Here is a 54421-nt window from a genome sequence, read left to right on the forward strand (position 1 = left end):
TCTCGTTGCCCAGCAACCAGTCGAACGACTCGGTCTGCAGGGCGAGGAGGTCAGGAACTTCGAGGGGCTCCTGGATGCGCGCGAAAGAGACGCGACGGGGACCAGCGGGTACGGCGGAGGCGTTGCGCGAGGCTGCCAACAGATGTCCTTCCGAGGGCTCGCGGCGGACTGACTACACGCACGCCAGACAACCTCGCAACGTGAGCAAGCATCACGGGTCGTCAAAGGGCAGCGCAAAGGGGCAGTGTAGCCGAACGGCACACGCCTGTCCACTTCGCTCTCGCTGCATGCTCCACGTTGGTCGCAGCATCGCCCGTTCAGCCGCAAACGTCAAGCCCGCAAGCCCGACTTTTAGCCGCCTAGAGGCCCGGACGCTGGGTTTTCTCCCCAGTGTGATCGGGCGCCTACCGCCAGGCCCAAGACGATACCCGCGATCGTGGGCGGTTAACGCTCCGTCACCCCGGGGGTCGAACCCATGCCGACCACCGATGTAGCTGTGACTGGAGTACCCCTATCAAGGGCTTCGCCAAACCTGATTTTTGGTAACAATTGAAGGTAGCGGCACGCCCGGCGGCTCAGGCCGTTCCCAGCAGCGTGGACAGCCCCTCGACCAGCCATCGCCCGTCTTGCCTGACCATGACGAACCGGGCCCGGTTCTGGGTCACCTGTTGCTGGGGCCTGTCCTGGTTCGGCACTACTTTTACCGTAACCATGTTCACGAACAACAGGACCTCGACCCTGTCCGGCGTGGCGCGCTCGACGCCGGCGTCCACCACGGCCGCGGTGCGGACGGTCTTCTCGGCCTTGGCCTTGGACACCAGCGACGTGGTGAGCTCCTTGTAATGCCTGGTCAGCTCGCCCGTCGTGTACGCCCCGGCCCGGGCCAGGTCGGCCTCCACCGAGCGGTAGTCGTAGGAGAACATGTCGGGAGCGACCTGGCGGGCCGTCGCCATCGCCTCGGCCCCGGCTCCTTCGGCCCCCCGCAGGTCACGCAGGTCGAACCACATCCTGGGCACCAGCACGCCCGCGACGATCACCAGGACGCCGAGCAGCACCACAGTGACGGTTCTCACACCACCTGCACCACCTTCGACACCAGCCACACGCCGCCGACCTTGGTCACGTCCATCGTCCAGCGGTAGAAGCGCTCCTGGGGCGGGCTCTTGGAGCCGTCCCAGCGGATCTCGGCGTCGGCCACCACCAGCACCTTCGCCGTGCCGCCGGACATCGACACCAGGCCGGTGGCGCGCAGGACGCCGTGCTGGACGACCTTGTTCGCGACCGTGGTGCTCTTGAGCTTGCCCGCGATGGCCTGGTAGCCGGTTCTGGCCCCGCCCGTGCAGGTGTCGAGGATGCGCTGCACGTCGGCGTCGACGGTCTTGTAGTCGAGCGAGACCAGGTTCTTGGCGTGGGTGCCGGCCGCGAGCAGCGCGGCCTGCCGGTCGTCGGCCAGGGCCTGCGCGTCACGCGCCTGGAGGGAGATCCACACGCCGGCGGCGACGAGCGCCGCCAGCGTCACGCTGAGGGCGGCCACCAGGATGCGTGCCGGGCGCGCGGGAAGTGCTCCCACCTGTGCTCACCCCTTCCGGCCGGTCGCCGGATCATAACCCGCGAGCCAGTCTTCAAGCCCTGGAATCGACGGAGGCGGTTGGGGAGCCGGGGCGTTGCGGGCGCCGCGCACGCCGGTCGCGCTGCCGCGCGGCTCCCTGCAGAACGCCTTCGGGTCGGGCGGCCGGGTGCTGACGTCGTGGGGCTGTCGCCTGCGTACACGCTCGTAGCCGCGGGTGCACGGCCTGGGCACGTTGAGGTCGAGGTCGAGGCCGAAGTGCAGGCCGTCCCGGTCGACCACGGAGAAGGCGCCCGCGACGGCGGCCGGGTAGCCGATCAGGAGCTGCCGGAGGGCGGTGACCCGGGCGGAGACCGTACGGCCGCCGATCACCAGGTGGGTCAGCAGCGGGCGCAGGTGCGGCGCGACGCCGTCGGTCAGCCGTTCGAGCGACCCGGCCGCGCGCGGGGTGCGGCCGATCAGGTGGGCGAGGTCGCCGCGACCGTCGCGGAGCGAATCCGTCAAGCTCGCCAGATTCCCGGCAAATGCCTTCAGATGGGCCCCAGAGGCCCGCTGAGCGTCGAGCACGGTCTCCCCCTCGTGCAGGACCGCGACCGTCTCGGGAAGCACGCTCTCGGCCTGTCCGAGCAGCTTCTCGCCCGCGTCGGCCAGCCGTCGCAGGGCGGCCCCGTTGCCGCCGAGCCCCTTGTCCAGCTCGGTGACGACCGTCTCCAGGTCGCGCGGGTCGACCGAGGCCAGCAGCCGGTCGGTGTCGCCGAGCAGCCGGGCCGTGGGGACCGGCAGCCGCGTGTGCGCGCGGTCGATCACGTCCCCCTCCCGCAGGTACGGCCCCGCGCCCCCGGCGGGCCGCAGGTCCAGGTACTGCTCCCCCACGCCCGACCGGTTGGCCACCACCGCCAGCAGGCCGCGGGCCGGGACGGGGTCGCCGGACCCGAGCCTGACCACGGCCCGCGCGCCGTCGCCCGCCACCGCCAGCGACACCACCCGGCCGATCGGCACCCCTCGGTAGGTCACCTCCGAGCCGTCGAACAGCCCGCCCGCGTCGGCCAGCTCGACGGTGACCCGGTAGGCGGGGTCGAACAGGTCGGCGCCCACCCAGGCGTACCTGACCAGCGTGTACGCCACCGCCACCACCCCGATCAGCGCGAACGCCAGCAGCCTGACGGTCATCGCGCACCGCCGAGCAGGTTGCGCAGCGTGGCGCCGGGCGAGGCGTCGACGGTCAGGTCGGTGTTGGCGTAGTCGCCGCGCAGCATGGACGAGGCCGACCCCGGGAACGGGAACGTGATCGCCGTCGCCAGCCCCGACGCGACGCTGTCGCGCGCCCGGTCGAGGTTGAGCAGGAGCTCGCGCAGGTGGCGCAGGTCGGCCAGGGTGTCGGCCTGGGAACGCTCGACGACGCGGGTGGCGGTGCGGCCGAGCCGGTCGAGGGCGGCGAGCATGGCGGTCAGGCCGGCGCGCTGGTCCTTGAGCAGGATGACGGCCGGGCCGATCTCGGTGGCGGTGGCCCTGATCGTGGCGCGCTGGGCGGCCAGGGTGCCGGTGAGGCCGTCGAGGGCGTCGATCAGCCGGACGATCTGCTTCTTGGAGCCGTCGAGCCCCGCGGCGAACGCGCCGAGCCTGCGCAGCAGGTCCTTCAGCCGGGCCGAGCGGCCGTCGAGCACGGCGGCCAGCTCGCGGTCGACGGTCGCGACCTGGTCGAGGCCGCCGCCGTCGACCAGCAGCGACGCGGCCGACAACACCTCCTCGACCTCGGCCGTCGTGCTCGTCCTGGCCGCCGGGATCGGGCCGCTCAACCGCCCGCCTCCGGCGGGCAGCAGCTTGACGAACTTCTCGCCCAGCAGGCTCGTCTGGGAGATCGCCGCCGACGTGCGGTCGGGCAGGGCGACGTCGCCGCGCACCTCGCAGACGACGTCGGCCCGCCAGTCGTCGCCCAGCTCCACGCCGGTGACCTCGCCCACGGTGACGTCGTCGACCTTGCACGGCGAGCGCGGCACCAGGTCGAGCGCGTCGGCGAACCGGATGGTCACCGCGTACGGCCGCTCGCCCAGGTCGGCGCCGCCGGGCAGCGGCAGCGAGGCCACCCCCTCGAAGCCGCAGCCGGCCAGGGTCGGGAGCAGCAGCGCCAGGACGAGCGGGCCTCTCATCGCACGGGTCCTTCCGGCAGGGGGTGGGGCGGCTGGACGGAGGCGGGCAGCGGGACCAGGTTCTGGATGATCGTGTCGAACCAGCGTCCGTTGCCGGTCGCGTCGGCGAGCTGGCGGGCGAACGGCCCGAGCAGGGCCAGCGACCGGTCGAGGCTCTCCTCCTGGCGGCGCAGCACGGCGACGAAGGAGCGCAGCCGTTCCAGTGCGGGCCTCAACGTGGTCCTGTTGTCGGCGACCAGCCCGTCGACCTGCCCGGCCAGCGCCACCGTGTTGACCAGCAGCCCGTGGACGACGGCCCGCCGCGCGGAGACCTCGCGCAGCAGCAGGTCGCCGTCGGTGACCAGGCCGTGCAGGTCAGCGTTGCGGCGGGCCAGCAGGCCGGTGACGGTACGGGCGTGGCTGACCAGGTCGTGCAGGCGGGCGTCGCGGGCGGCGACGGTACGCGAGAGCCTGCCGAGCCCCCGGAGGGAGGCCCTGATCTCCGTCGAGGAGCCTTCCATGGTCTGCGACAACACCGTCATGGCCTTGGCCAGGGCCCGCTCGTCGACGCGTCCCGCGGCCGCGCCCAGGTCGGCGACGGCGGGCGCGACCTCGTAGGGAACGCTCGTGCGCGACAGCGGGATCTGCCCCTGGAGCCGGCCGCCGCCCTCGGGGACGAGCATGACGAAGTGGGCGCCGAGCAGGGTCTTGATCCGGATGTCCGCCCTGGTCAGCGAGCCGAGCCGGACGTCGTCGGCCACCCGCAGATCGACGCGGACGTGGTCGCCTTCGAGATCGACGCCGGTGACCTCCCCGACCTTGACCCCGGCGATCATCACGTCGTCGTGCTCGCGCAGGCCCGCCGAGTCGGCGAACGCGGCCGAGTACGCGCTGCCGCGCGGCAGGCCGCCGACCGCCAGGGCCGCCACGACCAGCGCGATGGCCACGACGATGCCGCCGACGCCCAGCGGCACGGGATCGTGTCTCCTGAAGGGGGTCAGCGGCATCGCGGGCTCCCGTTGACGATCTTCGGAGTGCGCACGCCGCCGCTCCTGACCGTGAGCGAGCAGAGGTAGAAGTTGAACCACGACCCGTAGGAGGAGGCCCGGACGAGCCGGCCGAGACGGTCGGGCGCGCGGGCGAGGGTGTCCTGGACCAGTGCGCTCCTGGCGTTGAGCGCCTTGAGCAGCCCGTCCGCGTGCCGGACGCTCGCCCGCAGGTCGGGCCGGGCCCTGCGGACGAGATCGCCGGTGACGGCGGTGAGGCGGTCGAGGGTGGCCAGCGAGTCGCCGATGGCCTCGCGGTCGCCGGCCAGGCCGCCGATCAGGGCGCGCAGGTCGATCAGCAGGCGGTCGTAGTCGTGCTCCCGGCCGGCGATCTCGCCGAGCACCGCGCCGAGGTTGGTGATCACGCGGCCGATCACGGCGTCGCGGTCGGCGAGCGTGCCGGTGAGGGAGGCGATGTGGCCGAGCAGGGCCTCGACCGTGCCGCCCTCGCCCTGCAGCACCTGGACGATCTGCCAGCTCAGCTTGTTGACGTCCTGGGGGCGGATGGCGTTGAGCAGCGGCCTGAAGCCGTTGAACAGGGCCGTCACGTCGAGGGCCGGGCGGGTGTCGGTCACCCGGGCGCCCGGCGGGAGCAGGCCGGGGCCGCCGGGGCCGGTGGACAGCGTCAGGTAGCGGTCGCCGACGAGGTTGCGCCAGCGGACGGCGGCCACGACCCCGCGGGGCAGCGCGGTGGTGCGCCGCACGGAGAAGGCGACCTCGGCCTGGACGCCCGCCAGCGTGACGCTCTCGACCCGGCCGACCCGCACGCCGGCGATGCGCACCTCGTCGCCCTCGCGCAGCCCGGAGGCGTCGGTGAACAGGGCGTGGTAGACGACCGCGGCGGTGAAGCGGGCGCCCGAGATCGTGATCGCGAGGGTGGCCACGCACAGGGTGGTGACGAGGGCGAAGACGGCCAGCTTGAGCGCCGGCCCGAGCGTGGTCATCGCAGCATCAGCCGTGCCAGGTCGGCGGTGCCGTCGTCGAAGCGCACCCCCGGGAAGGGCACGGGCGCGTGGTCGGGCAGGCCGTAGCAGGCCGGGCCTCTGCGGTCGGCGTAACGTGGGGTGTCCTTGCCCGGTTCGTACGGGTGCGCCGGCCGGACGATCTCCAGCACCGCCTTCGCGCTGCCGTGGCCGAAGGCGTTGTCCAGCAACGGCCGCAGGCGGTCGAGGCCGCGCAGGACGCACGGGATGACGGGCGCGTGGTGGGCGGCCACGTCGAGGGCCGGCCGGACGACGTGCGGCAGGCCGACGATCCCGGGCTCGTCCGTGCTCAGCAGGCGGTCGGCGGCGGTGGCGGCCCGGGTGACGGCCGCGGTGGCCGGGCCGATGGGGGCGGCGGTGAGGGTGCGGCCGATCGCGGCGCTGTTGGCCAGGGTGCGCAGCAGGTCGGGGGCGGCCTGGCCGTACCGGGCGGTGACGTCGGCGAGCTTGGCGATGTCCCGCTTCAGCGCGGGCAGGTGGGGCTGGAGGCGGCGCAGGTAGGCGTCGGTTCTGTCCAGGGTCGTGCCGAGCCGGGCGCCGCGGCCGTCAAGAGCGGTGGCCAGGGCGTTCAGGACGGCGTTCAGGCGTTCGGGATGGACGGCGCGCAGGTGGGCCAGCAGGCGGTCGAGGATCTCGGTGATCTCGACGGCGGCGGACGAGGCCCTGATCACGTCGCCGTCGCGCAGCGGGCCGCGCGGCGAGCCGGGCGGGATCAGGGCGACGTACTTCTCGCCGAACAGGGTCTTGGCGCGCAGCTCTGCGGTGGAGGCGCGGTCGACGTCGTGGTCGAGGGCCAGGGTGAGGCGGGCGCCGTGGTCGGCGGGCGCCACCTCGGTCACCTCGCCGACCACGACCCCGTTGACCTTGACGTCGGCCCGGCGGTCGAGCTGCAGCCCGGCGGCGGGCAGCAGCAGCGTGACGTGCCGGGCGGTGGAGAACGCCTTCGAGTAGACGGCCAGCGTCAGGGCCGTGAAGGCGGCGATGATCGCCAGGAGCGCGGCGCCGTGTCTCATCCGGCCAGCCTCACCGTCGTGGTCGTGCCCCAGATGGCCAGGCCGAGCAGGAGGTTGGCGACGTTGACCGTCACCAGCACCGCGCGCACGGCCCGCCCGACCGCCACCCCGACCCCGGCCGGCCCGCCGGTGGCGTGGAAGCCGTGGTAGCAGTGGATGAGGATCACCAGGACGGCGAAGACCATCGCCTTGCCGAAGGACCACAACACGTCGTAGGGCGACAGGAACAGCTCGAAGTAGTGGTCGTAGGTGCCCGTGGACTGGTCGTGCAGCACGGTCACGATCAGGCGGGTGGCGACGTAGGAGGCGAGCAGGCCGAGCACGTACAGCGGCATGACGGCGGCGAAGCCGGCGATCAGCCGCGTGGTGACCAGGAACGGCACCGGCGGGACCGCCATGACCTCCAGCGCGTCGATCTCCTCGCCGACCCGCATCGCGCCGAGCTGGGCGGTGAACCCGCAGCCCACGGTGGCCGACAGGCCGATGGCGGCCACCAGCGGGGCGATCTCGCGGGTGTTGACGTAGCTGGACAGGAAGCCGGTGAAGGCCGAGCCGCCGATGCGGTCGAGGCCGGTGTAGCCCTGCAGGCCGACCTCGGTGCCGGTGAAGAAGGTCATGAAGGCGACGATCGTCATCGTGCCGCCGATCACCGCCAGGCCGCCGCTGCCCAGCCCGACCTCGGCCAGCAGCCTGAGCACCTCCCGGCGGTAGCGCGCGCCGGCCGGAAGGGCCCTGATCGCCCTGGCGTAGAACGCGCCCTGCCGGTCGAGCGCCCTCATGACCGCACCAGCTCGTTGTAGACCGCGCTGATCAGGAAGTTCTCGGCGAACAGCAGCAGGGCGGCGAACACCACGGCCTGGTTGACCGCCTCCCCCACGCCCTTGGGCCCGCCCGCCGCGCCCAGCCCCTTGTACGCGGCGACGAGCCCCGTCGTGACCCCGAATACCAGCGCCTTGCCCTCCGAGACCCACAGGTCGGAGACCTCGGCCAGAGCGTTGAACGACTGCAGGTACGCGCCGGGCGAGCCACCCTGGACGACCACGTTGAACAGGTAGCCGGCGACCAGCCCGACCGTGACGACCAGGCCGTTGAGCAGCGGCGCGACCAGCGCGCACGCGGCCACCCTGGGCACGACGAGCCGGTGGAGCGGGTCGACCGCGAGCACCTCCATGGCGTCGATCTCGTCCCTGATCCGGCGGGCGCCGAGGTCGGCGCAGATCGCGCTGCCGGCCGCGCCCGCGATCATCAGCGCGGTCACCACCGGGCCCGCCTCGCGGACGATGCCGAGCACGGCGGTGGCCCCGGTGAAGGACTGGGCGCCGAACTGGCGGATGAGGTTGCCGGTCTGCATGGCGAGCACGGCCCCGAAAGGAATGGCGACCAGGGCGGTGGGCAGGGCGCTCACGCTGACGATGAACCACGCCTGCCGGACGAGCTCGCGCACCTGGAACGGCCGTCGCGCGGCGGCCCTGGCGGTGTCGAGCGACATGGCGACGAACCGCCCGACCTCCGCCGTCACCATGTGCGGCCGATCGAATGCTGACAGTAACCTTCGTGGGCCGCGAGGAGGCACTTCTCGGTCGGATTCATGGTCTAGGCGACGCCGTCGGCGTGGGCGTCGATCAGCCGGGGGTACTCCTCCAGCCAGTTGCGGCCCCGTTCGTCCACGAACGAACCCTGCGGCGGGATCACGCCGTGGGCCGCCAGCCACCGGCCGGGCGGCTGCTGCGAGCGGCGCAGCACGTTGCCGCTCGGCATGAGCTGCGGCGGGATCGGCGGCAGCCCGCCGGGGTCGTGGCCCATCTGGGCCTCGGCCTCCAGCTCGGAGATGTCCTTCTCCTCCGACATGCCGATCGGGCCGTGCCTGCGGGCGTTGAGGAACTGCCGCACCACCGGCTCGTCGCTGGACAGCAGCATCTCGCGCGGCCCGAACATGACCAGCTCGCGGCGGAACAGCAGCCCGATGTTGTCGGGGACCGTGCGGGCGGTGTTGATGTCGTGGGTGACGATCAGGAACGTGGCCTCGATGTCGGCGTTGATGTCGACGATCGTCTGGTTGAGGAAGGCGGTGCGGACCGGGTCGAGGCCGGAGTCGGGCTCGTCGAACAGGATGATCTCGGGGTCGAGCACCAGCGCCCTGGCCAGGCCGGCCCGTTTGCGCATGCCGCCGGAGATCTCACCGGGCAGCTTGCCCTCGGCGCCGACCAGCCCGACCAGGTCGATCTTGTCCATCACGATCCTGCGGATCTCGGCCTCGGTCTTCCTGGTGTGCTCGCGCAGCGGGAAGGCGATGTTGTCGTAGAGGTTGAGCGAGCCGAACAGGGCGCCGTCCTGGAACAGCACGCCGAACAGCCGGCGCAGCTCGTAGAGCGTGCGCTCGGGGCAGCTCGCCAGGTCGTGGCCGTCGATCCAGATGTGGCCGCGGTCGGGACGCAGCAGGCCGACCAGTGTCTTGAGGAAGACGGACTTGCCGGTGCCCGACGGGCCGAGCAGCACCGAGATCTCACCCGCGGGCAGTGTGAGCGAGACATCCTCCCAGATGACCTGCCGACCGAACGACTTGGTCAACCCCTCGACCACGACCTCGACGCCCACTGGCCACCTTCCCGATCACAGGGAGCACTCAGGGGATAACGTGCCGCACACTTTACTTCCAGAATGCCCTCACGGTAGCGGCGAACCGAGGAATTGGAACCGATTCCAATAACTTGTTACCCGGCGGTTATCAGACTTCGGGTCCAGTAAGGGCGCGCAGGCTCGGGCGCAGCAGCCGGGCGATGCGCTCCGGCGGGGCGTCGCGCAGTTCGGGCAGCTCGAGCAGCTGGTGGCCGACGGTCACACCGAGCAGGATCGTGGTCATCAGGGCCGCGCGCAGGCGGGCGTCCTCGCCGGGGATCGACGCGGCCAGCCTGTCGACCTGCCGGGCGAGCGCCTCGCGGGCCGCCGCGCCCGCCTCGGGGTGGGTGAGCATCGAACGCATCATCGCCAGCGACCCCTGGGGCAGCTCGCCCATCTTCACGTCGAGGGTGCCGAGGAGGTGCTCGACCAGCTCCTCGGGGGTGGTGGCGGCCTCGGGGGCGGGCGTAGCGCGCACGGCGGCCCTGAAGAGCTCCTGCTTGTTGCCGAAGTACTGCATGACCAGGGCCGGGTCGACCGCGGCGGACTTCGCGACCGCCCTGATGGTGGCGCGCTCGTAGCCGACTTCGGCGAACAGCGCCCTGGCCGCGTCGAGGATCCTTCCCTCGGTTCTGCGCCGTCGTTCGGCACGGGGAAGCACTCGCTCGCTCACAGTCCGACTCTACCTGTGTTGACCGTTCGTCCGGATTCGCTCTACGCTCGTTGAGTCAACGGGTGTTGAGCGAGATGTGAGGAGTGGTGGTCATGACCGTCGAGGAGATCGTCGGCGCCTTCCACGGCGCGATGCTGCGCAAGTCGGCCGACGAACTGGCCGACCTGTACGCGGAGGACGGCAGGCACGAGTTCCCGTTCGGCGGGCTGCCGCCGTACGAGGGGCGGGAGGCGGTGCGGGCCGGGTACCGGGCGTCCTGGGGCGTCTCCCCCGCCGTGCCGCAGAAGGTGGAGCGGATCGCGTTGCACCGTACGGACGATCCGGAGGTGGTGGTCGTCGAGCAGAACGCGCACGTCAAGGTGGGCGAGCGGGCGATTACCGTCCCGGGGCTGCTGATGCTGCGGATCAGGGGCGGGCGGATCGTCCACTGCAAGGACTTCATGGACGCGAGCGCCATCGCCAGGGTCCGGGAGGCGGCCCGCGAAGCCGGAGCCACTTCCGGGTGATGCCGCCGAGGGTGTCCCGCGCAGGGCCGGTGCCGTCCCCGTACATGCGAAAAGAGGCGGTCACACCCGGCACCAGGGTGTGTCCGCCTCTTCCGAAGAGCTGTGTGAAGTGGGAAGTTACTTCACGGTCACGGTGGCGCCGGCGCCCTCGAGGGCAGCCTTGGCCTTCTCCGCCTGCTCCTTGTTGACCTTGCCGTCGAAGACCGGCTTGGGAGCGCCGTCCACCAGGTCCTTGGCCTCCTTGAGGCCCAGGGACGTGAGGGCCCGGATCTCCTTGATGACCTGGATCTTCTTGTCGCCGGCGGCCTCGAGGATGACGTCGAACTCGTCCTGCTCCTCAACGGCGGCGGCCTCGCCACCACCAGCGGCGGCGGGGGCGGCGGCGACCGCGACGGGGGCGGCGGCCTTGACGTCGAAGACCTCTTCGAAGTGCTTAACGAACTCGGACAGCTCGAGGAGGGTCATCTCCTTGAACGCGTCGAGCAGCTCGTCGGTGCTGAGCTTCGCCATGATGCTTTTCCTTACGTTTAGGACTTGCAGAAAACTAGGAACGGGACCGCGGAAGTTGCGGCAACCCCCGTGTTACTCGCCCGCTTCTTCGCGCTTGGCACGAAGGGCGTCGGCCAGCTGAGCCATCTGCGTGGGCAGCGCGGCGAAAACCGCGGCGGCAGCGCTCTGCTTCGCCTTGAGAGCACCGGCGAGCTTAGCGAGGAGGACCTCGCGGGACTCGAGGTCGGCGAGCTTGGTGATCTCGGTGGCGTCGAGCGTCTTACCGTCGAGCACACCACCCTTGATCACCAGAAGGGGATTGGCCTTGGCGAAGTCACGCAGACCCTTGGCCGCCTCGACAACGTCGCCGTTGACGAAGGCGATCGCGGTCGGGCCCGTGAGCAGGTCGTCGGGGAACGACAGACCGGCCTCGTTAGCCGCGATCTTGGTCAGGGTGTTCTTCGCCACGGCGAACTTCGCATTCTCACCAAGAGCAACGCGCAGCTGCTTGAGCTGAGCGACGGTGAGACCGCGGTACTCGGTCAGAACGGCGGCGCTGCTGCCTTCGAACTCGCTCTTGAGCTCGGCAACGGCTGTCGCCTTATCCGCCCTCGCCATGGGCCTCCTTCCAGGTGTGCCGCCGGCGAAGGCCCCTGGAAATGAGAACAGCCCCGGGCGCAGGGGCGCACGGGGCTCACATATGGAACTGCACCATATGGGAAACTCGCATCACACCTGCGCGGGCCGTCCACAGAACGTGGATCCTTCGGTCGCCAGGACTGATGCACCTGACGACGACCGGCGGTCTTCGGCAACGACCAGAGTACGTGCTGGTCGCCGAGTTTCCAAATCGGTTCTCAGTTGACGGTCGTCTTCGGCAGCTCACCGACCTGGTCCGCGGGCGGGGCCTCGACCTTGACGGGCTCGTTGAAGCCCTTGAACAGCAGGGTGGCGTCCAGCGTGGCGCCCTCCTTGGAGCCGTTCAGGGTGAGCTTGCGGGGCAGGCCGTCGCCGGCCACCCAGATGTCGAACTTGACGTCCTTGAGCTCGGCGAGGTTCGTCCTGGCCTGCTGCTGCTTGTCGGCGGGCAGCTGGCCGACGGCGGCGTCCACGGGGAACGTGCCGCTGTAGTGGGTGGTGTCCGCGCCGTTGACGCTCTCGGTGCCGACCTGCTTCACGTCCTTGGACACGGTTACCAGCTTGGTCACGTTGGCGAGGTCGAACTGCTGGATCTGGCTGAGGTACTGGTTGACCTGGTTCTGGTCGCCCACTTCGTTGAGCGCGACCTTGATCCACGGCTTGGTGGCGCCGACGAGCTGCTTGAGGGCCTCGACCTTCACATAGACGGTGTCACCCTGCAGGACGGCGCGCACGCCGCCCGGCAGGTTCCGGCCGCCCATGTCGACGGTGTCGAGGGTCAGGTCGACGGCGAGCTGGGGCTTGCTCTGGTAGAGCATGCGTCCCTGCACCTTGCCGTTGCCTTCTTGGGGGTGTGTCACGTTCGCGACGGCGTCCACCGTGTAGCTGGTGACCTCTGCGGTCTTCTGCGCGGCCTGCGCGAGCACCTCTGAGGCGGCCAGGTTGACCTGGATGGGCTGCACGTTCGTACCGCACCCGGCGACCGAGGCCGCGATGAGAGCAGCTCCGGCCACGGCGGTGGCGAGACTTATCCTGCGCTTCAGCATGTTTTGACCCTACGGTTGGCTTGTCCCATCGTGGCGACTTCCCCGCATAATTCGGGGAAAACCCAGGGTTCTCCCCCACAGGCTGTGCACGATTTCTGCACATCCCCGCTCACCTGGAGAGATCATCCCCGCCGAAAACTCGGGCTCGACCCGACGCTCGTCGGCACGCAGGCGAACCAGAAGCCGACGCTCGGCGGCACCCGGGCGAACCGGGACCCGACGCTCGCCGGCACCCGGGCAAAGCGAAAGGCCCCCGCCTGGGACAGGCGGGGGCCCTTCGAAGAACGTGCGGCCGTTACGCGTCGAGCTCGGCGGTCAGGCCACGGGTGAGGTTGGGGTCGACGGGGACGCCGGGGCCCATGGTGGTGGAGAAGGTGACCTTCTTCAGGTAACGCCCCTTGGCCGCCGACGGCTTGAGACGCAGCACCTCGTCAAGGGCGGCGGCGTAGTTCTCGATGAGCTGACGCTCGGGGAACGACGTCTTGCCGATGATGAAGTGCAGGTTGGCCTGCCGGTCGGTGCGGAACTCGATCTTGCCGCCCTTGATCTCCGTCACGGCCTTGGCGACGTCGGGCGTCACGGTGCCGGTCTTGGGGTTGGGCATGAGACCGCGCGGGCCGAGCACGCGGCCCAGACGGCCGACCTTGCCCATGAGGTCGGGAGTGGCGACCACGGCGTCGAACTCGTTGAGCCGGTTGCCCTTGGCGATCTCGTCGATCAGCTCGTCGGCGCCGACGATGTCGGCGCCCGCCTCGCGGGCTGCCTCGGCACGGTCACCGGTCGCGAAGACCAGGACCCGGGCGGTCTTACCGGTGCCGTGCGGGAGGTTGACCGTGCCGCGCACGATCTGGTCGGCCTTGCGAGGGTCGACACCCAGCCGCAGCGCCACTTCCACGGTGGCGTCGAACTTGGTGGTCGACGTCTCCTTGGCCAGCTTCGCGGCGTCGGCGGGCGTGTAGAGCTTGTCGCGGTCGACCTTGGCCGCCGCGTCCTTGTGCGCCTTGCTGCGCTTCATGTCTGTCTCCTTGTGGTACGCGGGCCGGGACCCGGCCCTCCCACGGATCTGGGAAAAGGTCTTAGTCGGCGATCGTGATGCCCATCGACCGGGCGGTGCCGGCGATGATCTTCTCTGCAGCCTCGACGTCGTTGGCGTTGAGGTCGGGCATCTTGGTCTCGGCGATGCTGCGCAGCTGCTCGCGCGTCAGCCGGCCGACCTTGTCCTTGTGGGGGACGGCGCTGCCCTTGTCGAGACCCAGGGCCTTCTTGATCAGCTCAGGCGCCGGGGGCGTCTTCGTGATGAAGGTGAAGCTGCGGTCTTCGAAAATGGTGATCTCAACGGGGATGATGTTGCCCCGCTGGGACTCCGTCGCAGCGTTGTACTGCTTGACGAAGTCCATGATGTTGACGCCGTGGGGACCGAGGGCGGTACCGACCGGCGGAGCGGGCGTGGCCTGGCCAGCGGGGAGCTGGACCTTGACGAGCGCCGCGATCTTCTTCTTCGGAGGCATGAGTCCTTCTCCGGGTCCTGATCGTGATGCCGTCCGGACGCGGATGCGCCCGGACATGTCGGAAGGCCACCCTTCGCGAAAGGCGGCCGACCGAACGTCTAAGTGTAGGTGATCGTCTTAGATCTTCGAGACCTGGTTGAACGAGAGCTCGACCGGGGTCTCACGACCGAAGATCGAGACGAGCACCTTGAGCTTCTGCGACTCGGGGCTGATCTCGCTGACCGAGGCGGGCAGAGTGGCGAAGGGGCCGTCCATGACCGTGACGGACTCGCCGATCTCGAACTCGACCGTGGGGCCGGAGGCCGCCTTGGTGGTGGCCTTCTTGCTCTCCTCGGACGGCTCGGGCGCCAGCAGCTTGGCGACCTCGTCGAGGCTGAGCGGGCTCGGCTTGTTGGACAGGCCGACGAAACCGGTCACGCCGGGCGTGTTGCGCACGGCGGCCCAGGACTCGTCGGTCAGCTCCATGCGCACCAGGACGTAGCCGGGCAGCACGCGCTCCTTGACCGGGACCTTCTTGCCGCTCTTGAACTCCTGGACGGTGTGCGTGGGCACCTCGACCTGGTAGATGTAGTCCTCCATGTTGAGCGACACGTTGCGGCTCTCGATGTTGGACTTCACGCGGTTCTCGTAGCCGGCGTAGGAGTGGATCACGTACCACTCGCCGGGAAGCCCGCGCAGGGAGCTCTTGAACTCCTCGACCGGGTCGACGTCGGGCAGGATCTCGGCCTCCGCGTCGGCGGGGGCCTCCTCCGACTCTTCGACCTCGTCGGTCTCGTCGGCCTCCTGGAGAGCCGCCTCGACGCCTTCGTCGCGAGCCTCACCCAGCTCGTCGCCCCATTCGTCGGTGGCCTCTCCCAGCTCGTCGTCGCCCCGCTCGTCGCGGGGTTCCTCGGCCGGAACAGAAGACTCGGACACGTGACCTTTCCTCATTTCCTCGAATCGAATGGTGTCGCCGTCAGCCGACACCACACGGTGTCGAGCTAGGCGGGATCACTCCCCGCCGAAGACGCGGAGGACGGCCCAGCCCAGAGCGGCGTCGAGCCCATAAACGATCGCCACCATGATCAGAACGAATACCAGAACGACCGTGGTGTAGGTGATGAGATCCTTGCGTGTCGGCCAGATGACCTTGCGGAGCTCGTTGACGACCTGCCGGTAGAAAAGGGCAGGTGAAGTGCGTGTCTTCTTCTCGCCACTGGGCTTGCCTGCGGTCTCGCCGCGCGTGTCGATCGCCACAGTCCTCACCTGAATCTGTCGTATCCAACGCAGTTTTGCGGCGCGCTTACACGCCATTATTGCGCGGACCGCACTCGCAGGGCACGAGGGACTCGAACCCCCAACCGCCGGTTTTGGAGACCGGTGCGCTACCAATTGCGCCAGTGCCCTATGTCGTCAACCACACTACCCTGATTGACTCACTGCCTGGACCGAACCGCTCGCCGACATGCGGCGGAAGGACCAGGCGAAAGCATACGGGGGATTGCCCGGTACGTCGAACCCAAACCTGATCGCCCAGGTCACGCCCGCGTGGGAGCATGGGAGGCATGTCCACGCGACCCCGTATCTCCGCAAGAATCTCCGCGATTTCCGAGTCCGCCACGCTCGCGGTGGACGCCAAGGCGAAGGCGATGAAGGCGGCCGGCCGTCCGGTCATCGGCTTCGGCGCCGGCGAGCCCGACTTCCCGACGCCCGGCTACATCGTCGAGGCGGCGGTCGAGGCGGCCCGCGACCCGCGCAACCACAAGTACACGCCGGCGGGCGGCCTTCCCGAGCTGAAGCAGGCCATCGCCGACAAGACGCGGCGCGACTCCGGCTACTCCGTCGAGCCGTCCCAGGTGCTCGTCACCAACGGCGGCAAGCAGGCCGTCTACGAGGCGTTCGCCACGCTGCTCGACCCGGGCGACGAGGTCGTCGTGGTCGCCCCCTACTGGACGACCTACCCCGAGGCGATCAAGCTGGCCGGGGGCGTGCAGGTCAACGTGGTGACCGACGAGTCCACGGGCTACCTGGCGAGCGTCGAGCAGCTCGAGGCGGCCCGCACCGAGCGCACGAAGGCGCTGCTGTTCGTCTCGCCGTCCAACCCGACGGGCGCGGTCTACTCGCGCGAGGAGACCGTGGCGATCGGCCGGTGGGCGGCCGAGCACGGGCTGTGGGTGATCACCGACGAGATTTACGAGCACCTGGTCTACGGCGGCGCCGAGTTCACCAGCATCGCCACGGCCGTGCCCGAGCTGGGCGACCGGGTCGTGATCCTCAACGGCGTGGCCAAGACGTACGCGATGACCGGCTGGCGGGTGGGCTGGCTGATCGGCCCGTCCGACGTGGTCAAGGCCGCCTCCAACCTGCAGTCGCACGCCACCTCCAACGTGGCCAACGTGTCGCAGAGGGCGGCGCTGGCCGCGGTCTCCGGCGACCTGTCGGCCGTGGCCGAGATGCGGTCGGCCTTCGACCGACGGCGCCAGACCATGGTGCGGATGCTCAACGAGATCCCGGGCGTGTTCTGTCCGGAACCGAAGGGGGCGTTCTACGCGTACCCGTCGGTCAAGGGGCTGCTGGGCAAGGAGCTGCGCGGCCGGCGGCCCGGGTCGTCGGCGGAGCTGGCCGAGCTGATCCTGGAGGAGGCCGAGGTGGCGGTCGTGCCGGGCGAGGCGTTCGGCACCCCCGGCTACTTCCGGCTGTCCTACGCCCTCGGTGACGACGACCTGGTCGAGGGCGTCAGCCGGATGGCCAAGCTGCTGTCCGAGGCTCGCTGAGCGGCCTACGCGGCGCCTTGCCGGCCTTCCGAGGCCACGGCGGGGCGCCGACGCCGGCTCAGGAAGCGGCTCGGGAAACGGCTCAGGAAGCAGCTCGGGAAACGGCTCGGGAAACGGGTCAGGAGGCGGGTCAGGAGGCGGCGGGTCTGACGGCGGCGGCGGTCTGGCGGAGCTGGGCGGTCATGCCGGGCGTGGCGGCGAGGTAGACGGCCGTGCCGGGGCTCTCCAGCCACATGAAGTTGCGCAGGCCGTCGCGGCTCGTCCAGCGCAGCGCGGGTTTGCCGCGGTAGGCGGTCAGGGTCGAGCGGGCCACCAGCGTGGCGAAGTGCTCGGCCGTCCGCACGCCGCACACCACGCCCACCCGCAGTTGCTCGTCCTCGTCGTCGCGCCACATCACGCCCTTGACCGTGAGCCGCCTGGCGAGCCCGCCCAGGCGGCCGAAGGTGCCGGCGCGGGCCAGCGGCGGGGGCGCGCCGGGGATCTCCAGCCTGGTCGACCCGCAGGCCAGCCTGACGGGCTTCCCGGTCGCCGGCTCGCTCGCCGACGGCGGCGGCGGGGTGGTGCTGGGCGGTCGGGGCGGGTCGCCGCCGCACCCGCCCGTGCCTGCGGCCAGCGCGAACGTGATGAACACCGCTGCCGGGCGCCGCATCGTCCCCCCATGACTCGTGGGATCAACCAGGGTAAAGGCTCCTAGTCTCCTACAGGAGCACGGGCTGAGGCGGCAATAGGCAGCAGCTCGCCGCCGAGGGAGTCGCTCACCCGGATCCAGGCGCCCGTGCCCGGGCGTTCCAGCCAGGCGATCACCCTGCCGCCGCCCGGATGCGCGCCGACGACCGCGGGCCGGCCCCTGATCGTGGTCTCGGCGGGGTCCAGCACGCCGGCGTGCGCGCGGTAGGTGTCCCAGTCGGCGGCCATCGTGCCGTGCTCGACCTGGGCCTCCACGTAACGCTTGGCGGTGCCGTACCTGGCCCGGACGCCGTCGGGGACGACCGGGCCGCCGCCGCTGCGGCGCAGGCCGCGGGGCAGGTAGGTGAGCCAGAGGTCGTCGGAGACGACCGCCAGCGGGGGCTCGGCCCGCGCCGCCGCGCCGGGGCGCGACGGCGCCTTCAGTGGCGGCGGGGGCACGTACGACGAGCCCGCCGAAGGCGGGTGCGGACGGCCGAAACCCGAGTGGAACAGGGCGTAGATGGCGAGAGCGGTCACCGCGAACGCCAGTCCGGCGAGCAGCGCGCGCCGGCCCTGCCCCGCGCCGCCGGCACCCTCAGGGATCATGGACGGTTGATCCCCCGATCCGGGCGATCTCTACCGTGCCGATGCCGGTCCCGCAGCCTTGGGCGACATGCGAGTCCGCACCTGGGGCCAGTGGCAAAATATGGAAATGCACCGGCCCCTGCACACGCTGCCCAAAGCCCATCTCCACCTGCACTTCACCGGCTCCATGCGGCACTCGACGCTGATCGAGCTGGCCAGGGAGCAGGGGCTGCACCTGCCCGACGCGCTGGAGCAGGACTGGCCGCCGCGGCTGCGGGCCACCGACGAGCGCGGCTGGTTCAGGTTCCAGCGGCTGTACGACATCGCCAGGTCCGTGCTGAGCCGTCCCGAGCACGTCTACCGGCTGCTGCGCGAGACGGCCGAGGACGAGGCGGCGGCCGGTTCCCGTTGGCTGGAGATCCAGGTGGACCCGTCCGGGTTCGCCGCGCGGTTCGGCGGGCTCACGGCCACGCTGGAGCTGATGCTCGACGCGGCGCGGCAGGCCGCCGAGCACGCCGGGGTGCACATGCCGGTGATCGTGGCGGCCAACAGGACCAGGCATCCGCTCGACGCGAACACCCTGGCCAGGCTCGCCACCCAGTACGCCGGCCGGGGCGTGGTGGGCTTCGGCCTGTCCAACGACGAGCGGCGCGGCGCGGCGCGCGACTTCGAGCGGGCCTTCCGCATCGCCAAGCGCGGCGGGCTGCTGGCCGTGCCGCACGGCGGCGAGCTGCTCGGGCCGCGCAGCGTGAGCCAGTGCATCGACGACCTGGGCGCCGACCGGGTCGGGCACGGCGTGCGGGCGGCCGAGGACCCGTGGCTGATGCAGCGGCTGGCCGACCGGCAGATCTGCTGCGAGGTGTGCCCGACGTCCAACGTGGGGCTGGGGGTGGCCGAGCGGGCGGCGGACGTGCCGCTGCGGCGGCTGTTCGACGCCGGGGTGCCGATCGCGCTGGGCGCCGACGACCCGCTGCTGTTCGGCACCCGGCTGCTGCGCCAGTACGAGCTGGCCAGGGAGGTCTACGGGTTCTCCGACGCGGAGATCGCCGAGTTGGCCCGGCAGTCGATCCGGTCCTCGACCGCGCCGGAGACGGTGCGCAAGGAGCTGCTCAAGGGCGTGGACGACTGGCTGACCGGCTCACCGGAGTGACCCGGCGATCCGCACCGCTCGTTCCCTGGTGCCGGCGCCCTCCAGGCGGTAGGTGAGCGCGTCCCGCTGCCAGACGAGGGTGGGGGCGGCCTGGCGCAGGGGGATCTCGGTGCCGTCCTGGCGGCGGATGTAGCGGAGCGGGTGCGCGCCGGGGATCCACCAGGCCGTGGTCCCGGCCATCTCGACGTAGTCGGGCCAGGGCGGGCCGAGCTTCTTGAAGAAGAACGGGTCCACGCCGCCCTGGAACTGGTCGAGCCGGACGCCGTCCGGCCAGAACATCGACACCAGCCGGCCCTGGTCGGCGACGGTGGCGCGGGCGGGGGGCCCGAGCTCGGCCGGGGTTCTGACGTGGAACCTCACCAGGTCGGGCAGGTCGTCCGGGGCCACCGGGTGCTCGCCGGGGAGGTTCGCGGTGGTCCGTACCGGGGTGGGTGGTGTGTCGCCGAGCTGCAGTTCGACGCCGGCCAGGCGGAGGACCCGGGCCACGGCGGCGCGGCCCTGGGGGGTGGCGGCCGTGACGGCGACGACGGCCAGCACGACGGCCGCCACGATCCGCCACCGCGCCCGCCGTGTCCGCTGCGTCCGCCGCCTGTGCTTCTGAGGCTGGAGCTCCAGGCGGGCGCGCACGGCGGCGGCGACGTCGTCCGGCGGCGGGGACGGGGCGTCGAGGAGGGGGCCGAGGGCGGTCAGTTCGGCTTCCAGGTCGTCGAAGGGGTCATGCGAGTTCACCGCCCACCTCCTCCCTCAGCCGGGCCAGCCCCCGATGGGTGCTGGACTTGACGGTACCGACCGGCCAGCCGAGCACCTGGGCCGTCTCCGCCTCCGACAGTTGCAGGAAGTACCGGCACACGACCGCCTGGCGTTCCCGCTCGGGCAGCCCGCGTACGGCCGCCAGCAGCCGGGCGCGCCGGTCGGTGGCGACGGCCGCGCCCGCGGGGTCGTCGGGGGCCACCGCACCGGCGGGGTCGGCGGCGGTGAGCCGTACGGCGAGGTCGGAGCGGCGCCCGCGGGCCCGGGTGAGGTTGTGCGTCTCGTTGGCCACGATCCGCAACAGCCAGGGACGGAAAGGCGCGTCCCGCCGGAACTTGGACAGATGACGGAAAGCCTTGACGAACGCCTCCTGCACGACGTCCTCGGCCTCGTCGCCCGCGCCGAGCAGGGCGGCGGTGCGGTGGGCGAGCGCGCTGTACCTGGCGACCAGGACCTCGTAGGCCCCCAGGTCACCGTCGAGCGAGCGGGCGATCGCCTCGTCGTCGTCCATGGCGTGTCAGATTCCATCGCATCGGCCCGCGCCCGGGGAAGGGTGTTTCACGCATCAGGTCATCCTCGGGGGCATTAGACTCGTGCAATCCGTCTGCCCCTCAAAGGAACGGGACTATGTCTTCTGGGTATGACCGTGTAGTGCAACCGGCGGCCGGTGACGAGGCCCTGGAGAACCACCTGGGTGGGGACGAGGCCAAGAACTATCGGCAGTACGAGTTCGACATGGTCGCCCCGCACGTCGGCCGTTCGATGCTGGAGATCGGCTCCGGGCTGGGCCACTTCGCCGAGCAGTTCCTGCCGCGGCTCGACCGCCTGGTCGTCAGCGACTTCGACCCCTACTGCGTCGAGCAGCTGGAGAAGCGCTTCGAGGGCCGCGACGACATCGACGTCCTGCAGTTCGGCCTGCCGACCGAGATCCCGCTGAAGGACAAGGTCGACACCGTCGTCATGATGAACGTGCTGGAGCACATCGAGGACGACGCCGAGGCGCTGCGCTCGCTGGCCCGCGTCACGCTGCCCGGCGGCCGGATCATCATCTGGGTGCCCGGCTACATGCAGCTTTATGGAGACTTCGACCGCAAGGTCGGGCACGTCCAGCGCTACACGCCCAAGACCCTGCGCGCCACGGTGGCCAGGGCGGGGCTCGACATCGACGTGCTCAAGCCGATCAACTTCCTGGGCGGCATCGCCTGGTGGGCGGCGGTCCGGCGGGGCGGCGTGGGCTACCCCGACCCGCGCCTGGTCAAGATCTACGACCGCACGGTGGTCCCGGCCACGCGGCTGATCGAGCGGTTCATCACCCCGCCGTTCGGCCAGACGGTGTTCTGCGTGGCCCGCGTCCCGCAGAAGTAGCCCGCAGAAGGGCCCGGCCGCCACCCGGTGGGTTGGTGGCGGCCGGACGTTTTCTACTTGATCGAGCCGGCGGTCAGTCCGCCGACGACCTTCCGCTCGATCAGCGCGAACAGGATGATCACCGGGATGGTGGCGATCACCGAGCCCGCGAAGAGGTTCTGCCAGTCCACCTGGTACTGGCCGATGAACGAGTTCAGCGCGACCGTGAGCGGCTGGTTGGCCGGGGTCGTGGTCAGGGTCAGGGCGACCACGAACTCGTTCCACGCCGCGATGAACGTGAAGATCAGCGCGGTGATCACGCCCGGCATGGCCAGCGGCAGCGTGATCCGGAACAGCGCGCCGAAGCGGCCGTTGCCGTCGATGAAGGCGGCCTCCTCCAGCTCACGCGGGATCGAGGCGAAGTAGGCGTTCAGGATCCACACCGCGAACGCCAGGTTGAACCCGCCGTTGACCAGGATCAGCGACCAGATCGAGTCCACCAGGCCGAACTGGTAGAACTCGCGGTAGATGCCGACGAGCATGGCCGTGGGCTGGAACATCTGGGTGATCAGCACCAGGATCAGGAACGCGGTGCGCCCCCGGAACTTGTGCCGGGCCGAGTAGTAGGCGGCCGGCAGGGCCACGAGCAGCACCAGGATCGTCGAGCCGCCGGCGACCTTGAGCGTCACCCACAGGTTCCCGGCCAGGCCGCTGGTCCAGAAGTTGGCGAGGTTCGACCACACCCACTCGTCGGGCCAGAACGTCACCTCGCGCAGCGACTCCTGCGACCGCAGCGAGGTCAGCAGCATGACGAGGTACGGGAACAGGAAGACGAACGCGACGATGTAGGCCGCGGCCGCCACGATCACGGTCTTGAGCCTGGGCATGCGGCGCTGCGCCCGTCCGCGGTGTCCGGACTGGTGGCGGGCACCGGCCTTGGGCATGGTCTGCACGGCCATCACGCCACCTCCTTGTTCCAGCGCGACACCTTCAGGAAGAGCGCGGTCAGCACGATGACCATGCCGAAGTTCACGACGGACATCGCGGCCGACTCACCGATGTTCGAGCCCTTGAGGATGAACATGAGGATGGTCGAGGTGGCCGTCGAGTAGCCCGGCTGCCCGTGGGTCATCGCCCAGATGATCGGGAAGCTGTTGAAGACGTTCATCACGTTGATCAGCGCGGCGACGGTGAGCGCGGGGCGCAGCAGCGGCAGCGTGATCGACCAGTACGTCCGGAACTTGGTGGCGCCGTCCATCTTGGCCGCCTCGTAGACGTCGGCGGGGATGGTCGCGAGCCCGGCCAGCAGCGCGTACGTCGTGAACGGCACCGAGACGAAGACCGCCACGAACACCAGCCACGGCATCGCGCTGGAGGCGTCGCCGAGCTGGTCGGCGGAGGCGCCGCCCATCGCGTCGATGAACCCGAGCTTGACCCTGATCTGGTTGATCACGCCGACCTCGGGGTCGAGCATCCACTTGAAGATGATCGCCGTCATCAGCACCGAGGCCGCCCAGGGCGCGATGAGCGCCCAGCGGGCGATCTTGCGGCCGGGGAAGCGCTGGTTGAACAGCTGGGCGAGGGCGAGCGAGATCAGCACGGTGAGCGCGACGACCGCGACCACCCAGATCACGCTGCGGATCATGATGTCGGCGAAGTCCTTCTCGCCGAACAGCTTCGTGTAGTTGTCCGGGAAGTTGTTTCCCTGGACCACTCCGAACCGGCTGATCTTGAGAAACGACGACCGGATCATCTCGATCACGGGCCAGAGCACGACCAGCGCGATCAGCACCACGGCCGGCCCGATCCAGGCCAGGGGTTCGAGGGCGCGCAACCTTCTCATGAGGAACCTTCCATGACGGTGGAGCCGGCGCGGGGACGCGACCCGCGCGCCGGCTCCACAGACCCCCGCTGGATCAGCTGGCTTCGGCGGTCTTCTGCAGCTCGCCGAGGACCTTGGCCGGGTCGTCCTTGACGGCGCCGCCGATGGTCTGCTTGATCGCCGGGTTCACCTCGGCCCACTTCGGGTCCTGGAACGGGTAGAAGCTGGCGTTGGGCAGCGCGTCGAGGAACGGCTTGAGCTTCTCGTCACCCGACAGCTTCTTGATGCCGCCGTTGGTGACGGGCAGCAGCTTGTAGGTGTCGGAGATCTTCTGCGCCGCGTCGCCGGTGTAGAAGAAGTCGAAGAACTTCTTGATCTCGGCGGCGTGGCCGTTCTTGTTGAACGCCATGATCCAGTCCATGACGCCGAGGGTGGTGTCGAGCGGGCCGGACTTGCCGGGGATCGCCGTGACGCCGTAGTTCTTCAGGCCGGCCGCGTCGAAGATCGGGATGGACATGGGTCCGCCGTTGACCATGCCGACCTTGCCCGCGCCGAAGTCCTCCCAGACCGTCTTGCGGTCCTTGGTGCCCGGGTTCGGGGTGGTGAGGCCGGCGTCGACCAGGCCCTTCATGTAGGTGAAGGTCTCGATGTTCTGCGGGGAGTTGATGGCCCACTTGCCGGAGGCGTCCTTGTAGCCGCCGCCGTTGCCCAGCATCCACAGGAACGACTCGCCCTGGGCCTCCTCCTGGCCCAGCGGGAGGCCGAACGGCTGGCTCACGCCGGCCTTCTTCAGCTTCTCCGCGGCGGCCTTGAGCTCGTCCCAGGTCTTGGGCGGCTCGGCGATGCCGGCCTTGGTGAACAGGTCCTTGTTGTAGAACAGCGCGCGGGCGGAGGAGACGAACGGGATGCCGTAGCCGGTGCCGTCCACCTTGCCGAAGTCGGCGAACTTCTGCAGCATGTCGCCGGAGACGTTCGGGGACAGGACCTCGTCGACCTTGTAGAGCAGGCCGTCCTTGACGAAGCCGGAGTAGTCGCCGGTCTGCAGGATGTCGGGCACCTGGCCGTTCTGGACCATGGTGGCGACCTGCTTGTCGATGTCGTTCCAGTTGATGACCTGGACGTCGACCTTGATGTTGGGGTTGGCCGCCTGGAACTGGTCCACGACGCCCTTCCAGAACGTCTCGCCCGAGTTCGGCTTGCCGGGGCCGTCGCCGTAGTCGGCGGCGACCATCTTGAGGGTGACCTGGCCGCCGCCCGAGGCCTGGGTGTTGTTCCCACCGCCACCCGAACCGCCGTCGGAGCCGCAGCTGGACAGGACCAGCATCGTGGCAAGGCCGAGAGCGGCGCCGCCCACAAGCTTCATGTTCACTGGTGATACCGCCTTCTCGTCGGACGGGTCGCTGGTCCGTACCAGCCACCTGACCCCGTCCAAAGGGATGAGGGGTGCGAGAGCCACAGCTCAACGCGTTTGCGCCAGAGTAAGCCCGTGTTCAGCAGCCGGTCTATACCGGCTGGTATCGGTTTGAAAACACTCAGGGCAGAAAAAGCTCACAACCGGTCTAGACCGGGCGTCACAGGATCTTTCTCCGCACGTTCTCGCCGCCGTCCGGGGTGCCGATCCACGGGCCCTCGATGGACGGGTCGAGGATGCCCTCCTCCAGGAACTCGTAGCGGCCGTCGAGCACGTACCGGGCCAGGCGCACGTCCTGCTCGTCGCTGTTGTCCCAGAGCTCGTCGAACAGCGTGCGGACGCGGCGCCGGGCCTGGTGGCAGAAGGTGTCGGCCAGCTCGTACGGCCTGCGCCCGAGGTCGTCGGCGTCCTCCTCGGCCTTCACGCAGACGGCCGTCATGGCGAACAGCTCGGCCCCGATGTCGACGATCCGCCCGAGGAAGGACTGCTTGTGCTCCAGCCTCCCCTGCCACCGGGACATGCCGTAGAAGGTGGACCGGGCCAGCTTCCTGCTGGTCCGCTCCACGAACCGCAGATGCTGGGCCAGCGGGCCGAAGGCGGTGTAGCCCGTGGGCAGGCTGCCCGCGCCGGCCACCAGGGTGGGCAGCCACCCGGCGTAGAAGCGGCTCGCCCGGCCCAGCGCGCGGGCGCGTTCCTGGGGGGACGCCTCGGGGTTGATCAGCTCGCCGGCCGCGGTCAGGTGCGCGTCCACGGCCTCGCGGGTGATCATCAGGTGCATGATCTCGGAGGAGCCCTCGAAGATGCGGTTGATGCGGGCGTCGCGCAGCATCTGCTCGGCGGGCACGCCGCGCTCGCCGCGGGCGGCCAGCGACTCGGCGGTCTCGTAGCCGCGGCCGCCCCTGATCTGGACGAGTTCGTCCAGCGCCCGGTACGACAGCTCGGTGGCGTACAGCTTGGCGAGGGCGGCCTCGATCCTGATGTCGTTGCGCCGGTCGTCGGCCAGGCGGGCGGTGAGCTCGCTGACGGCCTCCAGCGCGTACGCGGTCGCCGCGATGAAGGCGATCTTGGTCGCCACGGCCTCGTGCCGGCCCACCTTGCGTCCCCACTGCTCGCGGGCGTTGCCCCACTCGCGGGCGATCTTCACGGCCCACTTGACGCTGCCCGCGCAGGTCGCCGGGAGGGACAGGCGGCCGGTGTTGAGGGTGGTGAGCGCGATCCGCAGCCCTTGGCCCTCCTTCCCGATCAGGTTCTTGGCGGGCACTCTGACCTGGGAGAACTCGGTGACGCCGTTCTCGATGCCGCGCAGGCCCATGAAGCTGTTGCGGCGCCTGACCGTGATGCCCGGGCTGTTCCCCTCGACCACGAACGCGCTGATCTTCTCGCCGGTCCTGGCCATGACCACCAGCAGGTCGGCGACGACGCCGTTCGTCGTCCAGAGCTTGACGCCGTTCAGCACGTAGTCGTCGCCGTCGCGCACGGCGGTCGTGGACAGCCGGGCGGGGTCGGAGCCCACGTCCGGCTCGGTGAGCAGGAAGGCCGAGATCTCGCCGGCCGCGCACCGGGGCAGGAACTCCCGCTTCTGCTCCTCGGTGCCGAACTGCTTGAGCGGCTGCGGCACGCCGATCGACTGGTGCGCCGACAGCAGCGTGGCCAGGGCGGGGCAGTAGGAGCCGACCAGCGTGAGGGTGCGGCAGTAGTACAGGTAGGGCAGGCCCAGGCCGCCGTACTCGGTGCCGATCGTGATGCCGAACGCCCCGAGGGCGGCCAGGCCCTTGACCACCTCGTCGGGCACCTGCGCGGTGCGCTCGATGAGGGCCGGGTCGACGTGGGCCTCCAGGAAGCGCCGCACCGCCCGGACGAACTCCTCACCCCGCTCGGCGGCCTCGGCCGGCAGCCCGGGCGCCGGATGCACCAGGTCCAGCCGGAGATCGCCGAGGAACAGCTGCTTGGCGAAGCTGGGGAGCCGCCATTCGCGCTCCCTGGCCTGCTCGCCGACCTGCCTGCTCTCCGCGTACGTCGTCTGCTCACTCATGGCACCCTCCCGACGGTGCGCCGTCATGTGCTGGGAGTACTGCCCGCCTGGCGGCTTTAAGCACGCCCAGTGCGACGACGGCCAGCACGGCGGGCACCGCCAGGAAGGCTCCGCAGCAGGCCAGCGCGACCATCGACATGCCGGTCGCCACGAGGGCGGTGACCCGCGGCCGGCCGGCGGGCAGCACCCGCACCGCCGCCGCCACGCCCGCCGCCGTGACGGCCGCCAGGCACGCCGAGGTGGCCCGCATCAGCAGGTCCAGGTCCACCGCCCACACCACGACCGGCACCGTCAGCACGGCCAGCGCCCCGAGGCTCCGGTACGGCCCCCGTCCGCCGGCGAGCCAGGCGGGCATGGCCCCGTCCCTGGCCAGCGCCACCCCCAGCCGCGCCGCCCCCGCCAGGTACGTGTTGACCGCCCCGAACGTCAGCAGCACCGCCAGCACCCCGGTCACCGGCCGCGCCACTCCCCCGAGGCCGGTCTCCAGCAGCGCGTTCAGCGGCACGCCCGGCATGTCCGCGCCGAGCACGCCGACCGAGGTGACGCTGACGCCCAGGTACAAGACGCCGACCACGACGAGGGTGATTATCGTGGCCCTCGTCAGCCCGCGCTGGCCGGGGGCGAACTCGGCCGACAGGTGGCTGGCCGCCTCCCAGCCCACGAAGGCGAACATGAGCACCCCGGCCGCGCCGGCCACCCCGGCGAGCCCGTACGGGGCGAAGGGGGTGAAGTGGTCGAGGTCGGCCCGTGGGGCGGCGGTGACCACGGCGACGGCCAGCAGCGCGACGAGCAGCGCCACGGAGACGAGCTGCAACCGCCCCGAGGTACGCAGCCCGGCGGCGTTGGCGGCGAACGCCGCGGCCAGGATCAGCACGCCGGCCAGGGCGCCGTCCACGCCCAGGGACGCCTCGACGTACCGGCCGCCCACCAGCGCGCCCGCGACGGTCCCGACCGGCACGGCCCCGTAGAACCACCAGCCCACCACGGCGGCGGCCCGCGGCCCGAAGGCCAGCCCCGCGAAGCTCGCCACCCCGCCCCCGCCGGGATGCCGGACGCCGAGCGCCGCGAACGTCAGCGCCACCGGCACGCTCAGCGCGAGCAGCCCTGCCCAGGCCAGCACGGAGGCCGGCCCCGCCGCCGCGGCGGCGAGCTGCGGCAGCACCAGCATCCCCGGCCCCAGCACCGCGCCCACCAGCAACGCCGCGCCCTGCCCCGCACCCATCCGGCCGTGTTCAGTCATGCCCGCGAAAGTAGCCCGATCGTTCGGCCCTGCCACCGCTCCACCGAACGAACGATCGGAGATGGGTGCAGAATCGCGTCATGGACGAACTTGATTCGGCGATCATCCGCCTGCTCCAAACGGATGCGCGGCAGTCCAACCGGGAGCTGGCCCGCCGGCTCGGCATCGCCCCCTCGACCTGCCTGGAACGGGTCAGGGCGCTCACCCGGCGCGGCGTGATCCGCGGCTACCACGCCGACATCGACCCCGCCGCGCTCAACCGGAGCACGCAGGCGATGGTCTCGGTCCAGGTGCGCCCGCTGAGCCGGGCCGTGATCAACGCCTTCAAGCAGTCGGCCGCCGGAATGCCCGAGGTGCTGAGCGTGTTCGTGCTGGCCGGCGGCGACGACTTCCTGCTGCACGTCGCGGTCCAGGACCTCGACCACCTCCACTCCTTCCTGCTCGACCGGCTGAGCAAGCGCAAGGAGATCGTCGGCTTCCGCACCTCGGTGATCTTCCAGCAGGTGCACGACGCGGTGCCGGAGCGGCTGCCGTCGCCCACGGAGACCTGACTTTCGTCAGGGGTGCTTCTGGACGGTCGGCAGATCCGGCGGCGGGGGCGTTCTCCGTATGTTTGCCTGCATGAGCTTGAAGATCGCCCTCGCCGGGCTGGCCGCGGCCCTGTCCCTCACCCCCGCTGCGGCCCCGGCCCTGGCCTCTGCCCGGGCCTCGGCCCCCGTCGAGCCGACCCCCGCCGCCGTGGACGCCTACCTGCGCGAGGCGCTGGAGGCCACCGGCGTGCCGGGCCTGTCGGTCGTGGTGACCCGCGGCGACAAGGTCGTGCACGCCGCCGGGTACGGCAACGACTCCGAAGGGCGTCCGGTCACCGCGGCCACGCCGATGCGGGTGGCCTCGGTGAGCAAGTCGTTCACCGCGATGGCCGTGATGACCCTGGTGGAGCAGGGGAAGATCGCGCTGGACGAGCCGGTGGCCGGGCAGTTGCCCGGTTTCCGGATGGCCGACCCGCGCTTCGCCGAGATCACCGTGCGCCAGTTGCTGAACCAGACCTCCGGGCTGTCCGACAGCTCGCTGGACATCGGCGACCTGGAGTCCGCGAGCTCGCTGGCCGACTACACCGCCCGCCTGGCCAAGGGCCGCCTGGCCGCCGACCCGGGCAGCCGGTACGCCTACTGCAACGTCAACTACGACCTGGCCGCCCGCCTGGTCGAGACCGCGAGCGGCCGCCCCTTCGACGCCTACATGAAGGACCGCGTCTTCGGCCCGCTCGGCATGACGAGCAGCGCCGTGAGCGCCCAGGCCGTCCGGCCGGCGGACGGTTTCGTCTCGGTCTACGGGATGTGGCTGCCCCGGCCGGAGGCGTCCGGGTTCCTCGACGGCAGCGGCTCGGGCGCGGTCATCACGACGGCCGCGGACATGGGCAAGTGGCTGACCGCCCAGAACGGCGCCGGCCGCCCGCTGGTCAAGAAGCAGAGCATGGAGACCATGCACAAGCCCGGCCCGCACGGCTACGGCATGGGCTGGAGCCTGGAGGAGGAGTCCGGCCTGCTCGTGCACTCGGGCAACCTGTTCACCTACAACGCCGTCGAGGCCGTCTCGCCGAAGACCGGCTACGGCTTCGCCGTCATGACCAACGGCGCCTCGCTCTACGACCCCACCTACGACATCATGCGCGGCCTGGCCGCGATGAGCGAGGGCCGCGCGCCGGCGGCCCTGGGCGGCGACCGGCAGCTCTACGACCTGGTGCTGGGGCTGCTCGCCGTCGTGGCGGCCGGGCTCGGGGTCATGGGCGTGCTGCGGGCGCGGCGGTGGGCGTCCCGGCGGTCGGGGCGGCCGTGGTGGCGGATCGCACTGCGGCTGGCGCCGGTGCTGCTGCCCGTCCTGGTGTTCGCGTTCTACCCGGATTGGGTCTCCGTGCTGCTCAACGGGCGGTACGTGACGTGGGAGCAGCTCACCTACTTCCCGGCGTCGTTGTCGCTCACCCTGCTCGCCGCGGCTCTCGCCGGGCTCTTGACGGCCGCCGTCCGGGTTTGTGTACTGTGTAAGCTTACAAGGTACGCAAATTCGAGGAGATCCCGATGACCGCGGTCGCCGTCGCCGTCCCGCTCGTATGGCTCGCCTGGCTCGTCGTCACCGACTGGGTGCCCATGTTCCCGCTCAACGACCTCAACGGCGCGAACGTCAGGGGCCGGGCCCTGGCCGCCGCGATCAACTACCCGTTCCCGCTGCTCATCGCGGCCGGCGTCGCGCTGCACCGCACGTGGTCGCTCACCGCCGCGACCGTCCTGTGCGTGCTGGTCATGGCCGGGCACGTACGGAGCTGGTGGCTGCCCTACTTCGGATTCGCCACGGCCGAGCAGCGCGAGCTCTACCAGCGCGAGTACAGCCGCACCTGGAAGATCCTGCCGACCGCGGGCCACGCCGTGGTCATCGACGTCCAGCACATGGTGGTGGGGCTGCTGTCCCTGCTCATGCTGGCGGCCACGATCGTCGTTACGCTGACCGCATGACCCAGGCACCCAGGCGGGCGGGGCGACCGGCCGTGCTCACCGTCGAGCGCATCGTGGCCGCGGCCGTCGGCATCCTCGACGCCGAGGGCCCCGACGCGCTGACCATGCGCCGCCTGGGCGCCGACCTCGGCGTGGCCGCCATGTCGCTCTACCGCCACGTGCCCAACCGGGACGCGCTCGTGTCTTTGGTCGTCGACCAGCTGTTCGCCGAGGCCATGGCCGGTTACACGCCGGTCCCCGACTGGCCGCGGGCGCTGACCGGGTTCGCCGTGGCCTACCGCCGCTTCCTGCTCGCCCACCCGCGCGCCGTCCCGCTGCTGGCCACCCACCCGGTGGACGTACGGCTCGGCACCGAGCTGATCTCCGGCCTGCTGGCCCGCTTCGAGGCGGCGGGGGTGCCCCCGGGCGACACCGTCAACGCGGTGCAGTCGGTGGCCGTCTACGTGCTCGGCCACGCCCTGGCCCAGGTCGGCTCGACGGCCGAGACCCACGGCCCGGCCGCGCTGCGCTTCTACGACCAGTGGTTCGACGCCGGCCTGCGGGCCATGGTGTCGGGCTTCGAGCAGCAGCTCGCGGCGACGCGTTGATCAGGTTGCTCGTGCAGCGGCTCGCGGCGCCGCGTTAATTCGGTTGCCCGGCGTTGCGGACAGGCCATAGCTTGTCGGTCATGCGCCTTTACCTGTGACAGCAGCCACCTCAGTCCATCGTCCGACAGACGCGGCCACGCTGTGCTCGTCGACGCCCGGCCCTCACCGAGCCGCGTCCTGAGTTCGCGTAAAGGAGCTTCGCATGCGAGTTCGCTCAGCCATTCACTCAGCCAAGAAGAAGACCGTCACGCCCGTGCCGCCCCGGCAACTGCCCAAGACGCCGCAGCGCCCGGTCGTGCCGCCCCGGCGGATCATCCCGCCCAAGGGCCGCTAGACAACTACCGGGATGGTAGTTAACGAGCGCCGCCTCCCCTCGTACGCCCGGGAGGCGGCGCTCACCCTTTTCCGCTCCGGTTCCGCTAGAGCCGCTCGATGATGGTGACGTTGGCCTGGCCGCCGCCCTCGCACATCGTCTGCAGGCCGTAGCGGCCGCCCGTGCGCTCCAGCTCGTGCAGCAGCTTGGTCATCAGGATCGCTCCCGTGCCGCCCAGCGGGTGGCCGAGCGCGATGGCGCCGCCGTTGGGGTTGACCTTGGCCGGGTCGGCGTCCAGCTCCTTGATCCAGGCCAGCGGCACCGGGGCGAACGCCTCGTTGATCTCCACGACGTCGATCTCGTCGATCGACATGCCCGCCTTGCGCAGCGCCCGCTGCGTGGCCGGGATCGGCGCGGTCAGCATGTAGACCGGGTCGTCGCCCATGAGCGCGAGCTGGTGGATGCGGGCCCGCGGGGTCAGGTTGTGCTCGCGCACGGCCTGCTCGGAGGCGATCAGCACGGCGCCGGAGCCGTCGGAGATCTGCGAGGAGGTGGCCGCGGTGATCCGGCCGCCCTCCTTGAGGGTCTTGAGCCCGGCCATCTTCTCCAGCGTCGTGTCGGGCCGCGGGCCCTCGTCGTCCTCGACGCCGTTGATCGGGGCGATCTGGTCCTTGAAGTAGCCGTTCGCGACGGCCTTGGCGGCCCGCTGGTGGGACTCGTAGGCGAACTGCTCCAGCACGTCACGCTGGAGGCCCCACTTCTCGCACATCAGCTCGGCGCCGCGGAACTGCGAGATCTCCTGCTTGCCGTACCGCTCGACCCACTTGTCGCCGAACGGGAACGGCATGCCCTTCTCCAGCGCGGCGGTGATCGACGCGCCCATCGGGACGATGCTCATCGACTCCACGCCCGCGGCCACCACCAGGTCCTGGGTGCCCGACAGGACGCCCTGGGCGGCGAAGTGGATCGACTGCTGGGACGACCCGCACTGCCGGTCGATCGTGACGCCGGCCGTCGTCTCGGGCAGCCCCGCCGACAACCAGGCGTTCCGCGCGATGTCCATGCTCTGGGGGCCGAACTGCATGACGCAGCCCATGATGACGTCCTCGACCGCCGCCGGATCGACGCCGGTGCGGTCGATGAGCGCCTTCAGCGTGTGGGCGGCCAGGTCGGTGGGATGGACGGTGGAAAGCCCGCCCTTCTTCTTGCCGACCGGGGTACGGACCGCTCCGACGATGTACGCCTCTGCCACAGTGCCTCCTGGAAACCGAGCATTATTCGGTTATTGAGGAGAGACTACAACAGAACGACGTTCTGTGGCTCGTCACTCCGGGGGCAGAAGGTCCTCCGCGGCGTCGATCCTGAACCGCCACCGGTCCACCACCAGGCCGTTCAGCGATTCTGCCAGCTCCAGCGCCAGACTTCCGAGCTTGACGGGCTCCTCGCCGCGCAGCTCGATCGCGGTCAGCTCGGTGGCGAACGGCAGCAGCTCCCCCACCGCCGGCGGCTGCCCCTTCTGCGGCACCAGCGCGGCCCGGATGTCGCCCGACGTGTACGTGAACTCGTCCTCCCCCTGCTCCAGCAGCGGCGCCAGGTCGTCGGCGGACGGGCGGACGGGCAGGATGACGGCGGGACCGCCCTCCTCGCCGTCGGCCGGATCGCTCACCTCGCCCCGGCACACCGCGAGCCCCTTGAGCCGGAAGGCCAGCCCCTCGGCCAGGTAGCGGTCGAAGAAGTCGAACGGCAGCGGCCCCTCGGCGGTGACCCGGCAGGCCCACGCCTTCTCCAGCACCCCGCCGGTCAGCTCGGCGTCCGCCTCGACCGGCGCGCACACCCGCACGTCGGCCCCCACGATGTCGTCGCCCTCGCGCCGCGCGCCGGGATCGGCCAGCCGGACGATCCGCAACAACTCGGCGGGGTCCGGTCTGGCGGGCAGGGCCGCCGTCGGGCCAGTACGCAGTTTCCGCTTCGCCAGCCAGCCCATGCCCGCCTCCGCCAATCAGCTTCGATAGGAGCTCGTCATCGTCGCGTAGACGATGATGTTGTCGTTGTAGTGACCGATGGTGCGATCGTAGGCGCCACCGCAGGTGATGAGGTGGAGCTGGGCGTTCTCCCGGCTCCCGTAGACGCGCTCGGTCGGGAACGTCTTCTTGCTCGCCTGCTCCACGCCGCCGACCGTGAACACGGCGGTCGTCCTGTCCTGGCGCTTGACCTCGATGATGTCGCCGTGTTTGAGCTCGCCGAGGCGGCTGAACACGGCGCTGCGCGTCCGGGTGTCCTTGTGCCCGAGCAGCACCGCCGGGCCCTCCTGACCCGGCGTGGACATGTTCCGGTACCACCCGACCAGGTTGGGATTGTCCGACGGCGGCACCTCGATCGTCCCGTCCTTGGCCAGCCCCACCGACTTGATCGGCGCGTTGACGCCGAGCCGCTTGATCACGATCCGGATCGGCGTCGAGGGCAGCATCGGCGGCGCCGGCTTGATCTCCGGCAGCGGCGGCGGCTGGTCCGGCGGCGCCTGGAACAACGCCTGCTGCGGCTGCCCGGACGCCTGCGACTGCACGGCCACGGGCAGGGCGTCCCTGTCCATGCCGTACTCCTCGGGCGACTGCAGCACGATCAGCATGCCCGCCACGACCGTGACGACCCCGGCGATGGCCGCGCCGATCAGCACGGTCCTGAGCGCGGTGCTCCCCCGGTCCCGCGGTGGCGGGCCGCCGTACGGATACTGCCCGGCCACGCCGGTCAGCCCCTGCCCGCGGTACGCCGGCGCAGCACCAGCCCACCGGCCGCCGCGGCCGCGATCAGAACGGTGCCGGTGAGAACGAACAGCCGCCCGTCGGGCCCCGCCATACCCCCGGCCCCGGTGTCGGCCCCCGCCTTGGGCGTCTTGGACTTGTCGGGCGGGGTGACGGTCACGGTGGCGGTACTGGTCTTGGTCGGCTTGGGGGTGGGGGTCGGCGTCGGGGTCGGCGTAGGCGTCGGCGTGGGGGTCGTTCCCGAGCCCGCGACCACCTGGAAGGTGTGGTTCTTGACGCCCGTCGCGGGAGCCACGCACTTGATCGCGCTGCCGGTGGTCGCCGTGGCCGAGGTGCCGAGGACCAGGTCGCCGGGGGTGAGCGTCACCGTGCCGGTCGTGGTGGGCTTCACCTTGAGGGTGACGCTGGGCAGCGTGGTGATGTCCTGCCCGACGACGACGTTGGTCAGCGCGCCCTCGGCCGCCGCCGGCTGGGTGACCCCCGCACCGGACGCCTTCACGTTGAGGAAGTACTTGCCGCCGCTCGTGGGGAAGCCGGTGGGGGCCTTCAGCGTGTCAAGGCTGCTGGTATCGATGGTGCTGGTCCACGAGATGCTGACTTCCTCGTTCGCCTTGGCGTTGGTGGGCAGGGTGCCGGGGGTGATCTTGATGTCCACGTCGGCCGGATAGGCCGGATCGTTGATCGTCGTGTCCACCAGGTCACACTTGTACTTGACCACCTCGGTCCCGGTGCCACCGCCGCCGGTCTGGACCGGGATCGAGATGCTGGCGGGAGCGGTCGACCCATAGGTGCAGGTCGTCGTGTCCTGGCCGATCTTGATGCTCAGCAGCGGCGTCGTCCCCGTCGCCGTGGCGACCGGCGTGAGAACGAGGTTTCCGCCCGTCGTCGCGGTCACGCTGACCGACGCCGACATCTTCGGCGGCGTGTACGACCCGCCCATCGCGACCGCCGTGGTCGTGCCCGTGCCGGTGCCCTTGAGCGCGGTGGGCGTCCCGCCGGTCACCGTGAGGTCGCCGCCGCCGGTGGTGACGGTCTCGTTGGCGGTCAGGGCCTTCGCCACCGGGATCGCCGGGAACGTCCAGTCGATCGTCGTCGACTTGGCCGGTTCAACCGACGCCGGAGGCGTGATCGTCACGATCACGGGACCGGTCTGGAGAGCGCCACCCGTGCAGTTATAGGTGATCTTCAGGGGTTCAGCCACCGCGGCCTGGGCCGGCGAGGACAGACCGACCACCGAACCGGCGAGGACGGTGACTGTGCCCATCAATCCCAAGGCGGAGGTCTTGTGGGCGAGGCGGCGCCACGCCTGGGACGTAAGCACGGGTCCATCTCCGTTTCAGCGCAGTGTCAACAGTCGTGCCAGAATTCCAGCCGATGGTCACGGTTCGGTTGAGATCCTACGAACTGTCCCTGTCAACTTCCCGTAAAACTCAAAATCCGACCCAAAAACCCCATCAGCCCTTCTTCTTCGACAACGTCGCGTACACCACGATGTTGTCCGTGTAGCTGTGCGCCTCCTTGTTGAAGACGCCGCCACACGTGATCAGCCGGAGCTGCGAGTCCTTGGTGTTCCCGTACACCCGGGACGTCGGGAACGCCGACTTGCTGACCTGCTCGATCCCGCTCACCGTGAACCGGGTGACCTTCCCGTCCGACCGGTACACGTAGATCTGGTCGCCCTTGGCCAGTTCGCGCAGGCGATCGAAGACGGCGGGGCCCTTGCGGGTGCTGACGTGGCCGTTGATGATCGCGGGCCCGAGCTCGCCCGGCACCGGCGAGAAGCGGTACCAGCCGGTCTGGTTCGGCCGGGTCAGCGGCGGAGTGCCCAGGTTGCCCTTGATGTCCACGGTGACGCCGCCGATGGGGGCGTTCACCTTGATCTTGGGAATCTTGATCCGGCTGGGCTTCGCCTTGGCCTTGGCGGCCTTCGTCCTGGCCTTGGGGATCGGCGGCACGGTCGGAGCCGCGGCCAGCGGCGGCGGCGCGTCCGGTCGGGCCGGGGTCAGCGTCGCGCCCTTGCCGCCCGGTCCGACGGTCGCGGGCAGCACGAACGCGCCCGCGTTCTCGATCTGCACGGCGGTCGGCCGGTCGGCGGCGGCCAGCGTGCCGGAGCCGTCGTCCACCTTGGGCGCCACGGAGAGCAGGCCCACCATGATCGCGCCGACGCCGGCCAGCGAACCGGCGATCAGCAGCCCGGGCATCGCCCGCTGCATCGGAGTCTTCTGCTCGGCCATCACTTCGTTCCTCCCGCGTGCGCGGCCCGGCGGCGGCGCAGGACGAGCCCGCCGCCCGCGCTGCCCATGAGCAACATCGCCCCACTGGCCATCAGCCCGTACGGCCGGTCCGGCTCGTCGGGCGCCTCACCGGTGTCCACCCCGCCCTTGGGGATCTTGGCCACCTGCGCCCTGACGTACGCGGTCGCCGTCGGGCCGGTCGCGGTGGGCGTGGCCGTGCTCGTGCTCGTCCCCGTGACCGCCGGCACCACGACCACGTGCCCGAGCCCGTTGCTCGGCGTGGGCTGGGAGTGGTGACGCGTGGGGGTGCTGGTGGCGGTGGACGTGCCGGTCGGGGTCCGCGTCGGCGTGGGGCTCGTGGTGGGGGTCTTCGACGGGTCGGGGGTGGTGGGGGTCTGGCTGTTCGTCGGTCCCGACTTGTCCCGTACGGTCACCGTCACCGAGACCGGCCCGCCGACGAGCTTGCACTTCGCGCCGTGGTAGCCCGTCGGGATCTTGGCGGTGTTGGTGGACACCTTGAATGCGTCGAGCCAGGCAGGCTTGCTGGAGGCGTTCACGATCCGGATGGTGTGCTTGCCGTACTTCAGCTCCGGCGACTTCCAGATCGTGAAGCCGCCGTCGAGGTCGTCGTTGACGGGCAGGTCGTCGTCGGAGCGCGAGGGGTCCTCCGTGGCCACCTTGCTGCCGTCGATGTAGATGTCCACCGGGCCGGCGTCCTTGTCGTGCGGCCCGATGTACTCCACGCCGGTGCCCGTGAAGCTCAGCTCGGCCCAGGCGCCGAGGTCGTTGGTCTCGTGCAGGTCGTTGTGCACGTGGTTCTCGGAGCCCGGACGGTCGTCGATCGAGCTCCAGCCGGGGCCGTAGTTGACCTTCATGTCGGTCGGGTTGTCGCTCTCGTTGCCGTCGTTGGCGACGACCGTGCCGTCCGGCGGGGTGAAGTCGAGCTCGATGTCCTTCGGCGTGACCTTGATGGTCCCGACCTTGTCGATCAGTCCGGGGTCGTTCAGGGACTCGGGCAGCGACAGTTCGCCGTCGGGGCGAAGCTTGCCCTTCTGCTCGACCGAGCCCTTCGGCTGCAGGATGCCCTGCCAGCTGCTGGTCAGCTCGACGTTGCCGGTGGCGTGCACGTTGGCGCCCGGGGCGAAGTAGCCGGGCGACTGGAGCCGTCCGTGGTCGGCGTAGTCGAGCTTCCAGGTGAAGTTGAGCGGGTCGCCGACCACCAGGTCGGTGGCGAAGGTGAGATGGGTGTTCAGACGTACCGGTGCGTGCCGCACGATGCTGTCGGCCCCGGAGGGAACGCATTCGTACTGCACGTCCAGGTCGGCCGGTGCGGCCGAGGCCGGGACGCCGGGCAACGCGACGACCCCGACGGCCGCCACCGATGCGATCGACGCGGCGAGCAACGACTTGCGCCACCGACTCACGGGACACTCCGATCATCACAAATAGACCGAGGGTAGATCTTAGAGTCGAAAACACCCGCAACGCAGGCGGTTTCCCCCAAGTTCCAGCACTTGTGATGAAGCCGTGTCCCCTGCCGTGTCCCCTGCCGTGTCCCCCGTCGCCTCACCCACCGCGAAAGCGGGTATACCTCCGGGTAACAGAATCGTATTCTGTCGTGCACGACACCTGCTTGGAGGCGAATCGATGCAGCGAGACCTCTTCGACGAGGAGCACCTGCTCTTCAGGGAAACCGTGCGCGAGTTCATGGCCCGCGAGGTCGTGCCGCACCACGCCCAGTGGGAGAAGGACGGCATCGTGCCCCGCGAGGTCTGGAAGAAGGCCGGCGAGATCGGCATGTTCGGCTTCGGCGTCCCCGAGGAGTACGGCGGATCCGGCATCACCGACTTCCGCTACAACGCGGTGATCGTCGAGGAGATCATCAGGACCGGCGCCTCCGGCCTGGGCTTCTCGCTGCACAACGACGTCATGGCCCCGTACGTCGTCGAGCTCACCGACGACGAGCAGAAGCAGCGCTGGCTGCCCGGATTCGCCTCCGGCGAGCTCATCACCGCGATCGCGATGACCGAGCCGGGCGCCGGCAGCGACCTGCAGGGCATCAGGACCACCGCCGTCCGCGAGGGCGACCACTACGTGGTCAACGGCCAGAAGACGTTCATCACGAACGGCGTCAACGCCGACCTCGTGGTCGTGGTCGCCAAGACCGACCCCGAGGCGGGGGCCAGGGGCACGACGCTGATCGTGGTCGAGCGCGGCATGGAGGGCTTCAACCGCGGCCGGAACCTGGACAAGGTCGGCATGAAGGCCCAGGACACCGCCGAGCTGTTCTTCGAGAACGTGCGCGTGCCCGTCGCCAACCGCCTCGGCCCGAACGAGGGCGAGGGCTTCTTCCACCTGATGAACAACCTGCCCCAGGAACGCCTGTCGATCGCCGTGGCGGCGGTGGCCGCGGCCGAGACGGTGCTGGAGCAGACGATCGAGTACTGCAAGACCCGCCAGGCGTTCGGCCGCAACATCGGTTCGTTCCAGAACACCCGCTTCGTTCTGGCCGAGCTGGCCACCGAGACGGAGATCGCCCGCCACTACGTGGACAAGTGCATCCTGGCGCTCAACGCCCGGCAGCTCACCGTCGTGGACGCCGCCAAGGCCAAGTGGTGGACGACCGAGCTGCAGAACAAGGTCATCGACCGCTGCCTCCAGCTCCACGGCGGCTACGGCTACATGATGGAGTACCCGGTCGCCAAGGCGTGGCTGGACAGCCGCGTCCAGACCATCTACGGCGGCACCACCGAGATCATGAAGGAGATCATCGGCCGGTCCTTCGGATTCTGACGGCGGGCGCGCGCCCGGCCGGGCCGCGCCGCATACTGTCAGCATGGACGGCGGCCTGATCCTCCTCGTTTTCCTGGCATTACTGTTCGCCTGGGGGCTCAACCGCGTGCGCAGGGCGTTCCGGCTCGGCCCGGTCGGCTACGCGGGCGTGATGATCGTGTTCATCATCGCCATGCTGCTCGTCTGGGGCCAGACGATGCGCTGAGCGCCGGGAAGCTCACCCCGGCATCCCCTGCACGAACCTGGTCAGCAGCCGGGCGAACTCGGCCCGCTCGGCCGCCGACCAGTCGGCCGTGGCCGACGCGAAGGCCGCCTGCCGGGCCTGCCGGGCCTGCGTGAGCGCGGCGGCGCCCGCGTCCGTCAGCACGAGCCACGCCCGCCGCCCGTCGGCCTGGTCGGCCTCCCGCCGTACCAGCCCCGCCGTCACGGCGGCCGTCACGAGCCGGCTCGCCCGCGGCTGGTCGACGTTGAGCGCCTCGGCGACCGCCGACACGGTGAGCCGTCCGCCGGCGCCCTCGATCACGTCGAGCACCTCGTATTCGGGGCCCGCCGCGCCGTGCTGCCGGGCCAGCGCCCGCCTGCTCTGCCTGCGCCTGATCGCGACCATCGCGCGTTCGATCGCGGCAATTTCCTTGTCTTCGTACATATAGTTGCTATTGTACATGCATGGACAGACCTATCGGATATTGGGTGAAGCACCTCGACAACCTGCTGGAGAACGCGATGGGTCAGGCCCTGGCCGCGTACGGCGCCTCACGCAGGGAGTGGCAGCTTCTTCACGCCACCGCCCAAGGGGAGAGCGCCACCGCGCTGGCGCCGTTCGAGGGGGTGGAGCAGGCCGTACAGAGCCTGACGACGAAGGGATGGCTGGCGGACGGGCGGCTGACCGACGAGGGCCGGGCCGTGCACACAGCCGTCTCCGAGCGCGTCACCCGGTTCCGGCAGCAGGTCACGCAGGGTGTGAGCGCGCAGGAGTACCGGACCGCCGTCGACCTGCTGCGCCGCATGGCGGCCAACGCCGAACGTTAGGAGGCCGCGCGGTCGGCCGCCAGCACGACCCGGGCGACCAGCTCCGGATCGTCGCTCATCGGCACGTGCCCGCAGCCCTTGAGCAGCCTGACCCGCTGCCCCGACCAGCGCGCCGCGCGTACGGCCTGGCGGCGCGGCAGCAACCGGTCGCGCTCACCCCAGGCGATCGTGATGGGCGACTTCGGCGGGGCGGGCGGCATCAGGCCGCCGAACGACTCCAGCGTCTCGTCGAAGCCCGCCGCCCCCGCCAGCGCCTGCGTGGCCGCGACCAGCCCGGCGGGGTCGAGCCGGCTCGGCCGGGCCACCAGCACCCCGCTGGACACCGCCCGCATGAACGGGTTGCCGGCCGCCCTGGCCGCCTGCTCCGGCGACATCGCGCGCGCCGAGCTCCGCAGGGCCTTCAGCGTCGTCTGGCAGTAGAGCAGTTCGGAGCGCGACCAGAAGCCGGCCGGCGACAACGCGGTCGCCGCGCGCACGACGCCGCGCGAGGCCAGTTCGAGCGCGATGTAGCCGCCGAGCGAGTTGCCCACCACGTGCGGCTCCCGGATGCCGAGCAGCGCGCAGAACGACTCGACCGCGTCCGCCAGCGACTCAGCGGTGTACGGGGTCCCCGTGGGCAGCCGCGGCGACACCCCGAAACCGGGCAGGTCGACGGCGATCACCGTGTGGTCGGCGGCCAGCCGGTCCATCACCGGCAACCACGCCTGCCAGTGGTGTCCGATGCCGTGGACGAGGATCAGCGGCTCGCCGCTGCCCCGGCGTTCGAAGGCCAGCTCCATGCGGCCCAGTGAACCACTCACCTGCTCCGGGTGGGAATCTCGAACCAGACCGCTTTGCCTTCCCTGGTGGGACGGGATCCCCAGCGCTTGGCCAGCTGGTCGACCAGGTAGAGGCCGCGGCCGCCTTCGTCGTTCTCCCCGGCGCTGCGGATGCGGGGCAGGCGGAGGTCCTGGTCGAACACCTCGACCCAGACCGACTCCTCGCCCCTGCGCAGCCGCAGCGTGAACTCCTTGTCGCCGATCGGCTCCTCCTCGAAGCCCGGCATGTCCCAGGACTCCTCGAACGGCAGCGGCGGCCCCTCGACGACCAGCTCCCGGCGCGGGGAGTTGGCGGTGGAGGCGTGCAGCACCACGTTGGTGACGACCTCGGAGACCAGCAGGCAGGCCAGCTCGGCGCGCTCCTCGGGCACGTTCCAGCCGGAGAAGGCCTCGGAAGCCATGCGGCGCGCCTCGCCGACCATGATCGGCTGGGCCGGGAAGGTGCGCTCCTCGACGTCGAGGTCGACGTCGCTGGAGCGGACGACCAGGATCGCCATGTCGTCGTCGATCTCGCCGGGCACCGCGATGGTGGCGGCGTCGGCGATGCGCTCGACGTCGGCGTCGGCCATCTTGGCGAGCTTCTCGCACAGCACGCCGAGCGTCTCCTCCTCGCTCGGCATCCTGCCGTCGCGGCCCGGACGCCGGTCGACCAGGCCGTCGGTGTACAGCAGCAGCGCCGCGCCCGGCGGGAGGGTGCGGGTCTCCTCCTTGTAGACCAGGTCGGCGTGCAGGCCCTTGGCGCGGACGCCGAGCGGCTGGCCGACCTCCTCGATGTCCATCTCCAGGCACTGGCCGTCGACCACCAGCAGCGGCGGCGCGTGCCCGGCGTTGGCGAAGGACAGCTGCCGGGACCAGGCGTCGTAGACGAGGTACTGGCAGGTGACGATGGGCGGGATGCTGACGTCGGCGCCGTTGTCGTCCTGCTCGGGGGTGGCGATGATGCGGGTCCACTCGTCGAGCCTGGCCAGGATGTCGGCGGGCGACTTGTCGTCTTGTGCGAAGGCCCGCAGCGCCGCCCTGAGCTGGCCCATGATGGCCGCGGCCTTGGCGCCCCTGCCCTCGACGTCGCCGATCACGATGCCGACCCGGCCGGCCGAGAGCGGGATCACGTCGTACCAGTCGCCGCCGACCTGGGTCTGGATGCCCTGGCCGTGGGAGGCCAGCGGGGCCGCCGGGTAGTAGCGCACCGCGATGTCGAGGCCGTCGAGCTGGGGCAGCGCCCTGGGCAGCAGGTGCTTCTGGAACGACTCGGCGGTGTGGCGCTCCTCCTCGAACAGCAGCGCGTTGTCGATCGCGAGGGCCACGCGGGTGGCGATGGCGCCCACGAAGTCGCGGTCGAAGGCGTCGTAGTGGGGGCTGCGCCGGTCGGTCAGGTTGGACAGGCCGAGGTACATCAGGCCCAGCGTCTCGCCGCGCACCAGCAGGGGGGCGACGATGGCCGAGGTCATGCCGATCTCGCCGGCCAGGCGCGCGCTGCCCTCGTGCGGCGACGGGTAGCTGGTGGTGGAGAAGTCCTCGACGAGGATGGTCTCCTGGCGGCGCAGCGCGGTGTCGGCGTAGTGGCCGGAGGGGTAGCGGATCTCCGCGCCCACCGGCTTCCAGGTGCCCGCGGGCGGGGTCCAGCCCTGGACGTGCTCCGAGACCCGGCGGACCAGCCGGTCGCCCTCCATGAGCTCGATGAAGCAGTGGTCGGCGAACTGCGGCACGAGCATCTCGGCGACGCGCTTGAGCGTCTCCTCGACGTAGAGGGAGCCGGCCAGCCGCTCGCCGATGCGCTCCAGGAGCCCGAAACGGTCTTTCTCGCGTTCGTTGCTGCGCAGGGCCTCGCGGGCCAGGATGACGATGCCGGTGACCGACCCGGACGGGTGGCGCAGCGGCACGGCCTGGGCGCGGACGTAGACGATCGTGCCGTCGCCGCGCCTGACGTCGAACGTGCCCTCCCACACGCCGCCCTTGAGCACGTGCTTGGCCAGCTCGATCGCCAGCGGGTGGTCCTTCTCCATGATCCCGAGGGACAGGACGGACGCGTCACGCGCCGGCGCGTTGCCGGGACGGCCGAACAGCTGCTCGGCGAAGGGATTCCAGTAGAGGAGATTGCTGAAGCGGTCTGTCACGACCACTGCCATTTCGGCATGGTCCAAAACGGACCCGGCACCAAGGTGATCAGCCGTTTCTTGTGACAGATCCCCCCATCGCTTCATCCGGAGACCACTCCTTGGGGTGGCTTGTGCGCACAGCGGACCACGGGTGCTCCTGCAACTGTCTTGGCCAGGGGAGAGTGGAGGGCCTCCCGAGAGGGATTCAACCAAGTGGCTGCGCGCGCGTCAGCGCTTGGAGACAAAAACGTGCGCGGCAACGTCACGCGGAAGCTCCGCGGGAGTGTCGTTCGCGTCACCGTCACCTGTCACCCGCACACCGTCGTCGCTCGCCGCGAGCGTCACCTCGCGTCCGGGTTGTATCCCAACTTGCTTGAGTTTAAGCATCACAGCAGGATCGCTTTGCACTTGTTCGCTGATCCGGCGCACCACGACCGGAATGTCACGCGGCCCGGCGGCCTCGGACATCGAGGTCAGGACGTTGGCCGCGCCCTCGGTCACCTCCTGCGCCCCCAACTCGGCCAGCCCCGGGATGGGGTTTCCGTGCGGGCAGACCGTGGGGTTGTCGAGCAGCGTCACCAGCCGCGCCTCGACCGACTCGGACATGACGTGCTCCCACCGGCACGCCTCGATGTGCACCTCTTCCCAGGGAAGGCCGATGACCTGGGTGAGCAGGCATTCGGCCAGGCGGTGCTTGCGCATCACGCGGGTGGCCAGCGTGCGGCCCAGGTCGGTCATCGACAGGTGCCGGTCGCCCTCGACGCGGACGAGGCCGTCGCGCTCCATGCGGGCGACGGTCTGGCTCACGGTGGGGCCGCTCTGCTGGAGGCGCTCCGCGATGCGGGCGCGAAGGGGGACGATGCCCTCCTCTTCGAGCTCGTAAATCGTGCGGAGATACATCTCCGTCGTGTCGATCAGGCCGTGTGCGGTCAAGGCTCCTCCCAACTGAAATGCTACGCCGGTCGTGGCGGGGACTGAGCCCGTCCGCTACGGGCACAGAAGTCTTCAGGAACCCTATTGGGAGAACGACCGACGATGGTTAAGGACGGCAACAACGGAGCGGCCGAGTTCCTTCCCGCCCGGCGCGACCTCGGCTCCCTGCGGACGGCGGCCGCCCGCTGCGAGGGCTGCGACCTGTACGCGAAGGCCACCCAGACGGTGTTCGGCGAGGGCCCCGAGCAGGCCCGTTTCATGCTGGTGGGCGAGCAGCCGGGAGATCGCGAGGACCGCGAGGGGCATCCGTTCGTGGGGCCTTCGGGGCGCGTGCTGGACCGGGGCCTGGAGGAAGCCGGAATCGAACGGGACGCGGTTTATCTGACGAACGCCGTCAAACATTTCTCCTTCACTCCCAGGGGGAAGAGAAGGATTCATCAGAAGCCGACGGTCGCCGAGATCGAGGCGTGCCGGCCGTGGCTCGGCGCGGAGCTGGAACTGGTGCGTCCCGACGTGGTCGTGGTGCTCGGCGCGACGGCGGCCAGGTCGCTGCTGGGGAAGACGTTCCGGCTGACCGAGCACAGAGGCGAGCCGGTGCCGCTCGGCGACGCGCTCGCGGTGGCCACGATCCACCCCTCGGCGGTGCTGCGCGCGCCCGACCGGGACGCGGCCTACGCGGGCTTCGTCTCCGACCTCAAGGCCGCGGCGCGGGTGTCGGAGCGGTAATTGCGGAACCCGGCCACCGACAGGCCGACGACGAGCACGGTGACCGCGCACGCCAGTCCCCCGCCCGCCCAGGCGCCGGTGAGCCCGAAGGCGGTCGCGGTCGCCCCGGCGCGCAGGTCGCCGAGGCGCGGGCCGCCCGCCACGACCACCATGAACACGCCCTGCATCCGCCCGCGCATCTCGTCGGGGGCGTAGAGCTGCAGGATCGACTGCCGCCACACCGACGAGATGACGTCGGCCACGCCGCCGACCGCCATGAACGCCACGACCAGCCACAACTCGCGCACCAGCCCCGCGGCGGCGACGGCGAGCCCCCACGTGGCGATGGCCAGCACGAGCGCGACGCCCTGCCGCGAGATCCGGCCCACCCAGCCGGAGAACAGCGCGCCGGCGACCGAGCCGATCGCCATGGCGGAGGTCACCCAGCCGAGCGCGGTCATCGAGCCGCCGAACCGATCGGCGGCGAGTTCGGGGTAGAGGGCGCGCGGCATGGCGAACACCATCGCGATGATGTCCACGACGAAGGACATGAGCAGCACCGGGCTCCTGGCGATGAAGCTGAGCCCCTCCCAGACCGCCCGGGCCCCCGGACGTGTCACCTCGCCCAGCGGGGGCAGGGCGGGCAGCCTGAGGGCCGCGTAGAGGCCGCCGCTGAACAGCAGGGCGTCCACCGCGTAGGCGGCGGCGTAGTTCGGGTGGTCGCCGCCGGTGGCCAGCAGCACGCCGCCGAGCATCGGGCCGACGACCGCGCCGAGGCTGTAGACCAGCGAGTTGAGCGCGTTGGCGGCCGGGACCAGCTCGGGGTCGAGGATGCGCGGGATCACCGAGCCCCTGGTCGGGCCGGTGATCGCGAACCCGGTCGCGTTGACCGCCGTCGCCGCGAAGATCAGGTAGACGTTGCCCAGCCCGAGCAGGGCCTGCGCCAGGATGACCAGGGTGGCCGCCCAGGTGATGAGCGAGCCGATGACGAGCAGCCTGCGCCGGTCGAAGGCGTCGGCCACGGCCCCGCCCCACAGCCCGAAGACCAGCAGCGGGACGAGGTTGGCCATACCGAGCAGGCCCACCCACAGCGAGGAGTGGGTCAGGTCGTAGACCTGCTGGCCGACCGCCACGACGGTGACGGCGACGCCCACGTTCGAGACGGCCTGGCCGGACCAGATCCGCCGGTACGCGGGCACGGCCAGCGGCCTTGTGTCCACAAGATGACGTTTGACCAGTTCCCCGAATGCCACCTAAGGCAATTTATGGTGCAAGTCTCTCCAAAGCCCAACCGGGTCGGGTACGCCGGTAGCGCAGCCTGTCGTGCATCCGGTCGAGCTGTCCCTGCCAGAACTCCACCTCGGTCGGGGTCACCCGGAAGCCGCCCCAGAAGTCGGGCACCGGCGGATCCTCCGGCCAGCGGGCGGCCAGCTCCTCGTAGCGCTCGTCGAGCTCCTCGCGCGAGCGCACGACCGCCGACTGCCGCGAGGCCCAGGCCCCGATGCGGGAGCCGTACGGGCGGGAGTTGTAGTAGTCGGCCGACTCCTGGTGGGAGATGCGGGCGACGGTGCCCTCGATGCGGATCTGGCGGCGGATGGCGTGCCAGGGGAACAGCAGCGAGGCGCGTCCGTTCTCGGCCAGGTCGCGGCCTTTGCGGGACTCGTAGTTGGTGTAGAAGACGAAGCCGTTCTCGTCGTAGCCCTTGAGCAGGACCGTCCTGGCGCTCGGCCGGCCGCCCGCGGAGGCGGTGGCCAGGACCATGGCGTTGGGTTCGGGCAGGCCGGCGTCGAGCGCGTCCTGAAACCAGACGGTGAACTGCGCGACGGGGTCGGACGCGAGGTCGGTCTCGAGCAACGGCTCGCCCTCGTACGTTCGGCGTAGCGCCGCCAGCAGGGGCGGGCGCGGGGTGGCATCCACGAGACGGTATTCTTGCGCGCTCATGTGGCAGATCCCACGCTAGGGCGCGTTCGGCGGCCTGACGCAGGTCGCGGGACACGTGCCCACAGCAGGCTCCCTACCAGCGGGTTTGGCGTTTCGGCGGGTCCCGAGACCGACCATGACCTGGGAGGGGGTTAAATTGACCCGCCGGTATCTCGACATCAAGGCATTGCCGTTACATGGCAAGAAAGGGAGGCGGCCGAGCATGTCCGACTTCAAACCCGGCCTCGAAGGCGTCGTAGCTTTCGAGACCGAGATCGCGGAACCGGACAAAGAAGGGGGCGCCCTTCGATACCGGGGCGTCGACATCGAGGAGCTGGTCGGCCGTGTCCCGTTCGGGCACGTTTGGGGCCTGCTGGTCGACAACAAGTTCCAGCCGGGCCTGCCCCCGGCGGAGCCGTACCCCATCCCTGTCCACTCCGGTGACATCCGCGTAGACGTGCAGAGTGCGCTGGCCATGCTGGCTCCGGCCTATGGCTTCAAGCCCCTGCTCGACATCAGTGACGAGGAGGCCCGCGACCAGCTCGCGCGCGCCTCCGTGATGGCGCTCTCCTTCGTCGCGCAGTCCGCGCGCGGCCTCGGCCTGCCGATGGTGCCGCAGAGCCGGGTCGACGAGGCGAAGACCATCGTCGAACGCTTCATGATCCGCTGGCGCGGTGAGCCTGATCCCAAGCACGTCAAGGCCATCGACGCCTACTGGACCTCGGCCGCCGAGCACGGCATGAACGCGTCCACGTTCACCGCCCGCGTCATCGCCTCCACCGGCGCCGACGTGGCCGCGGCGCTCTCCGGCGCCGTGGGCGCGATGTCAGGCCCGCTGCACGGCGGCGCCCCCGCCCGCGTGCTCCACATGATCGAAGGCGTGGAGCAGCTGGGCGACGCCAAGAAGTACGTCCAGAGCGAGCTCGACAAGGGCAACCGGCTCATGGGCTTCGGCCACCGCGTCTACCGCGCGGAGGACCCGCGCGCCCGCGTGCTGCGCCGCACCGCCAAGGAGCTCGACGCGCCCCGCTACGAGGTCGCGGCGGCGCTGGAGCAGGCCGCCCTGGAGGAGCTGCACGCCCGCAAGCCCGACCGGGTGCTCGCCACGAACGTCGAGTACTGGGCGGCCGTGGTGCTGGACTTCGCCGAGGTGCCCTCGCACATGTTCACCTCGATGTTCACCTGCGCCCGCACGGCCGGCTGGGCCGCGCACATCCTGGAGCAGAAGCTCACCGGCCGGCTGGTGCGCCCGAGCGCCAACTACATCGGCCCGGCTTCGCGCCCGCTGAGCGACGTGCCCGGCGCCTCCGAGGTCGTCGGCACGATCTGACACGTTTTTCACCCGTGTCATGAACGGCCCGCCCGCTCAAGGGGCGGGCCGTTCCGCGTCTCATTCGGCGGACCCGTGCGACGTCACCCGGACGGCCTCAGTAGGCTTGGCACGTGGCTGACATCGTGATTCCCGCTGACATCAAGCCCGCCGACGGCCGCTTCGGCTGCGGGCCCTCGAAGGTTCGCACCGAGCAACTGGCCGCGCTCGCCGCCTCCGGCGCGAGCCTCATGGGCACCTCCCACCGCCAGAAGCCGGTCAAGAACCTGGTCGGCCGCGTGCGCTCCGGGCTCGCCGACCTGTTCTCGCTGCCCGAGGGCTACCAGGTCGTGCTGGGCAACGGCGGCACCACCGCGTTCTGGGACATCGCGGCCTTCGGGCTGATCAGGGAGAAGTCCCAGCACCTGTCGTTCGGCGAGTTCTCCTCGAAGTTCGCCGCCGTCGCCAAGAAGGCGCCCTGGCTGGCCGACCCGAGCGTGATCAAGTCCGACGTCGGCACCCACCCCACCGCGGTGGCCGAGGACGGCGTCGACGTCTACGCGCTCACCCACAACGAGACCTCGACCGGCGTCGCCATGCCGATCTCCCGCGTGGGCGGCGACGACTCGCTGGTGCTGGTCGACGCCACCTCCGGCGCGGGCGGCCTGCCGGTCGACATCGCCGAGACCGACGTCTACTACTTCGCCCCGCAGAAGAGCTTCGCCTCCGACGGCGGCCTGTGGATCGCGATCATGTCGCCGCGCGCCCTGGCCAGGGTCGAGGAGATCGCCGCCTCCGGCCGGTACGTCCCCGAGTTCTTCAGCCTGCCGATCGCGATCGACAACTCCGGCAAGGACCAGACCTACAACACGCCCGCGGTGGCCACGCTGTTCCTGCTGGCCGACCAGCTCGACTGGATGAACGGCAACGGCGGCCTGGCCTGGACCACCGCCCGCACCGCCGAGTCCAGCCAGCGCCTGTACACCTGGGCCGAGAAGTCGTCCTACGCCACGCCGTTCGCCGCCCCGCAGTTCCGCTCGCAGGTGGTCGGCACGATCGACTTCAACGACGACGTCGACGCCGCCGAGGTGGCCAAGGTGCTGCGCGCCAACGGCATCGTCGACACCGAGCCCTACCGCAAGCTGGGCCGCAACCAGCTCCGCATCGCGATGTTCCCGGCCATCGAGCCGTCCGACGTCGAGGCTCTCACGGTCTGCGTCGACCACGTGGTCGAGCGCCTCTAGCCCAGCTCTAGCCCATCGCCCGCCGGCCCGTGCGGCGGGTCAGCTCGTCCAGGAGCGCCAGGGCGTCCGCCTCCTCGACGCTCTGCGCGAACCTCGTCAGCACCGGCAGCCTGTCGGTGCTGACGGCGAGGGCCTCCAGCATCAGGCGGCTGACGTGCTCGGCCCTCGAGCAGGCGGCGGCGTAGCGGAAGGCGTTGCGCGCGGGCGTGCGCACCAGCAGGCCCTTGCGCACCAGCCGCTCGGCGACGGTCTGCACGGTCGTGTACGCCAGGTCGCGGTCCTCGTTGAGGCTGCCCAGGAGCTCCCGCACCCGCATGGCCCTGCCGGCATCCCACAGCACGTTCATGATCGCGCGTTCCAGGGATCCCAGGTTCGCCAACTCACCAGTCCTCCGGCTCGATCAGTAGGAAACATTCTTGCCCGAACAGCCCCCGATCGGCCAGGGGCGAGCGCTGCCCCGCGGCCTCGGCTACCTCATGTTCGCCAGCCGCTGGCTGCAGGTCCCGCTCTACGTGGGCCTCATCGTGGCCCAGGCGGTGTACGTCTGGCAGTTCATGACCGAGCTGTGGCACCTGCTGAGCAGCGTCTTCCTGCACCCGGCGACCGGCGACGGCACGTCGGCCGAGGTCGTCGTCATGCTGACGGTCCTGGCGCTGATCGACGTCGTGATGATCTCCAACCTGCTGATCATGGTGATCATCGGCGGCTACGAGACGTTCGTCTCGCGCATCAACCTCAACGACCATCCCGACGAGCCGGAGTGGCTCTCCCACGTCAACGCCAACGTGCTGAAGGTCAAGCTGGCCACGGCCATCGTGGGCATCTCGTCGGTGCACCTGCTGCAGACGTTCATCCGAGCGCGTGACGTGCCCAACGACAAGATCATGTGGCAGACGATCATCCATCTGGCGTTCGTGGCCTCGGCGATCGGCCTGGCGCTCATCGACCGCATGCTCTCCAGCTCACCGGCCGAGCACACCAAGCCGCACCTGTAGGGCTCAGAAGCGGGCCGGCAGCTCTTTCCTGCGGCGCAGCACCCAGGCGGCCACCACGCCGCCCAGGAGCCCGAACAGGTGGCCCTGCCACGAGATGCCCTGCTGGTTGGGGAGCAGGCCCCACAGGATCGAGTAGTAGGCCACGCCCACGCCGATGCCGATCAGGATGTCCACCAGACGGCGGTCGAACAGGCCCCGGGCCAGCACGAAGCCGAAGTAGCCGAAGATCAGGCCGCTCGCCCCGATCGTGATCACGTCGGGGCTGGACACCCACGTGCCGAGGCCGCCGATCAGCACGATCAGCAACGTGGCCCACAGGAACTTGCGGATGTCGCGCACCGCCGCCAGGAAGCCCAGCACCAGCAGCGGCAGTGAGTTGGCCATCAGGTGGCCGAAGCCGCCGTGCAGGAACGGCGCGAACAGGATGCCCACCAGGCCGTCGGCGTCCCAGCCCGCGATGCCGTAGGAGTCGAGCGCGCCGTCCATCACGTAGTCGACGCCCTCCAGGACCCACATCACGGCGAGCATGGACCCGAGGATGACGATCGCCTTGATCGCGTTCGACAGGAAGGTGCCGGCGCCGCGCCTGGCCGACTCGAACCTCGAACCCGAATGGTCGCTCATGCGCTCTCCTGGTGGTCGTCTCCTCCCTTTACCGTACGCAGGAAAGGTCACGCACGCGTGTTGACGCGGCCCCTTCCGGAGGTGCGGAAGGGGCCGGCGTACGGGTGAGGGCTACTCGCCCTTCCACTGGGGGGCGCGCTTCTCGGCGAAGGCCGCCGCGCCCTCCATGGCGTCCTTGGAGCCGAACACCGGGTTGATGATCGCGCCCTGCTTCTTGAACATCTCCTCCAGGGGCCAGTCCTGGGACTCGATGATCACCTTCTTGGTCGCCGCGAGCGCCAGGGGAGCGTTGGCGGCGATCTTGCGGGCCAGCTCCAGCGCGCCCTCCAGGGCGGCCCCCGGCTCGGTGATTCGGTTGACCAGGCCCAGCTCGTACAGGCGGGAGGCGGGGTAGTGGTCGCCGGTCAGGGCGATCTCCATGGCCACGTGGTACGGGATCCGCCGCGGCAGCCGCATGATCCCGCCCGCGCCCGCCACCAGCCCGCGCTTCGGCTCGGGCAGCCCGAACGTGGACTCCGCCGAGGCCACGATGACGTCGCAGGACAGGGCCAGCTCGAAGCCGCCCGCCAGCGCGTACCCCTCGACCGCGGCCACCAGCGGCTTCTTGGGCGGCGCCTCGGCGATGCCGCCGAAGCCGCGCCCCTCGACCACGGGGAAGTCCCCGGACAGGAACCCCTTGAGGTCCATGCCCGCGCAGAACGTGCCCCCGGCGCCGGTCAGCACGTACGCCGAGATCTCGGCGCGGGCGTCGAAGGTGTCCAGCGCCTCGGCGATCCCCCGGGCCACCGCGCCGTTGATCGCGTTACGCGCCTTCGGCCGGTTGATGGTGATGACCGCGACGTTGCCGGACTCCTCGACGAGCACTTCGTCAGACACGGGACCTCACTTGGGCTGGAAGCGGATGCCGCCGTCGAAGCGCACGACCTCGGCGTTCATGTAGTCGTTCTGGACGAGCGAGTGCACCAGGTGGGCGAACTCGTCGGCCCGGCCCATGCGCTTGGGGAAGACCACGGGGGCCACGAGCTTGGCCTTGAACTCCTCGGCGTTGCCGGAGAAGCCGTAGATGGGGGTGTCGATGATGCCGGGGCAGATCGTGTTCACGCGTACGCCGATGGCCGCCAGGTCGCGCGCGGCGGGGACCGTCATGCCCACGATGCCGCCCTTGGAGGCGGAGTAGGCGAGCTGGCCCGTCTGGCCCTCCAGGGCGGCGACGGAGGCCGTGTTGATGACCACGCCGCGCTGGCCGTCGGCGTCGACCGGCTCGGTGGCGGCGATGGCGGCCGCGGCGATGCGCATGAGGTTGAAGGTGCCGATCAGGTTGACCTCGATCACCTTGCGGTACGTGGCCGGGTTGTGCGGCTTGCCCTCGCGGTTGACCGTGCGCTCGGCCCAGCCGATGCCCGCGCTGTTGACCACGACGCGCAGCGGCTTGCCCGTGGCCACGGCCGCGTCGACGGCCGCCTGCACCTGATCGTCGTCCGACACGTCCGTCCTGACGAAGACGCCGCCGAGCTCGTCGGCGACGGCCTTGCCGCGCTCCTCGTTGAGGTCGGCGATGACCACGGTGGCGCCCGCGCGGGCGAGCTCGCGGGCCGTCGCCTCACCGAGGCCGCTGGCACCGCCGGAGATGATTGCTGCAGATCCGTTGACGTCCATATCCCGGACCTTAACGCGCCAACCGAATGAAGTTCTACTCGGGGCGGGTTAAATCTCCCCCACGGCGCTGTCGACGTCGGAGTACACCTTGATCCGCCGGTCGAGCCCCGTGGTCCGCAGGATGCGCGCCACGGGCGCCTGGGGCGCGGCGAGCGACACCCCGCCGCCCTCTCCCGTGGCCAGCCGCCAGGCCTCGATCAGCACGGAAAGACCGCTGGAGTCCATGAACGACAGCTGCTGCAGGTCGAGCACGAGCCTGGCGCTGTCCTGCTTGATGGCGTCGCGGACCTCGTCGCGGAGGAACGGTGCGGTGAACAGGTCGAGCTCTCCCTCAACAGCCACCACCACGGCGTCACCCAGGGCGTGTCGCGCAAGCCGCAGCTTCATTTGGCCCCTCCTCGATGAGCCACTGTACTTCGACATCCCCGGATAGCGGGCATGCACAAACTACGAAGAGCCGGATACAGAAGGACTAGACCGGACTAATCATGCGCTAGACGCGGCGCTGAGGGTTCTTACCCGTCCGGCCGTCCGTCCCGCGACCTGGGGACCAGGTTGCCTCACCCGGCCGGGACGGCGAAGCCGTACGGGAGCTCCAGGCGGTGCCCGGCCAGCAGCTCGGCGTCGGCCAGCAGCTCGCGCGTGGGCCCGTCGGCGGCGATCACGCCTCCCGACAGGATCAGCGAGCGCTCGCACAACTCCAGCGCGTACGGCAGGTCGTGGGTGACCATGAGCACCGTCACGTCCAGCGAACGCAGGATCTCGGCCAGCTCCCTGCGCGCGGCCGGGTCGAGGTTGGAGGAGGGCTCGTCGAGCACCAGGATCTCCGGCCGCATCGCCAGCACCGTGGCCACCGCCACCCGGCGCCGCTGCCCGAACGACAGGTGGTGCGGCGGCCGGTCGGCGGCCTCCAGCATGCCGACCCGGTCGAGCGCGTCGTGGACCACCCGGTCGAGCTCGGCGCCCTTGAGACCGGCGTTGGCCGGGCCGAAGGCGACGTCGTCCCGGACCGTGGGCATGAAGAGCTGGTCGTCGGGGTCCTGGAAGACCAGGCCGACGCGCTGCCTGATCTCCTTGAGCGTGTCCTTGCGCACCGGGACGCCGCCCACGGCCACGCTGCCGTGCCCGGCGGTGAGGATGCCGTTGAGGTGCATGACGAGGGTCGTCTTGCCGGCGCCGTTGGGGCCGAGCAGCGCCACCCGCTCACCGCGGCCGATCGCCAGGTTCACGCCGAACAGCGCCTGAGTGCCGTCGGGGTAGGCGTAGGCCAGGTCACTGACCTCCAGAGAGTTCACCATGAGAGCCCCAGAACCGCGAGTGCCACGACGGGCAGGGCGAGCGCCGCCGCCCACTGCCCGATGGATGCCGAAATATCTTGAATTATCGGCATCCGTCCAGCGTAGCCGCGACTCAGCATCGCCAGATGCACCCGCTCGCCCCGCTCGTACGAACGGATGAACAGCGCCCCGGCCGAACGCGCGATCACCGGGATCTGCCGGAAGTTGCGCGCCTCGAACCCGCGCGACTCGCGGGCCACCCGCATCCGCCGCATCTCCTCCAGGATCACGTCCATGTACCTGAGCATGAACATGGCGATCTGCACCAGCAGGCTCGGCAGCCGCAGCCGCTGCGCCCCGACCAGGATGACCCGCGGCTCGGTGGTGGCCGCCAGCAGGATCGAGGCGATCACCCCGAGCGTGGCCTTGACCAGGATGTTCCAGGCCGCCCACAACCCCGGCACGCTCAGCGAGACCCCGAGCACCGTCGTGCGCTCGCCCATCCCGATCACCGGGATCAGGAACGCGAACAACACGAACGGCAGCTCGATCACCATCCGCCGCAGCACGTGCCCGACCGGCACCCGCGCGGCCAGCGCGACGCCCCCGAGCAGCGCCGCGTAGACCGCGAACGCCCAGAAGCGCTCCCGCGGCGTG

General features: G+C 70.4%; 62 protein-coding genes and 1 tRNA gene (1 of these 63 cut by a window edge). 16 read left to right on the forward strand and 47 right to left on the reverse strand.

All coding sequences use genetic code 11. From position 1 onward, the window contains the following. Positions 1-575: 575 nt before the first annotated feature. The 11 genes from AB0J76_RS00005 to AB0J76_RS00055 form a co-directional block, all read right to left on the reverse strand. Positions 576-1073, reverse strand: coding sequence for a hypothetical protein (locus AB0J76_RS00005; RefSeq protein WP_352325416.1), 498 nt, complete (start codon positions 1071-1073; stop codon positions 576-578). After that, positions 1070-1570, reverse strand: coding sequence for a hypothetical protein (locus AB0J76_RS00010; RefSeq protein WP_352325417.1), 501 nt, complete (start codon positions 1568-1570; stop codon positions 1070-1072). The genes AB0J76_RS00005 and AB0J76_RS00010 overlap by 4 nt, the downstream gene beginning before the upstream one ends. A gap of 6 nt (positions 1571-1576) precedes the next feature. Then, entirely contained in the window at positions 1577-2737 is a 1161-nt protein-coding gene (locus AB0J76_RS00015; protein ID WP_352325418.1) for an MlaD family protein, read from the reverse strand. Beyond that, on the reverse strand, positions 2734-3714 hold the full coding sequence (locus tag AB0J76_RS00020) for an MCE family protein (protein WP_352325419.1): 981 nt from the start codon (positions 3712-3714) through the stop codon (positions 2734-2736). The genes AB0J76_RS00015 and AB0J76_RS00020 overlap by 4 nt, the downstream gene beginning before the upstream one ends. Further along, positions 3711-4700 (reverse strand): MCE family protein, encoded by a 990-nt coding sequence (locus AB0J76_RS00025; RefSeq protein ID WP_352325420.1) that lies wholly within the window; start codon positions 4698-4700, stop codon positions 3711-3713. Before AB0J76_RS00025 ends, AB0J76_RS00020 begins: the two co-directional genes overlap by 4 nt. Beyond that, positions 4691-5683: an MCE family protein gene (locus AB0J76_RS00030; protein ID WP_352325421.1), complete on the reverse strand. Its 993-nt coding sequence runs from the start codon at positions 5681-5683 to the stop codon at positions 4691-4693. Before AB0J76_RS00030 ends, AB0J76_RS00025 begins: the two co-directional genes overlap by 10 nt. Then, a complete protein-coding gene (locus AB0J76_RS00035; RefSeq protein WP_352325422.1) occupies positions 5680-6735 on the reverse strand; it encodes an MCE family protein in 1056 nt (351 codons plus the stop codon). Before AB0J76_RS00035 ends, AB0J76_RS00030 begins: the two co-directional genes overlap by 4 nt. Beyond that, the gene (locus AB0J76_RS00040; RefSeq protein ID WP_352325423.1) at positions 6732-7514 is read right to left on the reverse strand and encodes an ABC transporter permease; all 783 of its coding nucleotides are present in this window, start codon (positions 7512-7514) and stop codon (positions 6732-6734) included. The genes AB0J76_RS00035 and AB0J76_RS00040 overlap by 4 nt, the downstream gene beginning before the upstream one ends. Then, complete coding sequence (locus AB0J76_RS00045) at positions 7511-8257, reverse strand: ABC transporter permease (protein ID WP_352325424.1); 747 nt, start codon at positions 8255-8257, stop codon at positions 7511-7513. Before AB0J76_RS00045 ends, AB0J76_RS00040 begins: the two co-directional genes overlap by 4 nt. Before the next feature lie 71 nt (positions 8258-8328). Beyond that, entirely contained in the window at positions 8329-9330 is a 1002-nt protein-coding gene (locus tag AB0J76_RS00050; protein WP_352325426.1) for an ABC transporter ATP-binding protein, read from the reverse strand. Positions 9331-9460: 130 nt separating this feature from the next. After that, on the reverse strand, positions 9461-10024 hold the full coding sequence (locus AB0J76_RS00055) for a TetR family transcriptional regulator (protein WP_352325427.1): 564 nt from the start codon (positions 10022-10024) through the stop codon (positions 9461-9463). Positions 10025-10116: 92 nt separating this feature from the next. On the opposite strand from AB0J76_RS00055, the gene AB0J76_RS00060 reads away from it, so the two are divergent. Further along, positions 10117-10530 carry a nuclear transport factor 2 family protein gene (locus AB0J76_RS00060; protein ID WP_352325428.1) on the forward strand — a complete coding sequence of 138 codons (414 nt, stop codon included), beginning with the start codon at positions 10117-10119 and terminating at the stop codon, positions 10528-10530. 117 nt (positions 10531-10647) lie between these two features. Here AB0J76_RS00060 and rplL read toward each other — a convergent pair whose 3' ends face one another. The 8 genes from rplL to AB0J76_RS00100 form a co-directional block, all read right to left on the reverse strand. Next, positions 10648-11040 (reverse strand): 50S ribosomal protein L7/L12, encoded by a 393-nt coding sequence (gene rplL / locus AB0J76_RS00065; RefSeq protein ID WP_352325429.1) that lies wholly within the window; start codon positions 11038-11040, stop codon positions 10648-10650. 72 nt (positions 11041-11112) lie between these two features. Continuing rightward, the gene (rplJ, locus tag AB0J76_RS00070) at positions 11113-11637 is read right to left on the reverse strand and encodes a 50S ribosomal protein L10 (protein ID WP_125642941.1); all 525 of its coding nucleotides are present in this window, start codon (positions 11635-11637) and stop codon (positions 11113-11115) included. 239 nt (positions 11638-11876) lie between these two features. Beyond that, entirely contained in the window at positions 11877-12704 is an 828-nt protein-coding gene (locus AB0J76_RS00075; RefSeq protein WP_352325430.1) for a DUF1396 domain-containing protein, read from the reverse strand. A 295-nt stretch (positions 12705-12999) separates the two neighbouring features. Beyond that, the gene (rplA, locus tag AB0J76_RS00080; RefSeq protein ID WP_352325431.1) at positions 13000-13719 is read right to left on the reverse strand and encodes a 50S ribosomal protein L1; all 720 of its coding nucleotides are present in this window, start codon (positions 13717-13719) and stop codon (positions 13000-13002) included. A 61-nt stretch (positions 13720-13780) separates the two neighbouring features. Continuing rightward, complete coding sequence (gene rplK / locus AB0J76_RS00085; protein WP_125642947.1) at positions 13781-14212, reverse strand: 50S ribosomal protein L11; 432 nt, start codon at positions 14210-14212, stop codon at positions 13781-13783. Between the two features lie 117 nt (positions 14213-14329). Next, the gene (gene nusG, locus AB0J76_RS00090) at positions 14330-15127 is read right to left on the reverse strand and encodes a transcription termination/antitermination protein NusG (protein WP_352325433.1); all 798 of its coding nucleotides are present in this window, start codon (positions 15125-15127) and stop codon (positions 14330-14332) included. A gap of 75 nt (positions 15128-15202) precedes the next feature. After that, positions 15203-15448 carry a preprotein translocase subunit SecE gene (secE, locus tag AB0J76_RS00095; protein WP_125642950.1) on the reverse strand — a complete coding sequence of 82 codons (246 nt, stop codon included), beginning with the start codon at positions 15446-15448 and terminating at the stop codon, positions 15203-15205. A 77-nt stretch (positions 15449-15525) separates the two neighbouring features. Beyond that, positions 15526-15598 (reverse strand) — tRNA-Trp (locus AB0J76_RS00100). A gap of 149 nt (positions 15599-15747) precedes the next feature. On the opposite strand from AB0J76_RS00100, the gene AB0J76_RS00105 reads away from it, so the two are divergent. Beyond that, positions 15748-16965, forward strand: coding sequence for a pyridoxal phosphate-dependent aminotransferase (locus AB0J76_RS00105; RefSeq protein ID WP_352325434.1), 1218 nt, complete (start codon positions 15748-15750; stop codon positions 16963-16965). Positions 16966-17095: 130 nt separating this feature from the next. Here AB0J76_RS00105 and AB0J76_RS00110 read toward each other — a convergent pair whose 3' ends face one another. Then, a complete protein-coding gene (locus AB0J76_RS00110) occupies positions 17096-17614 on the reverse strand; it encodes a hypothetical protein (RefSeq protein WP_352325436.1) in 519 nt (172 codons plus the stop codon). A gap of 41 nt (positions 17615-17655) precedes the next feature. Continuing rightward, positions 17656-18237 carry a hypothetical protein gene (locus AB0J76_RS00115; protein WP_364388266.1) on the reverse strand — a complete coding sequence of 194 codons (582 nt, stop codon included), beginning with the start codon at positions 18235-18237 and terminating at the stop codon, positions 17656-17658. A 106-nt stretch (positions 18238-18343) separates the two neighbouring features. Between AB0J76_RS00115 and AB0J76_RS00120 the strand changes: the two genes are divergently transcribed. Continuing rightward, positions 18344-19366: an adenosine deaminase gene (locus tag AB0J76_RS00120; RefSeq protein ID WP_352330006.1), complete on the forward strand. Its 1023-nt coding sequence runs from the start codon at positions 18344-18346 to the stop codon at positions 19364-19366. On the opposite strand, the gene AB0J76_RS00125 is transcribed toward AB0J76_RS00120, so the two are convergent. Both AB0J76_RS00125 and AB0J76_RS00130 read right to left on the reverse strand, forming a co-directional pair. Then, positions 19355-20095, reverse strand: a complete 741-nt coding sequence (locus AB0J76_RS00125; RefSeq protein ID WP_352330007.1) for a hypothetical protein — start codon at positions 20093-20095, stop codon at positions 19355-19357. The two genes, AB0J76_RS00120 and AB0J76_RS00125, sit on opposite strands and share 12 nt — an antisense overlap. Further along, positions 20082-20627 (reverse strand): RNA polymerase sigma factor, encoded by a 546-nt coding sequence (locus tag AB0J76_RS00130; protein ID WP_352330009.1) that lies wholly within the window; start codon positions 20625-20627, stop codon positions 20082-20084. The genes AB0J76_RS00125 and AB0J76_RS00130 overlap by 14 nt, the downstream gene beginning before the upstream one ends. A gap of 116 nt (positions 20628-20743) precedes the next feature. Here AB0J76_RS00130 and AB0J76_RS00135 point away from each other — a divergent pair, with 116 nt between their 5' ends. Next, positions 20744-21481: a methyltransferase domain-containing protein gene (locus tag AB0J76_RS00135; RefSeq protein ID WP_352330011.1), complete on the forward strand. Its 738-nt coding sequence runs from the start codon at positions 20744-20746 to the stop codon at positions 21479-21481. Positions 21482-21534: 53 nt separating this feature from the next. Here AB0J76_RS00135 and AB0J76_RS00140 read toward each other — a convergent pair whose 3' ends face one another. The 5 genes from AB0J76_RS00140 to AB0J76_RS00160 all read right to left on the reverse strand — a co-directional run bounded on the left by AB0J76_RS00140 (position 21535) and on the right by AB0J76_RS00160 (position 27965). Next, positions 21535-22419 carry a carbohydrate ABC transporter permease gene (locus AB0J76_RS00140; RefSeq protein ID WP_352330014.1) on the reverse strand — a complete coding sequence of 295 codons (885 nt, stop codon included), beginning with the start codon at positions 22417-22419 and terminating at the stop codon, positions 21535-21537. Beyond that, complete coding sequence (locus tag AB0J76_RS00145) at positions 22419-23303, reverse strand: sugar ABC transporter permease (RefSeq protein ID WP_352330013.1); 885 nt, start codon at positions 23301-23303, stop codon at positions 22419-22421. Before AB0J76_RS00145 ends, AB0J76_RS00140 begins: the two co-directional genes overlap by 1 nt. A gap of 73 nt (positions 23304-23376) precedes the next feature. Continuing rightward, positions 23377-24645: an extracellular solute-binding protein gene (locus tag AB0J76_RS00150; protein WP_352328598.1), complete on the reverse strand. Its 1269-nt coding sequence runs from the start codon at positions 24643-24645 to the stop codon at positions 23377-23379. 208 nt (positions 24646-24853) lie between these two features. Further along, positions 24854-26725 (reverse strand): acyl-CoA dehydrogenase family protein, encoded by a 1872-nt coding sequence (locus tag AB0J76_RS00155; RefSeq protein ID WP_352328600.1) that lies wholly within the window; start codon positions 26723-26725, stop codon positions 24854-24856. Then, on the reverse strand, positions 26718-27965 hold the full coding sequence (locus tag AB0J76_RS00160) for an amino acid permease (RefSeq protein WP_352328602.1): 1248 nt from the start codon (positions 27963-27965) through the stop codon (positions 26718-26720). The genes AB0J76_RS00155 and AB0J76_RS00160 overlap by 8 nt, the downstream gene beginning before the upstream one ends. 80 nt (positions 27966-28045) lie before the next feature. Between AB0J76_RS00160 and AB0J76_RS00165 the strand changes: the two genes are divergently transcribed. The 5 genes from AB0J76_RS00165 (at position 28046) to AB0J76_RS00185 (ending at position 31393) form a co-directional block, all read left to right on the forward strand. Continuing rightward, the gene (locus AB0J76_RS00165; RefSeq protein WP_352328604.1) at positions 28046-28516 is read left to right on the forward strand and encodes an Lrp/AsnC family transcriptional regulator; all 471 of its coding nucleotides are present in this window, start codon (positions 28046-28048) and stop codon (positions 28514-28516) included. 70 nt (positions 28517-28586) lie between these two features. Next, positions 28587-30044 (forward strand): serine hydrolase domain-containing protein, encoded by a 1458-nt coding sequence (locus AB0J76_RS00170; protein ID WP_352328606.1) that lies wholly within the window; start codon positions 28587-28589, stop codon positions 30042-30044. Further along, positions 30041-30472 (forward strand): hypothetical protein, encoded by a 432-nt coding sequence (locus tag AB0J76_RS00175; protein ID WP_352328608.1) that lies wholly within the window; start codon positions 30041-30043, stop codon positions 30470-30472. Before AB0J76_RS00170 ends, AB0J76_RS00175 begins: the two co-directional genes overlap by 4 nt. Continuing rightward, positions 30469-31059 (forward strand): TetR/AcrR family transcriptional regulator C-terminal domain-containing protein, encoded by a 591-nt coding sequence (locus AB0J76_RS00180; RefSeq protein WP_352328610.1) that lies wholly within the window; start codon positions 30469-30471, stop codon positions 31057-31059. Before AB0J76_RS00175 ends, AB0J76_RS00180 begins: the two co-directional genes overlap by 4 nt. Before the next feature lie 202 nt (positions 31060-31261). Continuing rightward, a complete protein-coding gene (locus AB0J76_RS00185) occupies positions 31262-31393 on the forward strand; it encodes a hypothetical protein (protein WP_352328612.1) in 132 nt (43 codons plus the stop codon). A gap of 85 nt (positions 31394-31478) precedes the next feature. Here the strand turns inward: AB0J76_RS00185 and AB0J76_RS00190 are convergent, their stop codons facing one another. From AB0J76_RS00190 to AB0J76_RS00215, 6 genes are all read right to left on the reverse strand, one after another. After that, entirely contained in the window at positions 31479-32624 is a 1146-nt protein-coding gene (locus tag AB0J76_RS00190; protein ID WP_364388276.1) for an acetyl-CoA C-acetyltransferase, read from the reverse strand. A 72-nt stretch (positions 32625-32696) separates the two neighbouring features. Next, positions 32697-33356, reverse strand: coding sequence for a hypothetical protein (locus tag AB0J76_RS00195; protein WP_352322259.1), 660 nt, complete (start codon positions 33354-33356; stop codon positions 32697-32699). Positions 33357-33371: 15 nt separating this feature from the next. After that, entirely contained in the window at positions 33372-34112 is a 741-nt protein-coding gene (locus tag AB0J76_RS00200; RefSeq protein ID WP_352322260.1) for a class F sortase, read from the reverse strand. Positions 34113-34117: 5 nt separating this feature from the next. Next, positions 34118-35395, reverse strand: a complete 1278-nt coding sequence (locus AB0J76_RS00205; RefSeq protein ID WP_352322262.1) for a hypothetical protein — start codon at positions 35393-35395, stop codon at positions 34118-34120. Positions 35396-35585: 190 nt separating this feature from the next. Beyond that, the gene (locus AB0J76_RS00210) at positions 35586-36365 is read right to left on the reverse strand and encodes a class F sortase (protein WP_352322264.1); all 780 of its coding nucleotides are present in this window, start codon (positions 36363-36365) and stop codon (positions 35586-35588) included. Further along, positions 36365-37789 carry a hypothetical protein gene (locus AB0J76_RS00215; protein WP_352322266.1) on the reverse strand — a complete coding sequence of 475 codons (1425 nt, stop codon included), beginning with the start codon at positions 37787-37789 and terminating at the stop codon, positions 36365-36367. The genes AB0J76_RS00210 and AB0J76_RS00215 overlap by 1 nt, the downstream gene beginning before the upstream one ends. 223 nt (positions 37790-38012) lie before the next feature. Between AB0J76_RS00215 and AB0J76_RS00220 the strand changes: the two genes are divergently transcribed. Together AB0J76_RS00220 and AB0J76_RS00225 are read left to right on the forward strand one after the other, a co-directional pair. Further along, on the forward strand, positions 38013-39158 hold the full coding sequence (locus AB0J76_RS00220) for an acyl-CoA dehydrogenase family protein (RefSeq protein ID WP_352322268.1): 1146 nt from the start codon (positions 38013-38015) through the stop codon (positions 39156-39158). A 43-nt stretch (positions 39159-39201) separates the two neighbouring features. Continuing rightward, positions 39202-39363 carry a hypothetical protein gene (locus tag AB0J76_RS00225; RefSeq protein ID WP_352322270.1) on the forward strand — a complete coding sequence of 54 codons (162 nt, stop codon included), beginning with the start codon at positions 39202-39204 and terminating at the stop codon, positions 39361-39363. Positions 39364-39375: 12 nt separating this feature from the next. Here AB0J76_RS00225 and AB0J76_RS00230 read toward each other — a convergent pair whose 3' ends face one another. Further along, positions 39376-39804 (reverse strand): MarR family winged helix-turn-helix transcriptional regulator, encoded by a 429-nt coding sequence (locus AB0J76_RS00230; protein ID WP_352322271.1) that lies wholly within the window; start codon positions 39802-39804, stop codon positions 39376-39378. Between the two features lie 20 nt (positions 39805-39824). Here AB0J76_RS00230 and AB0J76_RS00235 point away from each other — a divergent pair, with 20 nt between their 5' ends. Next, positions 39825-40187 carry a MarR family transcriptional regulator gene (locus AB0J76_RS00235; RefSeq protein WP_352322273.1) on the forward strand — a complete coding sequence of 121 codons (363 nt, stop codon included), beginning with the start codon at positions 39825-39827 and terminating at the stop codon, positions 40185-40187. Here the strand turns inward: AB0J76_RS00235 and AB0J76_RS00240 are convergent. From AB0J76_RS00240 to AB0J76_RS00250, 3 genes are all read right to left on the reverse strand, one after another. Then, the gene (locus tag AB0J76_RS00240; protein ID WP_352322274.1) at positions 40184-40987 is read right to left on the reverse strand and encodes an alpha/beta fold hydrolase; all 804 of its coding nucleotides are present in this window, start codon (positions 40985-40987) and stop codon (positions 40184-40186) included. The two genes, AB0J76_RS00235 and AB0J76_RS00240, sit on opposite strands and share 4 nt — an antisense overlap. Then, positions 40984-43206, reverse strand: coding sequence for a SpoIIE family protein phosphatase (locus tag AB0J76_RS00245; protein WP_352322276.1), 2223 nt, complete (start codon positions 43204-43206; stop codon positions 40984-40986). Before AB0J76_RS00245 ends, AB0J76_RS00240 begins: the two co-directional genes overlap by 4 nt. 123 nt (positions 43207-43329) lie before the next feature. Next, positions 43330-44034: a metal-dependent transcriptional regulator gene (locus AB0J76_RS00250; RefSeq protein WP_352322278.1), complete on the reverse strand. Its 705-nt coding sequence runs from the start codon at positions 44032-44034 to the stop codon at positions 43330-43332. A gap of 102 nt (positions 44035-44136) precedes the next feature. Here AB0J76_RS00250 and AB0J76_RS00255 point away from each other — a divergent pair, with 102 nt between their 5' ends. Further along, positions 44137-44760: a UdgX family uracil-DNA binding protein gene (locus AB0J76_RS00255; protein WP_352322279.1), complete on the forward strand. Its 624-nt coding sequence runs from the start codon at positions 44137-44139 to the stop codon at positions 44758-44760. Here the strand turns inward: AB0J76_RS00255 and AB0J76_RS00260 are convergent. Together AB0J76_RS00260 and pdxH are read right to left on the reverse strand one after the other, a co-directional pair. Beyond that, positions 44706-45992, reverse strand: a complete 1287-nt coding sequence (locus AB0J76_RS00260; RefSeq protein WP_352322281.1) for an MFS transporter — start codon at positions 45990-45992, stop codon at positions 44706-44708. The genes AB0J76_RS00255 and AB0J76_RS00260 overlap by 55 nt on opposite strands. 10 nt (positions 45993-46002) lie before the next feature. Then, positions 46003-46680 (reverse strand): pyridoxamine 5'-phosphate oxidase, encoded by a 678-nt coding sequence (pdxH, locus tag AB0J76_RS00265; RefSeq protein ID WP_352322283.1) that lies wholly within the window; start codon positions 46678-46680, stop codon positions 46003-46005. Between the two features lie 202 nt (positions 46681-46882). Between pdxH and AB0J76_RS00270 the strand changes: the two genes are divergently transcribed. Next, positions 46883-47989, forward strand: coding sequence for a citrate synthase 2 (locus AB0J76_RS00270; protein ID WP_352322285.1), 1107 nt, complete (start codon positions 46883-46885; stop codon positions 47987-47989). A 113-nt stretch (positions 47990-48102) separates the two neighbouring features. Further along, positions 48103-49212: a phosphoserine transaminase gene (serC, locus tag AB0J76_RS00275; protein WP_352322287.1), complete on the forward strand. Its 1110-nt coding sequence runs from the start codon at positions 48103-48105 to the stop codon at positions 49210-49212. Between the two features lie 7 nt (positions 49213-49219). Here the strand turns inward: serC and AB0J76_RS00280 are convergent, their stop codons facing one another. After that, complete coding sequence (locus AB0J76_RS00280) at positions 49220-49591, reverse strand: BlaI/MecI/CopY family transcriptional regulator (protein ID WP_352322288.1); 372 nt, start codon at positions 49589-49591, stop codon at positions 49220-49222. Positions 49592-49628: 37 nt separating this feature from the next. On the opposite strand from AB0J76_RS00280, the gene AB0J76_RS00285 reads away from it, so the two are divergent. Beyond that, positions 49629-50207 carry a TIGR00645 family protein gene (locus AB0J76_RS00285; RefSeq protein ID WP_352322290.1) on the forward strand — a complete coding sequence of 193 codons (579 nt, stop codon included), beginning with the start codon at positions 49629-49631 and terminating at the stop codon, positions 50205-50207. Positions 50208-50210: 3 nt separating this feature from the next. Here the strand turns inward: AB0J76_RS00285 and AB0J76_RS00290 are convergent, their stop codons facing one another. The 6 genes from AB0J76_RS00290 to cbiQ form a co-directional block, all read right to left on the reverse strand. After that, complete coding sequence (locus AB0J76_RS00290; protein ID WP_352322292.1) at positions 50211-50831, reverse strand: rhomboid family intramembrane serine protease; 621 nt, start codon at positions 50829-50831, stop codon at positions 50211-50213. 111 nt (positions 50832-50942) lie between these two features. Then, positions 50943-51707, reverse strand: a complete 765-nt coding sequence (locus AB0J76_RS00295; RefSeq protein ID WP_352322294.1) for a crotonase/enoyl-CoA hydratase family protein — start codon at positions 51705-51707, stop codon at positions 50943-50945. A gap of 6 nt (positions 51708-51713) precedes the next feature. Further along, positions 51714-52487 carry an SDR family NAD(P)-dependent oxidoreductase gene (locus tag AB0J76_RS00300; protein WP_352322296.1) on the reverse strand — a complete coding sequence of 258 codons (774 nt, stop codon included), beginning with the start codon at positions 52485-52487 and terminating at the stop codon, positions 51714-51716. A gap of 48 nt (positions 52488-52535) precedes the next feature. Next, on the reverse strand, positions 52536-52874 hold the full coding sequence (locus AB0J76_RS00305; RefSeq protein WP_101785558.1) for an STAS domain-containing protein: 339 nt from the start codon (positions 52872-52874) through the stop codon (positions 52536-52538). A gap of 173 nt (positions 52875-53047) precedes the next feature. Beyond that, complete coding sequence (locus tag AB0J76_RS00310; RefSeq protein ID WP_352322298.1) at positions 53048-53785, reverse strand: ABC transporter ATP-binding protein; 738 nt, start codon at positions 53783-53785, stop codon at positions 53048-53050. Continuing rightward, a protein-coding gene (cbiQ, locus tag AB0J76_RS00315) for a cobalt ECF transporter T component CbiQ (RefSeq protein WP_352322300.1) crosses the window boundary here: on the reverse strand, positions 53779-54421 show its 3' portion. It continues 113 nt past the right edge of the window; 643 of the gene's 756 nt are visible here — the last part of the coding sequence; its start codon lies beyond the right edge, outside the window; the stop codon is at positions 53779-53781. The genes AB0J76_RS00310 and cbiQ overlap by 7 nt, the downstream gene beginning before the upstream one ends.

The sequence above is a fragment of the Nonomuraea sp. NPDC049624 genome (assembly GCF_040675255.1).
Classification (GTDB): Bacteria; Actinomycetota; Actinomycetes; order Streptosporangiales; family Streptosporangiaceae; genus Nonomuraea.

Coding starts and splice junctions, on each gene's coding strand:
- AB0J76_RS00305 (WP_101785558.1), bottom strand. CDS start 52,874: ATGAAGCTGCGGCTTGCGCGACACGCCCTGGGTGACGCCGTGGTGGTG.
- AB0J76_RS00155 (WP_352328600.1), bottom strand. CDS start 26,725: ATGAGTGAGCAGACGACGTACGCGGAGAGCAGGCAGGTCGGCGAGCAG.
- AB0J76_RS00105 (WP_352325434.1), top strand. CDS start 15,748: ATGGGAGGCATGTCCACGCGACCCCGTATCTCCGCAAGAATCTCCGCG.
- AB0J76_RS00020 (WP_352325419.1), bottom strand. CDS start 3,714: ATGAGAGGCCCGCTCGTCCTGGCGCTGCTGCTCCCGACCCTGGCCGGC.
- AB0J76_RS00290 (WP_352322292.1), bottom strand. CDS start 50,831: ATGAGCGACCATTCGGGTTCGAGGTTCGAGTCGGCCAGGCGCGGCGCC.
- AB0J76_RS00235 (WP_352322273.1), top strand. CDS start 39,825: ATGGACAGACCTATCGGATATTGGGTGAAGCACCTCGACAACCTGCTG.
- rplK (WP_125642947.1), bottom strand. CDS start 14,212: ATGCCTCCGAAGAAGAAGATCGCGGCGCTCGTCAAGGTCCAGCTCCCC.
- AB0J76_RS00270 (WP_352322285.1), top strand. CDS start 46,883: ATGTCCGACTTCAAACCCGGCCTCGAAGGCGTCGTAGCTTTCGAGACC.
- AB0J76_RS00175 (WP_352328608.1), top strand. CDS start 30,041: ATGACCGCGGTCGCCGTCGCCGTCCCGCTCGTATGGCTCGCCTGGCTC.
- pdxH (WP_352322283.1), bottom strand. CDS start 46,680: ATGAGCGCGCAAGAATACCGTCTCGTGGATGCCACCCCGCGCCCGCCC.
- AB0J76_RS00170 (WP_352328606.1), top strand. CDS start 28,587: ATGAGCTTGAAGATCGCCCTCGCCGGGCTGGCCGCGGCCCTGTCCCTC.
- AB0J76_RS00220 (WP_352322268.1), top strand. CDS start 38,013: ATGCAGCGAGACCTCTTCGACGAGGAGCACCTGCTCTTCAGGGAAACC.
- AB0J76_RS00040 (WP_352325423.1), bottom strand. CDS start 7,514: ATGAGGGCGCTCGACCGGCAGGGCGCGTTCTACGCCAGGGCGATCAGG.
- AB0J76_RS00015 (WP_352325418.1), bottom strand. CDS start 2,737: ATGACCGTCAGGCTGCTGGCGTTCGCGCTGATCGGGGTGGTGGCGGTG.
- AB0J76_RS00255 (WP_352322279.1), top strand. CDS start 44,137: ATGGTTAAGGACGGCAACAACGGAGCGGCCGAGTTCCTTCCCGCCCGG.
- AB0J76_RS00060 (WP_352325428.1), top strand. CDS start 10,117: ATGACCGTCGAGGAGATCGTCGGCGCCTTCCACGGCGCGATGCTGCGC.
- AB0J76_RS00205 (WP_352322262.1), bottom strand. CDS start 35,395: ATGGGCACAGTCACCGTCCTCGCCGGTTCGGTGGTCGGTCTGTCCTCG.
- AB0J76_RS00140 (WP_352330014.1), bottom strand. CDS start 22,419: ATGGCCGTGCAGACCATGCCCAAGGCCGGTGCCCGCCACCAGTCCGGA.
- AB0J76_RS00225 (WP_352322270.1), top strand. CDS start 39,202: ATGGACGGCGGCCTGATCCTCCTCGTTTTCCTGGCATTACTGTTCGCC.
- AB0J76_RS00230 (WP_352322271.1), bottom strand. CDS start 39,804: ATGTACGAAGACAAGGAAATTGCCGCGATCGAACGCGCGATGGTCGCG.
- AB0J76_RS00185 (WP_352328612.1), top strand. CDS start 31,262: ATGCGAGTTCGCTCAGCCATTCACTCAGCCAAGAAGAAGACCGTCACG.
- AB0J76_RS00120 (WP_352330006.1), top strand. CDS start 18,344: ATGCACCGGCCCCTGCACACGCTGCCCAAAGCCCATCTCCACCTGCAC.
- rplA (WP_352325431.1), bottom strand. CDS start 13,719: ATGAAGCGCAGCAAGGCGCACAAGGACGCGGCGGCCAAGGTCGACCGC.
- AB0J76_RS00045 (WP_352325424.1), bottom strand. CDS start 8,257: ATGGTGACGGCGGAGGTCGGGCGGTTCGTCGCCATGTCGCTCGACACC.
- AB0J76_RS00245 (WP_352322276.1), bottom strand. CDS start 43,206: ATGAAGCGATGGGGGGATCTGTCACAAGAAACGGCTGATCACCTTGGT.
- AB0J76_RS00210 (WP_352322264.1), bottom strand. CDS start 36,365: ATGGCCGAGCAGAAGACTCCGATGCAGCGGGCGATGCCCGGGCTGCTG.
- AB0J76_RS00025 (WP_352325420.1), bottom strand. CDS start 4,700: ATGCCGCTGACCCCCTTCAGGAGACACGATCCCGTGCCGCTGGGCGTC.
- AB0J76_RS00150 (WP_352328598.1), bottom strand. CDS start 24,645: ATGAAGCTTGTGGGCGGCGCCGCTCTCGGCCTTGCCACGATGCTGGTC.
- AB0J76_RS00110 (WP_352325436.1), bottom strand. CDS start 17,614: ATGCGGCGCCCGGCAGCGGTGTTCATCACGTTCGCGCTGGCCGCAGGC.
- AB0J76_RS00030 (WP_352325421.1), bottom strand. CDS start 5,683: ATGACCACGCTCGGGCCGGCGCTCAAGCTGGCCGTCTTCGCCCTCGTC.
- AB0J76_RS00195 (WP_352322259.1), bottom strand. CDS start 33,356: ATGGGCTGGCTGGCGAAGCGGAAACTGCGTACTGGCCCGACGGCGGCC.
- AB0J76_RS00180 (WP_352328610.1), top strand. CDS start 30,469: ATGACCCAGGCACCCAGGCGGGCGGGGCGACCGGCCGTGCTCACCGTC.
- AB0J76_RS00145 (WP_352330013.1), bottom strand. CDS start 23,303: ATGAGAAGGTTGCGCGCCCTCGAACCCCTGGCCTGGATCGGGCCGGCC.
- rplL (WP_352325429.1), bottom strand. CDS start 11,040: ATGGCGAAGCTCAGCACCGACGAGCTGCTCGACGCGTTCAAGGAGATG.
- AB0J76_RS00115 (WP_364388266.1), bottom strand. CDS start 18,237: ATGATCCCTGAGGGTGCCGGCGGCGCGGGGCAGGGCCGGCGCGCGCTG.
- AB0J76_RS00300 (WP_352322296.1), bottom strand. CDS start 52,487: ATGGACGTCAACGGATCTGCAGCAATCATCTCCGGCGGTGCCAGCGGC.
- AB0J76_RS00130 (WP_352330009.1), bottom strand. CDS start 20,627: ATGGACGACGACGAGGCGATCGCCCGCTCGCTCGACGGTGACCTGGGG.
- AB0J76_RS00310 (WP_352322298.1), bottom strand. CDS start 53,785: ATGGTGAACTCTCTGGAGGTCAGTGACCTGGCCTACGCCTACCCCGAC.
- AB0J76_RS00160 (WP_352328602.1), bottom strand. CDS start 27,965: ATGACTGAACACGGCCGGATGGGTGCGGGGCAGGGCGCGGCGTTGCTG.
- rplJ (WP_125642941.1), bottom strand. CDS start 11,637: ATGGCGAGGGCGGATAAGGCGACAGCCGTTGCCGAGCTCAAGAGCGAG.
- AB0J76_RS00165 (WP_352328604.1), top strand. CDS start 28,046: ATGGACGAACTTGATTCGGCGATCATCCGCCTGCTCCAAACGGATGCG.
- AB0J76_RS00135 (WP_352330011.1), top strand. CDS start 20,744: ATGTCTTCTGGGTATGACCGTGTAGTGCAACCGGCGGCCGGTGACGAG.
- AB0J76_RS00035 (WP_352325422.1), bottom strand. CDS start 6,735: ATGAGACACGGCGCCGCGCTCCTGGCGATCATCGCCGCCTTCACGGCC.
- AB0J76_RS00075 (WP_352325430.1), bottom strand. CDS start 12,704: ATGCTGAAGCGCAGGATAAGTCTCGCCACCGCCGTGGCCGGAGCTGCT.